Genomic DNA, 57,671 nt, shown 5'->3' with positions numbered 1-57,671 from the left:
CTATCAAACTGCCTACGGTGTCTTTCTCGATCCCCTGGCGGATAAATTCCTGACGTTTGCAGGTTTTATATGCCTGCCTTTTATTAATGCTGAACAATTTCCCTGGTGGGCAGTGGGTGTCATCGTACTTAGGGATGTCATCGTTACAGGTATGCGGATGATTGCCGATCATCGCAATATTTCCATGAAGACCAGGTTCACTGCCAAATTCAAGACCATGGCTCAAATGATTTTCTTATACCTGGTGCTGATGGTTGGGGTTTTCATAAATACGGATGTTTGGCTCAGCACCTACTCCAGAGAGCTGATGCAATCGGGAATCCTCGAATGGGGAATGATGGCCATAGTAGTACTAACTTTATATTCCGGAGTAGAATACATTTTAACCAACAAAGAAATATTCTTTAATGACCATAATGCGAAAACTAAAACCGATTATAGGTAGCTTTTTTTATGCCGGCTTTTTGCCGAATGCACCCGGGACATGGGGTAGCTTTTTTGCTTTATTCCCGATCTATTTTGTGGGTATGTATACTCCCTGGTACGGTATGGCTCTCTTTACCCTGCTCTGCTCCCTTTTAACCATCTGGGTCTCCGAAGAGTGTGAAAAAGTATGGGGCGGTGACCCCTCCCCGCTGGTAATGGATGAATTTGCCGGACAAGGGATGGCTTTCATAGCACTGCCCTTTGCATCAAGCAATATGAATATCTATCTCCTGTTACTCTTTGGCTTTCTGTTTTTCCGATTCTTCGATATCAAAAAGCCCCTGGGTGTGAACGACCTGCAGAAGCTACCCGGCGGCTTTGGTATCCTGGTTGACGATTTACTGGCAGGGTTTTATGCTTTTTTATGCTTATTTTTACTGAATTATCTCGTCGGCTTGGTTTAAATAATATTGAGATAACAAAAGATTGTTAAACTCCGACTATTTATTGCTAGTTGAGCATCTGAAAATTGAATGAATATGATTATTGATCAAAATTTTGCAAAAGAAATAGCGCTTCACCTGCTTGAAATTAATGCCGTTGTTCTGCGTCCCAATGACCCCTTCACCTGGTCTTCGGGCTGGCACTCCCCTATTTACTGCGACAACAGGTTAACCCTGCGCTATCCCGAAATAAGAAAAAAAATTGCTACTCATTTCATTGATTTCATCCAGGGTGAATATGACAATGTGGATGTCATCACAGGAACAGCCACAGCAGGTATCCCGCACGCTGCATGGGTTGCAGGATCGCTTGACAAACCTATGAGTTATGTCCGTGCCAAAGCCAAAGCCTACGGTTTGGGGAACCAGATAGAGGGTGGTATTCAAAAAGGGGAATCCACGATTGTTATTGAAGATCTCATATCCACCGGCGGCTCTGCTATTTCGGTAGTCGAAGCACTTCGTTTTATCGGCGCTGAAGTCAAAGCAGTACTCAGTATCTTTACCTATGGTTTTGATAAATCCATTCAACGATTTGAAGAAGCCAAAGTCCCCGTACATACACTCACCGACTATACTACGCTTATTGAAGTGGCTAAAGACAATGACTACGTAGATGAGTCGGACCTAAAAACCCTCGCTGACTGGCGTAAAAAGCCTGAAACCTGGCCGAATTGAGGCTGGAGGCTGGAGGCTGGAGGCTGGAAAATACTGTTTTAGATTCTAAAGAAAGACCTAATTAAAATTGCTTTTCAATTCTTAATTCTAAATTTACAAGTAAACAGAAAACCTCGACCTTTAGAAAAGTAGTCACGCACTTCTTATATTTGTAAGCTTAATACCAAAATAATTACCTAGTCTTGAATCAACGCACTTTTTATATAGAAACTTACGGTTGTCAGATGAATTTCTCCGATACGGAGATAGTAAATTCCATCCTGACCGAAGAAGGCATGGAGCCTGTACAGGAGGCAGAAAACGCCGATGTCATTTTTTTAAATACCTGTTCTATACGTGAGAACGCAGAAACGAAGGTCTGGAACCGATTGAAAGAGTTTCGTTCGCTAAAAAAAGAGAAAGATGATTTGACAGTGGGAGTTCTCGGATGCATGGCCGAACGGATACGTGATAAAATCATCGATAAAGAAGGACTCGTCGATATGGTTGTCGGACCTGATGCCTATCGTGACATACCCAAGTTGTTATCCGAGGTTGAAGATGGTAGAAAAGCCGTAAATGTACTGCTCTCGCTGGAAGAGACCTATGCCGACATCAAGCCTGTGCGTACCACAGGAAACGGCGTCAGCGCCTTTGTAACTATTATGCGCGGTTGTGACAATATGTGCGCCTTTTGTGTTGTACCTTTTACAAGAGGACGCGAGCGGAGCCGTCCCATGGGCAGTATTCTGGATGAACTTAAGCAGCTTAGCGAGCAGGGATATAAAGAGGTTACGTTACTGGGACAAAATGTTAACTCCTACCTTGACGGAGATAACGATTTCACAAAGCTGATGTATGAGGCTAGTCAGGTTGATCCGGAAATGAGAATTCGATTCTCTTCCCCGCATCCCAAAGATTTTCCGGAAGAGTTGCTACACGTCATTGCCGAGCAGTCTAACCTGTGCAATTATATTCACATTCCGGCGCAATCCGGGAATAATGAGGTTCTGGAGCGTATGCGGCGACCTTATACCCGCGAGCAGTATCTTGATCTTATAGACACCATGCGAGAAATTATTCCGGGTGTAACTCTTTCCACAGATATCATTACCGGTTTTTGTGATGAAACTGAGGAGGAACACGAAGATACCATGTCGCTCATGGCAAAGGTAAAGTATGACCTGGCCTACATGTTTGCCTACTCCGAGCGAGGTCGTACCCTGGCGCAGCGTAAATACGAAGACAACGTTCCCGAGGAAGTTAAGAAGAGAAGACTTTCTGAAATCATTGAACAGCAGATGAATATTCAGGAAGAACTGAATAAAAAAGAGATTGGCAAAAAACATTTGGTTTTAGCCGAAGGTACAAGCAAACGTTCAGATGAACAGCTATGCGGTCGTACCGATACCAATAAAATGGTAGTCTTCGATCGCGAAGACTATAATAAAGGCGATTATGTAGAAGTAGTCATCAATGATTGTACCTCTGCTACCCTGATGGGTGAAGCTATCAAAAAAAGCAGTATCGAAGAGTTCAATTCCGATATGGTAACTGCCTGAACGGCTGAAATAAATTTAAGGAAATAGCAAAGGCCTGCATGTTTAATTACATGCAGGCCTTTTGTTTGTTGAATTGAATTAACACATTAGTTCTGGCTTACCTGGATGGTACCCAGTGAGTTGGTCTCTTCTACCGTTACGCTTACATCAGTGATATTTTCAATGGCGTAATTGTCATTTCTCGGATCGATGGATACATCATAGGTACCTTCTTCCAATCCGATCAGCTTGAAGTAACCGTCTTCAGTATTGGCAACGGTGGAAGCCAGTGTATCGGCTTCGGTGCCTGAATTATCAATAGCATAGACAACAGGCTCAGAACCTGCCGGTTCAACGGTTCCCTCAATATTGCCTGTGATTGCCTTCTCCTTGGCTTTTACAACAGGGTTGAGAAGATAAGGTACCTGTTCGCTGGAACCGGCTTGTACTACTGAGCGGCTGGCATCAAAGTCCAGAAGTACTACATACTCTATATCTTCTTCAATTTCAGCATTGATGTTCAGCTTAATACCTGTTTGGGCTCCGCTGGGTACTTTCATGTCATAGACATTTCCGTCAACTTCCACAGAATGACCTTCTTCGGCCAGAACCAGACGTATCTGCGGATAGGTGCCGGCTTCCAATGCTGCCCTTCCTATTACCGCTGTGGCTCCGTTTGCCAGGTTCAGCAGATCATATGTTTCCTTCTTTTCATTTAAGGTGGTCCAGTCATTTAAGGTGGTCCAGCCATCCGGGTCACCTACACGGTTTACTTCTACTCTTTCGATGTCAACATTAACGGCATCGGCTGTATCGATTGGCGCATCTGTCATTTCAACGGTCATGGTACCCGTTTTTGCATCCGAGCCTGTATCACAGCCGGTAACAAAAATTGAGAATGCCAGTAAGAGAGCGATTGAAAATCCTGATATTCTGTTTTTTAACAAGTTCTTCATAGAATAATTGAGATAGGTATTTGGGGTTAAATCCTAATGAACGTTCATGGGACGAGTGGTTCCGGCCACCGTTACTCGATGTTTTAGTCATCATAAATCAATGAACCATTTTACTTATGACTGCTATACCGCTGTTTTTACTTTCTTTAGGATGTCAGGATATTTAGTTACCATTGGGCAGTATATTGGTTACCCTGATTATTCACTTAAAGTTGTTCGAGAAGAGTGCTCTTAGTGCAATGGTAAAACACCTAATTGAGAGTAAGTCAGAATCTGTAGCTTGAAATTATTGGCTGTCTATTACCATTTTGATTATTAAATCCATTAAAACTGAAAAGCAGCTCCATTTTGGAAACGAAAACATTTGAAGATATAATAGAGTCGATACCGGACCTCGAAAAAGCTGTCAAAGATCAGAAGGAGATGCTTTTGGCAAATCTTGTCATGATGGGGGAAATTCCGGCACCTACCTTTGGGGAGGAAGAACGCATCAATTTCCTCATTGACCGTTTCAAAGAAGCCGATCTTCAGGAAAACTCAATCGATGAAGTGGGAAATGGCATCGGTATATTAAAAGGTGATATAGGCGATGAAAATATACTCGTAGTTGCTCACGCCGATACCGTTTTTGACGATAAAACGGATCACACCATAAAAGTACTGAAAAATATGGTTCAGGGACCCGGTGTTGCCGACAACAGTCTTGGACTCTCAACTGTAGCGACCTTGCCTACCCTGCTTGAGAGGCTGGGCATCAAACTGAAAAATAATCTCATACTGATGGGCGCCACCCGCAGCCTGGGGCGCGGAAATCTCGAAGGCCTGCGGTCTTTCCTTTCCAATTACGATGAACCGATTAAGGCCGGAATCGGTCTCGAAGGAGTAGAACTCGGAAGGGTTAGCCATACCTCCATTGGTATGAAGCGCGGGGAGATCCAGTGCAGGGTTCCGGAAGAGTATAACTGGTCGAGATTCGGTAATGGAAGTGCTATTCTAACGCTGAATGAAGTAATTAATAAAATTAACAACATTCACATGCCCCAGCGCCCACGCACCAGCATAATTATGGGCTCCATCAGCGGGGGCAGCTCATTCAACACCACCGCACTGAAGGCCACCCTTCAATTTGAAATACGATCGGAGTCTTCCGAGCAAGTGCAGAGTATTCATCAAAATTTCGAAGAAATCGTCTCTGAAGTGGCCTCTAAAAGCGGAGACAGCATTGAGCTGGATATCTTTGCCCAACGCGAACCGGGTGGTATCCCTTACACTCATCCACTGGTACGCAATACACGGAAAATCCTCAATAAGCTGGATCTGGAACCACGTCCGGGACCCAGTACCTCGGAACTTTCCACGTTCATTGACCGGGACATACCGGCCGTTACACTGGGACTTACTGAAGGCGACCACATACATGAAGTAAACGAATCCATAAAAATTGAGCCTATGTATAAAGGTATAGCGCAAACAATTGCAACACTGAAAGCTATTGACGGAGGATATTGTGAAGAAGCTTAAAAAGTGGATCAAAGATAATACCTACCATCATTCCCAGTTCTGGGATTTGAAAAAAATGGTGGAGGCAAAAGAGAAGCAGGGTCTCAGCATTTCGCTCTGTCTGCCTACCCTCAATGAGGAAAAAACCGTTGGAAAGGAGATCATACTGTTCAAATCAGAGTTGCAAGACCGTTATCCCCTGATTGATGAGATCGCCGTTATTGACTCGGGCTCGGAAGACAATACCCTCGAGGTAGCCAAAAGCTTTGGTGCCGATGTTTACCTGGCTGATGAGATTTTACCTGAGGTCGAGAGTAAAAAAGGGAAAGGTGAAAATCTCTGGAAAGCCATTTACCAGCTGAATGGCGACATCATTGTCTATGTAGATGCCGATATCAGTAATATCCATCCTCGTTTTGTGTACGGACTGGTAGCTCCTTTGATATATGATCAACAGATACAATATGTCAAAGCCTTTTATGACCGCCCCCTTGCCTTCTCCGGCGATGTGCGACCCTCGGGTGGGGGCAGAGTTACCGAAATTCTTATTCGTCCCCTTTTCTCCCTCTATTTCCCTGAGCTGACCGGTATCATTCAACCCCTCTCGGGAGAATATGCTGTTCGGCGTGAAGTCCTTGAACAGATCCATTTCCCAATAGGCTATGGTGTGGAAACTTCTCATCTTATTGATGTATATACCAAATTTGGTCTTGACGCCTTTGCGCAGACAGATCTTGATCAGCGTGTACATGAAAACAAATCCACTCGTGCTCTTGGTAAAATGTCTTTCGGAATACTCCAAACCTTTATTAAGCGTGCCAAGGCGCTGGGTATTATTGAAAAGATATCTGATTTTGAAACCATCTTGCGGCAGACCCAGGCTCGAGATGATATTTATGAGCAGATAGAACTCGAAATCGTAGAGGAAGAGAGACCACCGATGATTGAGATTGAACAGTATCGCGAGAAGTTCAATAAGGTACTGGATTAAGCCATGGATCTGTCACTCAAAAAGAAATTGGTACATCGAATCAAAGAACTGGCTGAACCCCTAAGCCCCCTCCCAGCTGAACATACTACCAGGCTTAACAAGATTAGCGACATAAAGTGTGTGGCTTTTGACTTCTACGGTACGATGTACCTATCCGGTGTGGGTGATATCGGCATTGATGAAGATCAGGAAGATGAGAGCGAGGAGATATTTAGAAAGTCTCTGGAAGCCTCAGGATTTTCGGTACAGGATATCACTGCCGGATCACTTGGCCTTCAAATACTGAAGCAGTCGCTTGCACGGCATAAACAAAAAGCCAAAGAGAACGGAGTAGAATATCCTGAGCCGGAAATCAGGAAAGTCTGGAGGGATGTACTCAATGAGCTTAAAGAACAATCCCTGATATCGGGTACCATCGGTGAATCAAGTATTGCTTCTTTCGCAGTGGAATTTGAATTTCGTATTAATGCCATCTGGCCTGTACCTAATCTGGCCGAAATATTAACACAGCTTAAAAAGCGGGATCTTGAGCTGGCAATCATATCCAATTCACAATTCTATACCCCGTTGGCCTTTGAGGCCATAATGGGTCGGTCTCCTGAAGATTTTGGATTCAACAAAGATCTGCTGGTTTGGTCCTACGAATGCGGGTGTAAGAAACCGGATACAGCGTTATATGAGGAGTTTGTCGAGCGCATTCAGGAACAAGATATCAATCCAACTCAGGTATTATATATCGGCAATGATATAAATAAAGATATCCGCCCTGCTTCATACCTGGGTATGCATACGGGTTTGTATGTAGGTGATAGCCGTTCAATTCGACATGAGGAATCAGAATTGAAAAACATATCCCCTACCCCCGACATGGTGATTGATGACCTCTCCCAAATCGAGAAATGCTTAATTTAGACACGAATCCACATAACCTGGTAGGGTTCCAATTCAATCTCCTGATCAGGTGTAATAGTTCTACCCGATATCAGATCCCTGACCGGGTGTGACAGATCTGCCAGCGGCTGAACATCAGCTCTTTTCAATTTTTTAGGCTTTCCGGTCACGTTGGCTGCTACCAGGATATTTTCATCAAACTCTTTTGAGGATCTAAGCAGTACAAAAAGGTCATTATCCTTATTCAGTACCTTTTGTTCCGCCAAGGGAGAAAAAGCAGGTTGTTCCTTTCGTATTTCGATCAATTCTTTAAGCCGGTAAAATACCCGGTGAGTTATTGAGTCTCCGTCCCGAAGTCTATTTTGCAAGTCATCATACAGCCACTGTTTCCTGTTAATATCCCTCTTTACACCTGTTTCCGTGACCTGCTCGTGATCATTCAAGGTTGCAGTTAAATTGTGGATATAAAAAGCCGGCAATCCTTGCAAACTCATCATGATTATTTGCGAGCAGAGATACCGGTACATTTGTAATTCAGAATCGTCTCCATCCAGATCACGAAAAGCGTCAAAGTAGGTAATATTTAGTTCATAGGGACTTTCCGTGCCATCGGAGTTCTTTTTATAGGAGACGTGTCCCCCGCGTTGCTTGGCTCCGTCCACTAATTCATAAAATTCCACTTCCGGAACCAGTCCTTCCAGCGGCCTGACCCCTATTCCATCGTGCGATGCAGTAAAGTTAAAGTAGGTACAACCCTCAGGCGGCTCGGGAAGATTGTTAGCCCATTTTCGAAGGTATTCGGCATTCTCAGTTAAGATGGCATGCATTAACAGTGGAGGCAGGCTGAACTGGTAAACCATATGAGCCTCATCTCCGTTGCCGAAGTAACTGATATTCTCTTCAAAAGGCACATTGGTTTCGGTTATCAACGTAGTGGAGTGGTTCAGATACTCTACGATATCACGAAATAGCTTGACAATTCTATGTGTTTCCGGCCGGTGGATGGAATTGGTACCCATGTGCTTCCACAGGTAGGCTATTGCATCCAAACGGATAATGTTAACCCCTTTTGAGATATAGAATAAAAAGATATCTATCATCTCGAAAAGTACGTCCGGATTACTGAAATCCAGATCAATCTGATCGTCGCTAAACGTAGACCATACGTACTTTGTACCCTCTGCGGTCTCCACTTCCGTCAGCAGTGGCGTGCTTCTGGGCCTGGTAACCATGGAGAAATCTGAATCCGGATCCACATCAATAAAATATTCCTTACCGGGTGTCTTCCCTTCAATAAAATTTTGAAACCAGGTACTTTCACTGGAAATATGGTTAACCACCAGGTCAGCCATCAATTTATACTCCGAAGCCAGTGTTTCGATATCGCTCCAGCTTCCCAAGTCGTCCCTGACCTCTTTATAATCTATTACAGAAAATCCCTTATCGGATGAGTATGGGAAAAACGGGAGAATGTGAAGGGCATTAATGGTGTCATTAAGGTGCTCTTCCAGGAATTTTTGTAGTGAATTTAGCTTATGATTTTCACTTTCGGGCTCAACGATTGAATCACCGTATGTAATCAAAAGGATATCCTGTTCAGACCAGCGCTTCCGCGGTCCCTGCTTCTTTCGCAGGCTCAGGGCGTAACGGTCGACCAGTTCTTTAAAGCACTGCAGGCATCGGTCGGCCTCTTCTTCATCATAAACAAATTCAAAATGCCGGTAGATACTCTCCAGAACCTCATTGAATGTATCTAATGTAACAGCACTATTCTGATCAGGTTTTGCAGTCACTGTAGCTTTTTCGCTTTAATTTCAAATGAGCAAAAAATAATAAATCAAGAGCACAATGTAAGATATCAGAAAAAGTTAAATAGGCGCTTAACTTTAATAGTGGAAATGCACTTAATCAGAGAAATATTCAGGAAATAAAAAAGGCCTGTCGTCAAACAGGCCTCTTTTCTCCTATTGGGGTATTAGCCATCTGTCATTAATTCTGTGTCTCAAGCTCTACAGTTCCTATATCACTGGCTTCTCCTACTTCAACTTCTACACCGGTGGTTTCGGTTACTGCATAACCATCTTCCCTCGCTTCAAATCGAACAGTGTAAGTTCCGGGGTCAAGACCTAGCAATTCAAAAGTTCCATCAGTTTCATCAGCAAAGGTACTAGTTATTACTTCATCATTTTGAACAGCGTGAACTTCAGATCTTGCCTCTGCCGGTAAAACAGTACCAACAATCTTACCGGTTGCAGCTAAGTTTGTCGCCCGTATTACCGGCTTCAAAAGAAGCTGACCACTATTCCCTGCTTCCACAACAGACTTGCTGGCATTAAAGTCAAGCAAAAGGGTGTAGGTAAATCCTGATTCAATTTCAGCATTTACATTCAGCTTAACACCTGTCTGAGATCCACTTGGTACAGTAAGGACATCTGATTCATTGTTTTCGTAAACAATATTGTGTCCGTCAGTAGCCAGAATTAAACGAATCTGCTCGTATGTGCCGGGTTCCAGTTCTGCATCACCCAGAACGGCGTATGCGCCATTGGTAAGACTCAGCAAATTATAAGATTGATTCGGTTCACTGATTGTGACCCATCCTTCATCGGATTCAGAATTATTTACCTGAACAGAGTCAATAACAACATTAACTTCTTTTGCATTTTTAATGGGGGCATCTACCATACGTACTTCCAGAGTACCCATGCCGGAATCGGGAGAAGTGCTGCAACCTGCAATAAATAATGCCAGTGCAAATACTGAGGTCACTAAATAGCGTAGCGTCTTTTTAGAAAACATAGTTTAACTCGGTTAATTATGGAATATTTTTTGAATCTGTGGGTAAGACGATCGAAAAATAAAAGGGTTACAATAAAATTAGTGCGCAAAATAGCCCTTGAGAGTACATCAGGTGGGATATAAAAAAAGCGCACCTGATTTGGATGCGCTTTTAAGTTTAAAAAGCTTTTAGTGATGTAAGGACTTAACCGTTATTCCCATTATTACCGCTGTTACCCCGGTTTTGCTTGTTTTCAAGTCCCGGAGGGGTTCCACCGGGAGGGCCTCCACCCACATTTCCATTGAAAAGATTCTGTAATATCTTTTTGGCCGGAATACCGTCTCTCATCTGGCGGGCCACTCCCTCGATGACGCTGGCTGCAGGAAGTTGGCTTCTCTGCTGGGCCATTTTCATGGCTGCAGGCAGTCTCTGAATTTCAGCTGTTTTAAAACCGCCTTTCAGGGACCTGACAATAAGTGAACGCGAAGCTTCCGGTTGCTCTAATGTCGAGGGTAACTCTGCAAATACACCGACTGATGCAACTACATTTGACGGATCGGTATTTCCGGAAAGTTCACCGCTTCCTATTTCGTCAAGCAATTTCTGCATTTCTTCGGCAGGAATATCATTCATAAAGCCGCGAGATGTTGCCTTGATCATTTCATTTCTGAACTGTTGCTTGTTCATTCCTGCATCAGGCCGGTTCATCATCTGCTGTACATTTGGACGTTCTATCCACGATTCGACTACAGGTCCGGCATTTTGCACTGACTGTTGCATGCTTCTAAGTACAGGCATCATTCTATTGGCGGGAACTCCTTTCGATAACCCTTCAAGAGCTTTCTGCAATACCGTCTCGGAAGGCAGGTTTTCGTCGGCCAAAGCTATAGCCGGTTCAATAATCTCCATCAACTGCTGATCGGTCAATCCTCTGCTTTGCGCACGTTTCTGTAACTCCTGAAGCTGGGTTTGCTCAACACCCTTATTTCGGGCTTGCTCCATCATCTCCTGCAGAGATGTAGCTTGCGCCTGCAATAACGATGGCAGAAGTGTTAAACCCAGTAACAGCAGAGGGATTGCCAGTAATTTCGGTAACATATGTTTTGAATGTTTCATAATAATAACCTTCCAATATTTATTCGACGAGTAACATTGCATTCTCTCCGCCGAATCCGTCGTCAACGGTATAGGTGTCGTTTGAAAATTTTAGCCATTCTTCGGTATCTCCTTCCACATGGAGTATCTTGTATTCATAAGCGCCAGAATCTAACGAGATCTCTGCGGCGTATGTCTTTTTGTTTTGTTGTGTCAGCGGGATACCGGCTCTGTTCCAATTATTGAAATCGCCTACCAGGTATAATCTGCCTCCACCGCTGAAGTTTATATTCATTGCCATCAGCTGCTCTCTTCTTTTCTCCCATTCAGGCTCGATGACCCTATTGGAAGAACGTCTTATGATATTGGGCTGCAGTGAAAGACGAACACCGCCGGATATCTGCATATCCGTGATCCTTTCATCAGATGTCGTAATATTCCTGTTCAAACCTTCTATCGATGCAAATATTGAAACCGTTTTGTTTATAGGATAATCACCTGTCAAGCCCAATCGTAGTATGCGATCAAACTCCTGGTTTGTAACAGTCTGTGTTTCGGGCGGTGGTCCTCCACCGGGATTTCCTACAGGCGCCCCCCCACTTGTTGTTGTGGTCGTAAAGTCGAAGCCAAATTGTTCAATACCCGCTTTAGCTGTAATACTCGATCCATTAAGAAATACGTAACCGGCGGATATGGTAGAACTGAACTGTTCATTTACAGCGGGTAGTTTATCCAGGGAACTGAATAAGGTAGCTCTCAGCTGCCAGTTGTAGGTTGGCCAGCTTTCAAACTCCAACCCGTAAAAGTCAAAACGTCGGTTGGTATTTAAACTGTCAGAAAAATTCTTGTATGATCGATGATTGACACCAAGCTTGAGTTTGAGCGAAGTAAACGGAGATACAAACCAGGTAACATAAGGTTGAGCCCAAACCATGGTTCGCTTGAAATTACTGCTGAAATAACTTCCACCGGCCTCAATACCACCGTTAAAATCCGGAGAGAATCTTCTGCGATACTCTACCATGCTGAGTCCGCCTCTCCAAATGTTTTGGTTGTTTAGAAATGGCTCTGCTACCAGACCGAGTGTAATATCCACACTATTATTGCTGTCGTTCCAGAAAGACTGCCCGAATACCGAAACCAGTCCGTACCCGGAACTAGCCGATTCATCCCATTCCGCAAAAAACGGGTTCAGATAGGTATTGCTGGAATAGCCCACCCTGGAGTCTACAGATACCATCGTATGCCAATTCTGAGCGAATGACAAACAGGGTAACAGACTGAATAATAATGCTATGAGGAGTTCTCTACGGATCATAAATAGATAACTGCATTTTTATTACCGAAGCCGTCATCCTGCTGAACAGGAGCCAGCGGATCGGTAACCCATTTTTCGCCGTTTTTGATAAACATATAGCGATGCTCGCCTCGATCCATCGGTATCAAACCGGTCCATACTTGTTGACCGTTGAGGTTTTGCTTGGTGAGTTCTATTGGATTCCAGTCGCTAAAATCACCGGCGATACTTACTGATTCTGCATCTTTATCAATGTAAACAAAGCGGGTCCATACCTGTTCACCGCTGTCAGAAACCTGCTCTACAACGGGACCGTCAATATTATTCGTCACAATCTGGTTATCAGCGGATTGTTCAGAAACATAGGGTAAGCCAACTAATACGGCTATCAGCAGCACCATGGCCATTGCGAAAGCCGGGCGCATCTGAATTTCCCGTGGTTCAAAAAGTGAGCCTATCCAATTCATAAACTGAGCTGCAAAGCCGGGTTGCGTCTCATGAACCGTTTCCTCGGCAGTATCAATTGCCTGCATGACCGAATCGCTGAAACCTTCAGGTACCTCATAGGAAGAAAAATCCGTTCCGTTCAACAGCTGTTCAAAACGAAGCAAGGAACGCATATCCTCATCATCAGCAATCATATGCAATGCTTGCTGCTCCTCATCGGCACTTAAGTCACCGTCAAGGTATTTGCGAAGTATTTCTTCTTTTGTCTGGTTCATAGCATTTAGCTTTTCTGTTCCATAATGTCTTTCAACTCCTTGCGAGCCCTGTGGACACGTACTTTCAGTGCACTCACCGATTCACCTAATCGTGATGCCATCGCCTTGTAAGTCATGTCATCACGATATTTCATTAAAAATGCCTCTGCGTAATCAGAGTTAATCTGCTTCAAGGCCATGCTTAACAATGCACTCTGTTCTTTTACTTCAATTTCTTCTTCGGTTGTGTTTTCTTGCGACATTTTAGATTGCAATTCAAAACTTTCCATCTCACTGAACCTCTTGTTATTACGCCTGATATTCTTGGCGTAATCCCTGCAGTGATTTTTAGCAATCATGTACAACCAGGAAGAAAATTTTGATTGACGGTTAAACGAATCCAGTTTTTCATAGGTCTTTACAAATATTTGCTGCGCCAATTCCTGAACTTCTTCCTCATCATTTACAAAACCTCTGACCACATGAAAAACGACTGGCGCATATCTATCAACAAGCTTCCGGTAATGGTTATTATTACCATCCAGAATTTTGTCAATTAACTGAATTTCGTCGGATGTCTCTTCGGTCATTTACGTCTCTTTTACGCAGTGTATTTGAGACGTATTATAAATAACTTATTTGATAACCTTCAATTCAGTTTTATACTTATCAGTAAATAAAGCCTTCTTTCATTTCGATTGACTCAATTTCAAAGATCGTCATGATGGATACACTCAGATCCTGAGCAACCGTGAGATCACTGCAATCCTCATTTTGCCTGATATTCTTCCAGAACATTTTTTTATCACTTTTTTCCTCAAAATCAGCTTCTATTTCGTCTAAAACGGAGTTGTACTTTTCCATATTTGCTGTCTCTTTTTTGTTTTTAGCCATATAGACCAACGAGATATTTCTCTATTGCTGTGGATATGACGACTGAAAAAAGAAATGGTTACTAAAAAATTGTGGTTTTTAGGAACTGCAAACTACAGGCATATTCCGGCTTATTAACGCTTTTTGGATAATTAATTTCACAAGTACCAAAATATTGATCGAATGGTATTTTAAGACTGACTGTTAAGTCTTTGTCATAGTCGTGTAAGGTCTTTGAATTATGCGAATATGATACGTTTTGTTAACTTTAAGTTTGGATTTGGAAGCAAATACGAATCAACATTTTTAGATTTTATCCTCTATGGATCGTGAAGCATTTCAGGAAAGATTTGGATTGATCGGTGAATCTGCTGCACTTAAGCAGGTTATCGATAAAATTATGCAGGTTGCAGACACCGATATCACCATACTGCTAAAAGGAGAAAGCGGTGTAGGTAAGGATATCACGGCACGTGCCATACATTCCATCAGTCAGCGTAAACATAATGACCTGGTCATTGTCAATTGCGGTGCCATTCCGGAAGGCATCATTGAAAGTGAGCTCTTTGGTCACGAAAAAGGCTCATTTACAGGGGCCCATGAAGCAAGAGAAGGATATTTTGAAAAAGCCGATGCCGGTACCATCTTTCTCGATGAGATCGGTGATACACCCAAAAATGTGCAGGTAAAACTGCTTCGCGTTCTTGAATCAGGTGAATATTTCAGGGTAGGTTCCAGCAAACTGCGCACCACTGATGTGCGTGTGATTGCAGCTACCAATAAGGATCTATGGAATGAAGTCAAAGAGGGCAATTTCAGGGAAGACCTCTACTATCGGCTGGATACTGTGAAAATCAAGCTCCCTCCGCTTCGGGAAAGACAGGACGACATCATTCCCATATTCAGAAAGTTTGTTACGGAATTCTCGGCTAAATACGATTCGGTCTTTAAAGGGTTTTCTGATGACGCCAAAGATCTGCTGGTTTCCTATCGCTGGCCCGGCAACGTGCGAGAGTTGAAGAATGTGGCAGAACAGCTTGTAGTGCTTGAAAAATCACAGTTTATTGATACCGAAAAACTTCAGAAATATCTTAAGGGCCGTCAGCATACCGGCTCTGCCGATAACCTGCCTGTATTATCCCGGGATGTAGAGCAAAATCGGTCTCAGGACGGTGCCTCTTTTGGAGCAGGTGATCAACAGCTAATTTATAAGGCACTGGTCGAATTGAGAAGTGATATCGGCGACCTTAAAAAGATGCTAGCCAGTTTTCTGTATTCTACATTTTCCGGAAAAAATCTGAAGGCCTTGCCTCAGAATATTCAGGATGAAATGCAGAGCAGTGAAATGTATGATATCAAATCTGATGTCAGCGAAACGGAAAGTGAGTCACTCGGCGTGCAATCCTTTGCTGATGCTGACATTTCTGAAGAAGAACCGGAAGAACAAAACGAATTTCGTGAATTTTTTAACGGAGATATCATACCTTCCATTGAGAAGACCGAGCAGTTTCTTATTGAACAGGCGTTGAATAAATTTGACGGCAATCGCCGAAAAGCCTCCGAAGCACTGGGTATCAGCGAAAGAACACTGTACCGAAAACTGGATCAGTACGGACTGCAGTAAATCGATTTTTATTTCATCTTATGAACCCCAACATGATATCTGCCTTTAAAAAGCGTGATCTTTCTATGAAAGCCAGAAGATGGATTCCACTCTTCCTGGTACTGTTGCTCGCCAGTGGATGTGTTCGGTACAGTTTCACAGGTACCTCCATTCCTGAGAATGTAAGTTCGATATTCATACCCTTCTTTGCTGATCAATCCTCCAGCGGGATAGGTGATCTAAGTGACAGATTGAATCAGATCATTATCAATCGATTTATCAATCAGACACGCCTGCGCTCGGCCAACTCGCGGGGTGAAGCAGATGCCGTGCTGGAGGGTTCCATTGTTTCCTACCAAAATCGACCGTTCAGCATCACGGGTGATCAGGAAGCAGAGCAAAATGAGGTTACCATTACCGTGAGAGCCACGTACCAGTACACCGATCAAGAGCAGCCTGAGTGGAGTAATTCCTATACCGGTAAAGCAACTTACGATCCCAATGAAGATCCCATACAGGGCGAAACCAACGCCGCAGAAGAAGCCATTGAGCAGATCGCAAATAATATGTTCAACGATGCCGTCAGCGGGTGGTGATACTATTTAGTGAATTGGTGAATTGACAAATGCGTGAAGATTTACAAGAATTATAACAATTACTTTATTCAACAAATCATCAATTCACCAATTCAACAATTAATAGCTCCTTGACTGCTAGCGGCAACAATTCGTATTATAGTGTACACTTTTTCGGGAACCAATAAGCACGGATGTCTCAACTACCTTTTGAACTGCCAAAATCTCTAGTTTCTTACGCAGAGCATTTCCAGCAGAAACCACAGAATGCCATTCTCAGGCTGGAAAGACAGCTGTTAAAGCGAGGTCCCGATGCGGTAGGACATTTTCTTCTCGCCTGGTTCTATCACATGCAGGATAGAAATGAGGAAGCTGTTGAACAGGCACTGAAAGCTAAAATCTACGCTCCCGGAAGTCCATTCTTTGAAAAACTGCACTACTACCTCGTTCATCCTGACCGTTTTGATGCTTGGGTACCTGACACCGGAAAACCGGCACGAAGCAAATCCGGAGCTATAAGTGCGGAAGCAGGCCCAGTTCTAAATCTTGATGCACTGATTGAAAAACTTGCAGAGGTCGAATCGGAACGAATTACACTTTCTGAAGATGAAGAAACAACCTCTTCCGTTTCATCCGATAGCGGTGAGACCGATGATATTGTCTCTGATACTCTCGCAAATATTCATGAAACACAAGGTAAAACGGAAGCTGCGATTAAGACTTATACTCGCCTCAAGAAGCTAAACAAGCATAAAAAGGAGTACTACGAGGAAAAGATCGCCGAACTGAAAGAGGTGCAAAAGAAGAGAAAGGAATCAGAAGAGGAATAGGACAATTTCACCGGCTACCCTCGAAACAAAATTTTATTTCACCCTTTCACAAACGGATTATTTTCCTTTTCATAGCCAATTGTTGTTTTCGGTCCATGACCCGGATACACTTCAGTCTCATCCGGAAGCTCATACAACTCTTTCCTGATTGACTTCTCCAGCCGTTCAAAACTACCTTTGTACAGATCGGTGCGTCCGATTCCCTGTTTAAAAAGCGCATCTCCGGCAATGACAACTCTTTCTTCCGGTTGGTATAGAGAGATATGATCCGGCGAGTGGCCCGGCGTGTATAAAATATCGAAGCTGAAAGGACCTGTTGACCAGCCTTTCTGTTCTTTAAGGGGTAAGGGTTCGAATGTAAACGACTTGGCCTTAAAGCCGAACATCTGCGCCTGTGAAGCGTAATTATTCCAGAGGTAATAATCAGAGTCATTCAAGTAAACGGGTACGTCAAAATGATCTTTTGTTACCTTCAAGCCCAGTACATGATCTACATGGGCATGCGTCAATACGATGGCATGCAGCTCTACCCCTGTTTCAGACAGCTTTTCCCGCAGTGCTTTAAATTCATGATCTTCATGGAAGCCGGGATCAATTAGTAAGCCTTTCTTATTCTCGGTAATCAGGTAGGTATTTTCGGCAAATGGACCAACCGTAAAAGAGTGTATTTGCATGGCGGGAAGTTTCGCAGAAGAAACTATACTTCGTTATATGAAACCTGGTTAAATAAAAAAGGATGCCATGGCAACGCCAAAGCATCCTTTAGAATATGATAAACGTGAATCAGTTGTCTTTACCGTAACGCTTATTGAAGCGATCAATACGGTCAGCTTTCTTCTGCAGTTTAAGATTATCGGTGTAAAACGGGTGATTTTTTGAATCAACCTCACTGCGGTAGGTATCTCCTTTCACATCCATTGTGCTACGGGTCTTAAACTCGGTGCCGTCGCTCAATACAACGGTAATCTCTTCGTAATCTGGGTGAATTCCTTTCTTCATGGGTAAAAAATCTTTCTTTTATCTTGGTTTCAGATCAGCAAATATACGATTATAACTGTCGATTTGCAATCACACTAGGCATCAAAATCTTCAAAGTCGTCCATGTCACCCATCGATCCCAGCATACTGCCCAGCATGTCGCTGTAAGAGCGCTTGTCATCCATGTCTTCCTTACCGATCATGGAGTGCTGGTGAAGGGCTTCAAGGATGAATTCCATCACAACTAAAGGGTCTTCGCTTAACGAATCATCGCCGTGTTTTTCGAAAAACTCCTCTAAGCCGTCCACACTCTTAAGTAGTTTTTTGTACTCTTTAGATGAATCGTGATCCGTCAGATCTAAATCATTTCCCGCAGTGAACCAGTTCAAAATGGCATCGTACGCACCTTCTTCCTGCTTTTTCTGATGCTGCGGATCCGGGAAATACTTCAGAAGTGTCTTTTTTATTGCCTTGCCGATTAAATGTTTAGCCACATTAATAGCACCTTCCTGTTCGCCTTCGTACACAAGTTCCAGCTTGCCTGTTAAGGCCGGGACAATATGGTACAGGTCAGTAATCCTTGCCGAAGTCTTGTTTTCCTCGTTCATTAGTGCCCGTCGCTCGGCAGCAGATATGAGCTGCTCCATAGCAGTAATAGTCATTCGTGTCGAGACCCCGCTTTTCTGATCGATATACTCTGAATTGCGCGCCTCAAAGGCTGTCTGTTCAATAAGTTCCTTCATCAGGCGGGAAACCTCCACTTCCACAAGGTCGTCCCTGCTGGTCCATGCTTCCTGCGAAGTGATATCCATACCGATCTCAATTTCACGGGGATAGTGTGTCATGATCTGAGAATCGATGCGGTCTTTCAGCGGTGTAATAATATTACCTCTGCTGGTATAATCTTCCGGATTTGCTGAAAAGACCATGGCCACATCCAGTGGAATACGAATATTGAATCCGCGAATCTGTATGTCTCTCTCCTGCATGATGTTCAGCAAGGCAACCTGAATGCGCGGTTGCAGATCCGGCAATTCATTGATTCCAAAAATTCCCCGATTGGTACGCGGCACAAGACCGAAGTTAATTACATTTTCATCAGCCAGCGTAAGCTTTTGGGTAGCCGCTTTAATGGGATCAATATCTCCTATCAAGTCAGCCACAGTAGTATCAGGTGTGGCCAGTTTTTCCCCGTAGCGTTCGCTTCTGTGAAGCCATTCGATTTGAAGTTCATCACCCTGCTCCTCAAGCAGCTCCCGTGATTGCTTGGATACCGGATTAAAAGGATCGTCGTTGATTTCGGAGCCTTTCACTACCGGAATCCACTCATCGAGGAAGTTGGTCATCAGGCGTAAAATCCTTGTCTTGGCTTGCCCCCGCAAACCAAGGAGTATAATATCATGCTTGGCAAGCAGAGCGTGCTGCAGCTGCGGAATTACCGACTTCTCGTATCCTTTAATGCCCGGAAAGAGTGTCTCTCCGGATTTAATTTTCTTTACGACATTTCGCCGTATCTCCTCTTTAACTGTTACCGATTGCCACTTACTCTTTTTTAGCGCACCAAGTGTAGATACTGATTTGTGCAGTTCGCTCATGTTAGGGGTTTTAAAAATGTTTTGATTCTATGGCTTTAACTTAATAGTCAGAGAATTCATTTCAAGTAAGAGGCTACAAGATATATTATTGAATTTTAATTCCATTTTTTGGCGAGCTGTTTTATACTAAATGCTTAAGGCCTTGTAAAAGTTAGGCTTAGGTTGCATGGGGGTTTATAGATCAGTAAATCAAGACAAAAAAGAGTTAGACTATGCCGCAAAAAAGGTATAAAGAGCTCAGCCCGGGAGAGGTTTTAGAGAGAAATTATCTTGTCCCCAATAACTGGACGCCAGATGAGTTGGCATCTATTTTGATGATGCCTGTTCAGGAAGTCAATCTCCTTCTTGACGGAAAACTATCTGTCACCGAAATGCGTGCCTGCCACCTGGCAGCGGGATTGAATACTTCCAAAGAATTCTGGCTTCGACTGGAGCAAATGCGTAAGAGAAAAGGGTCAAAGTCCTGATAAAAGAAATCGGAACAGGTTTAAAAATTACGGGACCGAAACAAAAGATGAGGTTCACTCCTTAAGAACCTTTGTTAGCGCCCTTGCTTTGACCAAAGTCTCCTCCCACTCCAGTTCCGGATCAGAATCCCCCGTAATGGCACCACCTACCGAGTAGAACAGATTATCGCCGGTAATTATCGCGGTTCGAATAACCACATTGAAATCGAATTCCCCGTTTGGTTTGAAATAGCCTATGGCTCCCGAATAGATACCTCTCCGGTAATTTTCCAGCTCTTCAATTGCCTTCATGGCACTTATCTTAGGGGCGCCTGTCATGGAACCCATAGGATAGCAAGCTTTGATGATCTCTATTGGATTTTCCGTTTCTGACTCTGCCTCAACCGTGGAAACCATTTGGTGAACGGTTCCAAAAGTCTGAATTTGAAATAAATCCGAAACCTTGACGCTTCCCTTTCGGGCGATTTTGCTTAGATCATTACGTACCAGGTCCACTATCATCAAGTTCTCTGCCCTGTCTTTAACAGAACTGCTCAATTCAGCCCTCAGTCTCTGATCATTCGATTCATCAGCACCACGTTGAATGGTACCTTTAATCGGCTGAGAGTAAACGCGGTTAGCCTCCCTTGCCAGAAACCTTTCCGGAGACATGCTGCATATTGCTATATTTTCAATTTCTATGTAGGCTCCAAAAGGCACTGGTCCTATGTCTCTCATTTTCTTATACAACGCAAAGGGATCACCCTCAAAGTCGGCTTTCAACTGATGTGATAGGTTCAACTCATAGAAATCTCCCTCCGTAATGCGTCTCTGGGCTTCTTCAATACATTGCAGGTAGTCATTGCGAGTGACCGTGTAGCCTAAAGAGGAGATTTGAGGACTATTTCCCTGTGCCGTTCCCGCTCTCTCTTCCTTCGCCGGTCTCCCTTTTATGTACTCTAAGTTATTCTTTTGACGGTCATACCTGATCAGCACCCCGGGTACAATAAAATAGAGATCAGGTGCCTGAACCTGATCTCTATTCTCAGAAGTTAGCTTTTCAATGAAGTTCTTCAGATCATAGCCCAGATAACCGAACATCCAATCTGACTGTTCTTCATAAAACCTGCCTAGTGCTTCCAGAGGATTTTCAGAAAACTTCTTTTTGTCACCTTTATGGAAGATTGTAACCTCAGTTCCTTTCGCCTCGATGGATGCCTCCGGAATGGCTGCTAAATAAGAATACCGGCTTGCAGGGTGATCTTCGGATTGGGATTCGAGTAGAATAACCGGACCTTTCTCTGAATACATTTTTATCAGTGAATCGAGGCGGCTGTCCATATCAGATTTCCAGTTTGGATTGCACGTGATTCTCGAATGTCTCTTTTAATTGTTTCAGAAAATCATGATCACTATCAAAACTGTGATCATCAATTCGGGAAACACCAATGATATGCCTCAGGGAATTACAGATCCACACTGAATCTGCACTATATATTTGTTCCAGGTCGTACTCCCCTTCTTTAAACTCGTATGATGAAAATCCAAGCAATAAGTCGATCAGGGAATTCCTGGTTATGCCGGGCAGCAGGTCACAGGCTTTTGAAGGGGTATAAACCGTATTTCCCTTTAACCAAAAAAGATTGGCAATAGTCGTTTCTGAAACTTTTTCATCAACAGTTAACATCAGCGCGTCATTGGCACCCTGTTTAGCTGCCTGCCTGGCAGCAGTGATATAATTAATGTTATTGGTCAGTTTAAAATGCGATGGTAGGGATTTAGAAGGGATGCGCCTAGTTTCAACAGTTGCAAGAGTAGTATCAGTGGGATAATTGGGAAGCCGACTTGCTATCATCGAATAGTGTAAATCAGGATTGGATTTAAGTCCATATCCCCTATCACCGGAACTCCACAGCTGTAGGCGAATGACAGCATCGACTTCGGAAAGATTATTCTTCTCAAGTAATTTCCTTGAGAGCTGTCTGAATGAGTTATACTTTAAAATATCAGGGAATGAAAAATCCAGAAACTCGGCGGCTTGCCTGAGTCTTTCCAGATGGTCCCCTGCTTTAAAAAAAGCTCCTTGATACGCTCTCAGTGTTTCAAAACACCCTTCACCATACATTAGCCCTCTGGATTCTACCGGCACCGCAGGCTGTGATGCCCTTATAAGCGTTCCATCGTAAATAACCCACCGGTCATCTTCCATTGTTTAATAAGATTCTCAGACTGTCAAATTGCGTAGAATCGGGATATCCAAAAAATACATCGATGATCTCACCTTCCGGATTATACACAATTTCAGTAGGCATACCGGGAATATCGTATTTGTTGAACACTGTGGTTCCCTCCACAAAATGAAAGGGATAGTCATGTCTCTCAATATAAGCGTCAATTTTCTCTTGGCGGTCTTCAACTACACCGGCAATAACTTGCAGGGTGTCGGCATGCTGCCTGGCTAACTCAGATATTTGAAAATGAACATCTTCTGAAAAGTTGGACCATGTTGCCCAAAAGTCCAGTATGACAAACTTGCCTTTGAAGTCAGAAACAGAAAGGCTGTCTTCTTCATTCAGAAGAGGCATTCTTTCATACCTGAGGGTATCCTGCTGCATCACAAAATCACGAAATACCTGACGTTGCCCCTTCTGACTGCTTATAGTAAAGAAGGTAATCAGAATCGCAGTGAGTATGGCTGCAACTGCCAGGAAAGGAACAAAATATTTTTGGTCAAGCTTCATGAAATTTATGGGGAAAGTATTAAACCGGAAACCGGAGGAAGGGAAATTTTAAGCATGTTGCCTTCGAGGTTAAACTCATTACCAGATATCAGATCGGTAATAGTACCGGATTCTGTATTAAAACGATCCAGAGATATCTCAACATATTGTTCATGTTCTGACCTGTTCATAACCACTACCAAGTATTCGTTTTTGTCGCTGTACCGGGCAAAACTGTAAATGTTCTTTTCAGAATCAACAGTCAGCGATTCAAATTTTCCGGTCTGCAGTGCTTCGTGCTTGTTCCTGATATGCGCCAATTGCTTATACCAGTTGAATAGATCATGATCAAAGGTATTTTCATCAGCCGGTCTGTCTCCGACCAGCGGATGGGTCTTCTCAACAGCATATACTCTGTCCGGCCAGACCATGGGTTTGCGATCATCGGGATCATCGGCTCCCCACATTCCTGCTTCTGTGCCGTAAAATATCATTGGAGCCCCGACGTAGGTATATTGAAACAGGGCTATTAAGCGCTGAACCTTTCGCTCCTCTTCGGTCGGTTTGCGTACGTCAAAGCCTTCTTCAGGGGTTCCCTCTTTATCATACTCTCTTCCCGGATTTAGAATCATTGAAGCCACACGGGGAGTATCATGACTGTCCATCAGGTTTTGAACAACATAGTTGGCTTCATCCGGGAAACTCTCTCTGACGCCTTTGAGCCGGTTTGCAAAGTCATTAGCCGAAAGTTCACGGTCAATCATGTAGTCTTGTACGGCTTTGGCAAATTGGTAATTCATCACAGCAGTAAAAAGGTCGTCATTGAGATAGTGAGTAGCCTTATCATCCCAAATCTCACCTACGATATAGGCCTCAGGGTTAATACTTCTAACCAAATTACACCAGTCAACCCAAAATGGAGTCCCGATCTCTTCGGGTACGTCAAGACGCCAACCGTCTACTCCATTTTCAATATTTCCGTCCGGAGCCATCCAACGACGTGTGATATTCGCAATATGGTTACGAACCGGTTCTACAAGATTTCCATCTTCTTCCTTAAGCTCGGGCAGGTCTTTTATTCCCCACCACCCATTGTAGTCAAATTCATTAACCTCGGGAGAATCCGGATCATCAAAGGATATTACATCATACCACTCTTTGTAGTCTGAAGAACGCTGGTTCTTTTCCAGGTCATTAAATGCCCAGAAATCAGTTCCCGTGTGATTGAATACACCGTCTATGATTATTTTCATATCCCGACGATGCACTTCTTTCACGAGTTCCAGGAACAGCTTGTCGGCGGAAGTCCATTTCCAGGTAGAGGGATCAGAAGGATTTTCCTGTTCCATGATGGCGGTATCTCCTTCCGGATCAGGACCAAAGAAGCGATCTATATGACGATAGTGGCTGGTATCATATTTATGCAATGATACGGCGTCAAACACCGGATTCAGATATATCGCCCCTATGCCCAGATCCTGTAAATAATCCAGTTTGTCGATAATGCCCTGAAGATCTCCACCGTAGCGTCGAAAAAATACAGCATCACGAAACTTGGGACCTATATCTTTTTCCCATTCAGCCCTTTCGTACCAGTCGCCCGTCCAGGGAGAAATTTCCCAATTATCGGGCAGTTCAAATTTGCCTGCCACCCTATCCGGGGTGGGGTCGTTCGAAGGATCTCCGTTATTAAAGCGTTCCGGAAATATTTGATACCAAATTACTTTTTTTGCCCATTCAGGAGCTGAATACTCTGCTTTTTGTACCTGCACGGCTGTAGAATCGTTTTGAAAAGATGACATTAATGTAATTGCAATTAGTAAGATCAGGGTTCGAAAAAATGAAAACATGAAGAAATAAAAAAATTAGCAGGAAAGCTAAATAATTGATGCCTCTTCTTCATCGACATCATCCACAAACAGCATCATCACGGCAGCTAGAATCATAGATACACCGCCCATAACCAAGGCATAAATGGCTTCTCCCTCAAAATAATTGCGGAGCATAAAACCAAGGATGCTGGCGGCTACAATCTGTGGAATAACGATAAAAAAGTTAAATATGCCCATATACACTCCCATTTTTTTTGCGGGTAAGGCGCCAGAAAGTATGGCATAGGGTATGGCCAAAATGCTTGCCCATGCCAGACCGATGCCCACCATAGAGAACAAGAGCATATTGGGATCACTCATAAAGTAGATCCCGGCCAGGCTGATGCCCCCGATTAGCAGCGATAGTGCGTGTACTACTTTTCTACTCATGATTTTTGCTAGCGGTGGCAGAGCAAAAGCGACCATTGCAGCAAAACCGTTATAGGCACCAAAGCAAACACCCACCCAGTCAGCACCCTCGTTATATAGCAATGAGGTGGTATCGCTGGTACCGTAGATATGGGAAGTCACTGCCGCCGTCGTGTAGATCCACATGGCAAAGAGGGCAAACCAAGAAAAGAATTGTACAAAGGATAACTGGAACATGGTCTTTGGCATGTTCAAAAAATCGTTCATTACTACTACCAGACCCTGTTCTGTTTTGCCCTTTTTCTGCAATAAGGCAGCGGCTACCATTATCAAGCCAAGGGCTACCAGTCCAACGGAAAGCACATATAGTTCCTTCTGGTACTGGTTGGTATACACAATATAGCTTCCGATCAAGCCCAGCACAGCAGATACAAAACCAAAGTAAAGTTTGCGAGCCCCCTCTCCTTCTTTGATTTCAGTGCCCGCTTCACCTCCGGCATCGATCAGGGAGTCACTGCTCCCGTCACCTTCTGAAAATTTTTCAAATTCTTCAGGCGGATATTCCTTAACGCGCACGACTGTCCATAGCACAGAAAAGAAGAAGGCAAAAGCCCCAATGTAGAAAGACCATTTCACCGATGGGGGTATTTCTCCGGCAGGTGCTGTATTGGTAACACCAAACCAGTTAGTCATCATCCATGGTAACAGGGAAGCTACAACAGCCCCTGTGCCGATAAAGAAGCTCTGCATAGCAAAACCTTTGGTTCGCTGATGGGAAGGAAGCATATCCCCAACAAATGCCCGGAAAGGTTCCATGGATATGTTGATAGAGGCGTCCATAATCCAGAGCATTCCCGCGGCAACCCACAGGACGGGCGAATTGGGCATCACAATAAGGGCTAATGAGGCAAATATTGCCCCAAAAAGGAAATAGGGCCTGCGACGTCCCAGGCGATTCCACGTCCGGTCACTTAGGTGACCTATAATAGGCTGTACTACAAGTCCCGTAACCGGTGCGGCGATCCAGAGTATGGGAATATCATCGATGGAAGCACCGAGGGTTTCAAAAATTCGGCTTACATTGGCATTCTGTAGGGCAAAGCCGAACTGGATACCCAGGAAACCGAAACTCATGTTCCAGATATCCCAGAAACTCAGCGCCGGTTTTTTAGCAGATTTATCCATTGGTCAATGTTATCTGAAGGTTAGTCAGAATATGATGCTACTTTTCAAGTACCAGATAGCTGTGTGGAGCCATGGATACAGCTCCGGCTCCAAGAACCTGCTCTTCACCGGAAAATACATTGGTATAGGTTGCTTCTGATACCATACCGGGAAAATTAACAGAGTAAGTGTTACCGCTTAAATTCAGAACCACTATCACTTCTTCGTCCCCTTTTACCCGTTTGAAGGAGTACACGCTGTCTGCTTTATCATTGGCAACCTTCACAAAATCACCGCCATATTGCCCGTTCCATAAAGCTTCATTGCGATCTTTAAGATCAAAGAGCGTGGCATAGAACTCCTGGTTCTTATACTCTTTCCAATTTACAGTATCTTTTTCAAAAAACTCCAGCTGCTTATACAGCCCCGACTCCTGCCCGTTATAAACCAATGGCATTCCGTCGATAGTAGCTGCCAGCACAGCAAAATTGCGAAAGTTTTCACCAAAGAGCTCACGGTCGGTACCGTTCCAGCTGTTTTCATCATGGTTGCTGGTAAAATACATGCGATAGGCATGCTCCGGATAACGCTCTTGCTCTTTTTCCATATACTCGTCAATCGCTGAAAGCGGTTGGTTCTGCTTGGCAATTTCTGTAGTCATGTGAAAATATTCCCAGGGATAAGAAGCGTCAAACACAGGATGCAGCTTGGGCTCATCCCATTCGGCAAGCCAGAAAAGACCCTCTTTCTCCTGATCGATTTCAGGCACCGCTTGCTCCCAGAATGCCATAGGGATCTCATGGGAAGCATGGTCAACACGGAAACCGTCAATATTTGTTTCATTAATCCAGTATTTCATGGCATCTATCATCTTGGGCCATAATTCCTTGTTATCATAGTTTAGGAGGGCGATATCTGTCCAATCCGCCTCATAGGTTATGGCCCCGGTGGAATCTTTTGCATAATACTCGGGATGTTCGGTCACCCAGGGATGATCCCAGGCGGTATGATTAGGAACCCAGTCGATTATAAGTTTCATATCGTGTTTGTGGGTTGAATCGACAAGGGCCTTGAAATCCTCCAAGGTCCCGAAATTCGGATTTACCGCGGTGTAATCTTTAATAGAGTAATAACTGCCCAGTTCACCTTTACGGTTCTTTTCTCCTATGGGATGAATCGGCATCAGCCATACGATATCAACACCCATTTCCTTTAGGCGAGGCAAATCTTCCTGAAACGCATTAAAAGTCCCTTCCGGGGTGTTCTGGCGAATATTGACTTCATAAATATTGGCGCTTTTCGTCCATTCAGGATGATTGATCAGTGCCTGTTGTGTCGATTCGTCCAGCCCGGATTGTTGCTCTCCGGAGGAACACCCTACAGTAACAAATGCTATCACTGCGGCAATAAGCAGTACCTGAATCCTTGATATCGCGGAATGTGTATTCATGGTTTTTCTTTAAGCTATATTAAATTGATATGATATTCGCGACCCTGATAAGCTCTTCATCCATTTTTGGATTTTGCTTGGTAGCTTTATCAAAGTCGGTAAAATTAATCTTTTTATTGCGAGTTCCAATCATCACGTTTCTTTTGCCCTCCATGAGTGCTTCAACGGCACTGACACCCAGCCTGCTGGCGAGTACCCTATCATTGCATGTAGGACGTCCGCCTCTCTGCACGTGTCCCAGGATGGTTACTTTGGTTTCATACCGGTCACCGAAACGCTCTTTAACCTGTCGCTCAAGATTATAGACACTTCCATTCTGATCTCCTTCGGCCACAATGACCAATCTGGAGGTTTTATTACGACGTGATGTCCGTTCCAGTGATTCAAAAAGATGCTCCACATCACGGTCTTTTTCCGGTATAAGTATCTCCTCCGAACCTGCGGCAATGCCAGAGTGAACGGCGATAAAACCGGCATCCCTACCCATTACTTCAATAAAGAACAATCTGCTATGAGAAGTAGCGGTATCACGAATCTTATCCACAGCTTCGACTACCGTATTTGTAGCCGTATCAAAACCGAGGGTAAAATCCGTACCGAAAATATCATTATCAATTGTGCCGGGTATACCTACTATAGGAATATCGTGCTCGCTTCCCAGGGCCATCGCTCCTTTAAAGGTTCCGTCTCCTCCGATAACAACCAGACCGTCGAGCTTCTTCTTTTTGATATTATTCCAAGCTTTTTCACGCCCCCCTATCGTCATGAATCGCTTGCTGCGTGCCGACTTGAGGATGGTTCCTCCCTGGTGGATAATATGTTTCACCGAGCTGGCATCCATTTTGTGTATCTTATTTTTTATCAGGCCGTCGTAGCCTTCCATCACACCGTAGGGCGTAATATCGTAATACACACAACTGCGGACGACGGCACGGATTGCGGCATTCATGCCGGGCGCGTCGCCTCCTGAAGTCAAAACTCCAATTCTGTTAAATACTTTTTTAGCCATTTCCTGTTAGGAATGATTTATTACCTTTTCAATTTCTGTGGAAGAACGCTTAACCAATTCAGTCGGAAAAACGTACTGAAGCAACTCCTGTTCAGGGTTTTCGATCCGTTCAATTATATGTTCAACCGCTTTTTCACCCATCTTATACATCGGCTGACTGATGGTTGAGAGTCCCATGTATTCGGCTACCTTTATGTCATCATAACCGATAATAGGCATGGATTCTCCTGCTTCCCTTAGCGCACCCATTGCGCCAACTGCCTGAATATCGGAACTGCAAAAGCAGGCATCGGGTACGGTCTCCATGGCAAGCATTTTCTGCATTGCTTCATACCCGTTTTGCTCATTATAACCGTCCCTATAATCGGTATCACCGACCACTACATTGTCAGGTGTAACACGGAGTTGGTACTTATTAATGATGTTTTGAAAGCCTTTCAGTCGATCCTGGGCCGGTTTTGAATATCGATTGGGGAGTATCATACCAGGATTCAGATAACCTTTATTCAGCAGATACTGCGTGGCGACTTCCGCTCCATGAACATTATCTACATAGATGGAATCGATCTCTGGGTAGGAATCATCCACCAGCGTAATGGGATCATCAAATTCCATCAGGTGCTTCCATTTGCTGTCAGGCAGATGGACGGAGACCATCAGGTAAGCTGCTGCCCACTTTCTGCGCAAGAGCTGCCTAATCTGGTCAAGTTTGTCCTCATTCGGCTTAATATTGTAAATATAAAGCTCGTAGTTATATTCGGATATTTTATCCTGAATACCGGCCAGTACCTGCATAAAAAAGTAGTTGGAGAGTACCGGTACCACGGCAAGGATGATATTATTCTTGCGACTGGCAAGACCATGCGCAAAGCCCTGTGGATGGTATCCGGCTTCCCTGGCAACAGCAATTACTTTATCTCTGGTGGCTTTAGAGACTTTTGTACTGTCATTAAATACCCTCGAGACTGTTGCTATACTTACATCAGCTTGTCTCGCTATATCGTAAATTGTGTTTGACAATCGCCTACGACTGAATTATGAGAAGTGAATTATGATACTGAAAGCGCTTACATAATGCAATAGTCTTGACTTGCCGCAGACTCTATTTGTCCCCTGTAAGAACTGTCAGGATTTCCAGTCCTCAATCCAGTTTCTACATTCGTTTTTGAGGCGTATATCGTCCGGAGTGAGATTTTCCAGATTCAAAGCCGACTGGCAGGCATTTATTGCTTCCTTCTTTTTACCCATCTCGTCAAAAACCATGGCAAGATCATGATAATAAAGCACGTAATTATCATTGAGTTCAATAGCGCGCCTGATGGCTTTAGCTGCCGTTTCATTACTGGCATCGCCCGGAATCCCGCCAAACAGTGTGTTGGCTGCGAGGCGCTCTACAAAGTTTAAATTGGCAACCTTGAAGTGCCAACGACCCAACACGTGCCAGGCACCGGCATGAGTGCTGTCATAAGCCAAAGCACGGTCTACATGCTTCTTGATATCGCGGGATGCCGCTACGCGATCACGTGCGCTTGCTATTAAAGCCTTACGCCCCATGGCAACTGACATAACGAAGTGCGACTCGGCGTCGGTGGAATCCACCTGAAGGGCTTTTTGAGCTAAGTCCTGAGCTTTATTGTAGAACTCCTTCTGTGTATCTTTCTCCTTTTTCCGGTTACCGATACGAGAGTACAAAAAACTGGTTCTCCACAAGGCGCGGTAATTTTCTGGATCCCTGTTCAGAATTTTTTCATAGGCATTCAGGGCTTCTTTTTCCTCAAATGCATCATATAGGGAATCAGCTTCCTCTTCCAGGGATATAGTAGCGTTGCCATTGCCCTGCTGAGCCAAAAGTTCACCCGGATATACAAACAAACATACTGTCAAAAGTAGAAAACCGAATCTCATAATAGCTGTCTTAAATGATTTAATTCTGATAACCTTAACCGATTCTAAGAAATGAAATACAAAAAGAAAAATCTTCTCTTTACTAAAGGATACTAAATTCTATATTGCCATCTCTGTTGATAACATAACGATAACTGACTCTCTTTTCTTGTTCAAAGGGATAAAAACGCTGTTTATCTACCTCTACCCTTATCTCGTGATTCTCGTTGATGTATATTTCGGTATATGTCTTTTCGGTAAGATTTTTTTCATATCGCCCTATTAAAGCTTTGTCAACGATTTGTCCGTCTATTACCGTCGTTAATCCGACTTCCAGATCTCTATAAATGCCCGGTAGTTCAACCAATGAGAGGAGTGCCCGGTAATTCTCACCTTCAAGTATGATCAACCCGTAAAAGTGATACTCACCGGAATCGGATGGCATGCTTCTCACATCAGGGATCGAAAGGCGATTTTGTGGATTCAAGACCGAATCCAGTGCCAGTGAATCCAGGCGAAAGGGCAATTTTTTCTGAATTAGAGATTGATTTTGAATCATTTGGTTGACGACATCGCGAATTACCGTTTCGCGATCAGCAACGGAATCTCTCTCATAGTCAATATTTTGTTCCAGCTTTTTGAAGGAGTCTGAGGAGATATAATCCTCATCAACAACACTTGGGTCAGCAAAAAACCATAGATAAGCTGCCAATAACGCAGCGCATAGAAGTATGATAACCGTTGCATTTTTATTCATGACTGCCGGATTGTTACCTGCAGCTTGAGGCGGAGAACCCTAAGTTCAGGCTTCTTCAAGTTCTTTTTTATCCTTGCCGTAGTTATCCGTTACGTAATTGTCGAGTATATCCCGGAACTCTTTACCGATCCCATCCCCTTTCAAAGTCTTGTAATGCTCCCCATCCATGTAGACAGGTGCTTTGGGCTCTTCAAAGGTACCGGGCAGAGAGATACCTATATTGGCATTTCGGGATTCTCCGGGACCGTTCACCACGCAACCCATTACTGCCACATTCATATCTTCCACACCGGGATACATCTCCCTCCAAACCGGCATCATCTCACGAAGGTATTCTTGTATTTCGTCAGCAAGCTCCTGGAAATAGGTACTATTTGTACGACCGCAACCCGGACATGCAGTTACCTGTGGAATAAAACTTCGAATGCCCAGTGACTGCAGTACCTGTTGGCAGACCCTCACCTCTTCGGCTCGATCACCGCCCGGTTTAGGTGTAAGAGATACACGAATCGTATCGCCGATACCCTGCTGTAGTAAAACGGAAAGTGCCGCTGTACTGGCTACTATACCTTTCATACCCATTCCGGCTTCCGTGAGACCCACATGAAGCGGGTAATCACATATTTCAGCAATTCTTTCGTATACAGTTACCACATCCTGTACATGCGACATCTTGCAGCTGATGATAATCTTATCGGAAGCGAGCCCGACACTTTCGGCCAGTTCAGCCGAACGTTTGGCACTCTCTACCATCGTATCGAGCATCACTTGCTTCGAAGACTTCGGTTCTTCCAGCTTACTGTTGGCATCCATTTTATCGGCCAGCAGCTGCTGATCGAGAGAACCCCAATTTACCCCGATACGTACCGGTTTGTCGTATTTGATTGCCTGCTCCACAATGGTACAAAAGTTTTCATCGCGTGTTTTGGTACCGACATTACCCGGGTTGATGCGAAATTTAGCAAGTGCTTTGGCAGCTTCCGGAAACTCGGTAAGCAATACATGTCCGTTATAATGAAAATCCCCCACAATAGGTACGTCATAGCCGTCATTCACAAGCTGTTCCTTGATATGCGGCACTGCCTTCGCGGCTTCCTTATGGTTGACGGTGATGCGAACTATCTCAGAACCCTCCCGGTGCAGATGCTTAATCTGTTCCACAGTGGACTCAATATCGGCAGTATCGGTGTTGGTCATAGATTGCACTACTATTGGAGCACCTCCCCCTACCGGAACATTGCCGACCATTACTTGTATGGATTCGCGTCTTTTGATATTGGACATGCTTAAAATTTTATTGTTGAGAAATAATTACTGAAAACCTTAAACTCAAAACTGAATGGTAATCATTCACCTGAATTCTCAATTCTTTTTACTTAATTCGAAGAGCTTTTTCTTCTCCTCTTTAGTCAGGGCATCATAACCTTTTTCGGATATTTTCTCGAGAATATCATCCAGCTCTGTCTGTTCTGTTTCTTCGATAATTTCAACATCCGAAACCGAGTACATGTTCTTATTCTTGGGAGCAGACTCTTTCTTTTTGTAGGCTCCCTTCAGTTCCAGCCATATGTTTTCAATTGGCTGAATAACACCTCCCAGATTAAATCCACCTTGTCTGGCCTTCATCAGAAGATAACCTATTCCGGCACCTCCGAGGTGGACAATATGAGCCACGTTACTATCTCCACCAAGCGCAAGGATATTTAAAGCTATCAAGCCTGCAACAACATAGCGGGCTTCAATAGGTGGCAGTAAGAACAGGTGAATGGGCATTGTGGGATAGAGCACTGCAAAAGCTACCATGATGCCGAAAACCGCACCCGAAGCACCAATAACGTAATTGATACCGAGAAACTGGGCAAAAAACACATCCAGTAACGCTCCACCGATACCGGAGCCCAAGTAAATAACTGTGAATGAGCGTGGTCCCAGTGTTTCCTCAACGGCGCGACCCATCCACCAAAGCCAAAGCATATTGAAAACCAGGTGCCAGGCACCGGCATGTAAAAACATATAAGTAAACAGCCTCCATGGCTGGAAAACCGTCGTCAGCAACTCGGGATAAAAGGCAAAGGCACTGATCAGCATGTTGCTGAATGCGCTGCCACCAAAGAGCTGGCCGAATACCTGCACAAGGTAAATGATCAGGTTCAGGCCTATAATAGTGCGAATGGCAATGGGCAGACCCATAAACCCGCGCTTTATAGAACTTCCGAATGATTCGTTATACATGTTTATATCGTGGTATGTTGCTTATGTCTATAAAACGATGCAATCTCATTAATCATTTCCGTAAAACTAATATTGTTCTCCTCTGATGCCCCAGTATTTAATGAGTATATAACCGACCAGCATACCTCCAAGGTGGGCAAAGTGAGCCACACCGCTATCTGTCCGGCTTATACCGCTAATCAGTTCAATCACCCCAAATAAAGCAACAAAATATTTTGCTTTCATGGGAATAGGAGGAAATAACAGCATAATTTCACGGTTAGGGAACATCATCCCGAAAGCCAGAAGTATACCATATACGGCTCCTGAGGCACCAATGGTAGGTGCGCCACCGCCCCCGATAATCATATGGAGAATGGCAGCACCGATTCCTGTCAAAAAATAGAAAACGGTAAACCGTTTGGTTCCCCAGTAGTTTTCGATAGACTGTCCGAACATCCATAGCGCAAACAAGTTGAAAAATATATGCCCGAAACCGCCATGCAGAAACATATAAGTCACCAGTTGCCAGGGCTGAAACAATCCTGAACCGATGGGCCAGAGCGCACCATATTCAAAAAGAAACTGGGCAACGCCCGGTGTACTGAGTCCTACAAAAAATATTCCGTTTATTATTAGCAGATGTTTGACGGCCGGAGGAAATACAGAAAACTGTGTATTAGGGCTGTAATTGTCTGATTGATAATTCAAATGGTCGGATATTTATTTAAAAATTTTCTCTTACTCTATAATATACGTTTATACCGCTTAATGTTACGCCCGGAATTCCCTGCCCGGGGAAAACCGTATCTCCGCACAAATAAAGGCCTTTAAAGGGAGGACTGGCCGGTGTCCATTCAAGCAGAGAACGTGACATACTTTGCGGTATTCCACCTACCCTCCCCTTTTTTCTGTAAACCCAATTTTGCCAGGTTACCGGTGTACCCGAAAATACATTGATTATTTCAGCCTTCCCAAATCCCGGTAATGTTTTTTTAAGGTGTTCTACAATGCGGTTCTCCACCTCTTTTTTACGATGTTCGTAACTGCCGTTCATTGAAAACCAGGTATCAGTATCAGCATGACAGGAGACGTTCAGAACCCGGTTTCCGTTTTTAGAACGGGTCTCATCCCCCGGATGTGACATGGAAACGAAGACAGAGTCTGAAACAGTATGTGGAATGTGGTCATCTGCAGGCAAATGAAGCTGGTGATGCAGCGGCAGATCTTCCGGATAGGTATCAGTGGTCACCAATCCCAGCGTGAAAGCCCCCCATGCTTCGCTGAACTTATCCGCTTCCTTCTTAAAATATTCCCTGATTTCACCGGAAGTCAGATCCTGCATATTCCAAACAGGTAGATTAGAAACTACAACCGGGGCGGTGTACATGCCTTTGGATGTAAACACATTATAATGATCGCCCACCTTGCTAATGTGCTCGACTGCTTCACGGGTATGTAAGGCACCGCCCTTCTGCTCAATGAAGTCGGCTATGGGTTCCACCATATTAATGAGACCCCCCGGCACGTAGTAGTTGGAATAGTTGGTATAGGTTAACGCGGGAGCGCCAAACAGGAATGGGGTATCTTCTGCTGTAGACTGTGCCGTTATCATAAGCTGCTCATCTACAAATTGACGAAACCGAGGGGTGTTTAACCCGAAACTATTTAAAACATCTTCTACAGAACGGAGAGCATAAGGCAGTACCCATACCTGCGAAAGATCATTATTTAGGGGTAGCTTCAGCCACTCCTTAAATGATTGCGGTGGGAAAAAGGCATTTCTGGACGATGCCTCCCATACCACTTCTGAAACTTTCAATGCCAGTTTCCAGAACGACTCCTGAGCCTGGTCATTGCCAAAGCACCGTTTGGCTTCTGAGATCCATTTGTCCGGTTCACGGTAACGGGTTATGGTTTCGCCCGACTGATGGACTTGCATACTTGGCTGAAGCTCAATGCGGGGGATTTCAATCCCGGTCGCCCTTTCCAGTTTTCTAAGTGGTTGATGTTTTTCAAATCCGATCAGCGTAGTCGCCCCTGATTCAAACCAGTATCCTTTGCGGTAAAAAGAGGAGCTGCATCCCCCTGGGACGTGGGCAGCTTCCAGTACCAAGACCTTGTAGCCGTCATTTGCCAGCATTGCTGCGGCCGACATCCCTCCCATGCCAGAACCGGCTATGATAACATCGTAATTGGAATTTGTTTTCATGATAGGCTTGAAACAACAGAAGGGCTGTAAAATGTTCCTTTTGAATAAATTGGAGAATACAGAATTCAGGAGACGGGAGATTTATTATTCCAAATAGAATTCAAAATTCAAGTATAAACATTCTGAGTTCTGAATTCTGTATTCTGATTTCTAAAATATCACGCCGGATCTGCGGTAATGTTGAGCTCCATATTTTCCAACAGCGGATTTTCCACTTTGCGGTCCACTTCGATGATCCCATCTCGCAGCCTTATGATACGGCGGGCGTGATCGGCAATTTCATCCTCATGGGTAACGACTAATATGGTATTTCCCGCACGATAGAGCTCTTCAAAGAGCTTCATGATTTCATCGCCTGTTTTGGTATCCAGGTTACCGGTAGGTTCGTCGGCAAGGAGAATCGATGGATTGTTGACCAAAGCCCGGGCAATAGCTACACGTTGCCGCTGTCCACCGGAAAGTTCATTTGGCTTGTGATCCATACGATCACCCAGACCAACGCGCGTCAGTGTTTCTGCTGCACGTTTATGCCGTTCGGCTGATTTTATGCCGGAATAGATGAGTGGAAGTTCCACATTTGAGAGGCAGTCAGTACGCGGAAGCAAGTTAAAGGTCTGAAAGACAAATCCGATTTCGCGATTGCGCACCTCGGCAAGTTCGGCATCTTCAAGTTCGCTTACATCCTGGTTATTTAAAATATAGCTTCCGGAAGTAGGCGTATCCAGGCACCCTATAAGGTTCATTAAAGTTGACTTACCCGAGCCTGAGGGACCCATAATAGCAATATATTCGTTCTCCATCACATCGAAGGTTACACCGTTTAGAGCCTTAACCTCTGTGCTTCCCATCTGATAGATCTTCTTCAGATCTTTAATCTCTATTATTGGTCTCGCCATAATCGCCTTAGTCTCCGGATGCTAATTGTTGTAGCCTGTTATTATTTACTTTGACTTTATCTCCGTCTTCTAAATCTCGTGATAGTGTTCGGTAACTGCCAATTACTATTTCCTGATTGGTGTCTACACCGGAGAGTATCTGAATATGCGTATTGTCACTGATGCCGGTTTCCACTTCCTGACGTACAGCTTTGCCATCTTCGACTATAAATACCACTTTCCTTAGATCTTCTTCCGGCAACATCGTATCGTTATCAGCTTCTGCCTCTTCATCCTGTGCGGTTGAGTCCGCTTCAGCTTTATCTTTGGCAAAATCGCGAACCGTTACTGCTTGTATGGGAACCGAAACCACATTAAAGGCGGTCTCTGTTTCGATATCTACGGTGGCCGACATACCCGGTTTAAAGCTGGGAGAAAAGGCAGTTTCCGGGTTTTCAGCACTCACTTTCATTTCAAGTTCTTTACCCGCCATCGCCAGGTTGTGAGGCGTGATGATGCGAATCTTAACTTCATAGTTGGTCACCTGCTCATTGGTACCTTGCCCCGTGACTTCTGCGGAGTTGGCTATCTCAGTTACTATTCCTTTAAACAACCGGTCAGGATATGAGTCCGCCTCGATATTGGTCGTATCACCGGGTGATACCATGACGATATCGTTTTCGTTGACCTGGACCTGCACTTCCATGTTGTTCATGTCGGCAATACGCATCAATTCGGTTCCGGTCATCTGCGTTTGACCCAGCACCCGTTCACCCTGCTCAACAGCCAGCTTGCTGATCGTACCGTCGCGAGGAGAGCGAATGATGGTCTTCTGAAGCTCTTCTTTGGCTTGGTCCAACTGAGCTTCAATGCTCTGCATCTGGTATTTTGCGGCATTAAAATTGGCCTGCTGCGCTTCATAATTGCTTTTTGCCTGAATATACTCAGCCTGAGAAGCTAGATTTTTCTCATAGAGAGTAGCTTGCTGGTTGAAGCGCGATTCTGCTTCAATGAGACTTGCACGTGCCTGTTCCATGCGCGCTTTCTGAGTTAGCAGCGAGGCATTAATTTCATCAATGCGAGCCTGGTAAATATCCGGTTTGATACGTACCAAAAGATCACCTTTTCGTACGTAGTCACCTTCCTTAACGGGCAAGTCAATGATCTCCCCAGAGACTTCCGGGCGCAATATCACTTCAACCTCAGGTTGAATTTTCCCCGAAGCTGAAACAATCTGGGTTATAGTTTTAAGCTTTGCCGTAGCCGTTTCTACAGTCTTGCCTTCACTCTCTCCTCCTAACCAGCCCATAGCACTTGCTACTATAGCCAGTACCCCGATTACTACCACAAAGCCCAACCCGATATAGAGTAGTTTTTTAGTAGGGGATTTCCCTGTTTTGCCCATAGCCCTAAATGTGTAAAAAGTTAATTGAGCGAAATATCTTGGTTAAGTTTTCCGAGATAATAATCCAGCAATTTCTTCTGAAAGATAAAGCTGAACACTGCCTGAGCCCGGTTGGCTTGTGCCTGGACAAACTGGGCATTGGCGTCACTGAGTTCAATCAATGTTCCTGCACCTACTTCATATCGCTCTTGTTGTGTTTCGTAGGTTTTTTCGGCTGCTGTCAATGCTTTATCAGTCGATTCCAGCTCTTTGATGTAAGAAACATAATCATTATACGCCTGATAAACTTCCTGAATAATTTGGAGTCTCGTATTTTCCAGACCCAGATCAGCATTCTTGAGATTTACCTGGGCTGATTGAATACGATTCATACGATTCCAGTTGTTAAAAATGGGTATGTTTAATGATAAACCAACGGAAGAAGTGTAGTTCTGATCCCAAAACTGGTCACTAAAGCTAACCCCTCCACCAAAATATTGGTCACTGTAGCTTGACGACAAGCTGGCGCTGGCACTTAAGGTCGGGAAAAGATCAAACTTCGCCTGCTTCAATTGCAGCTCAAGTGTTCTGAGTTCGGCCATATCAGCTTTTAGGTCCGATCGATTTTCCAAAGCCTGATCGACCAGATTTTCAATAGAATATTCAGTACCGGTACTCATGGAAACCGATTCTGTATCTAACTCCGGTGTAATAAATTCATAATTTCCTGAAGGGTCTATCTGAAGCTGTCTAATAAGTGAAAGACGGCTGATTTGCAGGTTGTTCTCCCTTCTGGTTACGGTCAATTCGTTGCTAGCTACCGTTGATTCCTGATTATATAAATCCACTGTCGGTCTGGAACCCACCTCAACCTGGGCTCTCACCTGTTCGAGTTGTTTTTCGGAGGATGCCAAGTTCTCTTGTGCAATTTGAAGCAGCTCTTTGTTCAGCAATAACTGCAAAAAGTCAGAAGCTGTATTGAAAATGACATTTTCTTTAGCCCGTTGAAATCGTTCTTCCGAAGAAAGCTTATCCGCTTCACTTATGCGCAGACTTATAATATTGTCAAAACCACTGAATAAGGGAAGACTAGCACTTAGACGACCGCTTAATCCGTTCGTCACATTATCCTGGAATACCTGGGTATCGCCCTGACGTACCAGCTGCTGACCTTTTCTGCTTGACCCATCAAGTCCTGCGCTGATGGATGGTAAAAAATCGCTGTATTCACTGAAAATGGTTTTCTCAGCAAGATCCAGATTATTTGAGGCCTGTTTTAACTGATAATTATTTTTAAGCGCTATCTCTATGGCTTCCTGAAGGGTAATCTCCTCAACATCTTGCGCCTGTAGCGATAATGTCATAGCCAGAATAAGGGTAAGTACTAGAATCACTTTCTGCATAAAGCTGATAAATTGATTAATGATTTTGGACTAATTTGGTAGACTTACACGAACAATGGGTTCGCAAGTTACAATGAGAGACAGATTTTTCGATAAAAAGGTTGGCCTGCCTAAAATTTTAATCTTTTTTTACACTTCCATTTTCGGATGTGAGTATCTCTTCTTTTTTATCTGATAAAAACTTTTCCAGATAATCGCCGGCGAATGAAATAGCTTTTTTTGTAGCCAGTCTCTTCAATTCATAAAGTAGTGTATCGCTTATCCCATCATCTGATGAACTTCTGTGCCTTCTGCCCTCTCTGCCTGAGTGACCTGCCAGAAAACCTACCAGTACCGATGCTCCTACCACTTCCAGTGGATGCTTCTTGATAAATTCAACCGGATCCAGCTTGGAACTCATGTCACTTCTGACACCGTCGATCGATTGATCCAGTTCATGCTGTATATTTTCCAGCTCAGCTTTAAGCTCTTTCTTTTTTTCCTCAAGTCGGTCAATCTTATCTTTAGCCATGATATTAATTTACTTTTTCTTCGGTGCTTTCGGGCAGGTTTAAAGGTTCATTATGTTTCTTCCCGTCCTGTTCAACATTTTGTGTTAAAGCTTTTATCAATTCAGATTCGAAATGTTGCTGGAGGTTTTCAGCCAGGCTACGTGGTTTCAGATAGAAGAAAAACAGTCCGGTAACAAACAAGGGTATTGAAACGATAACATAACCCAAGCCGGGCCACCCCAGTAACTCGCCGAGGTATATGGCAACAGCTACAAGAACAAAAACAAAAGCTCCGAAAAGCAGGAAAATACCGGTCAGTTTCTGGATGGATTCAGCCATCCACTGAGAATACTGCTCTCCTATATTCAGCAGCAGCAATTCAATTCTTTTTTCGATATACAGCTTGAGATCACCCGTAATGGTACGAAAGCGTTTTCCAAGCTGATCGCTATTCTTTTCGGACATATGTTAACCTACTCTTCCGAGCTGAATATTTTACCGACGATATAACCTGCAAGCAATCCTATTGCAACACTCTTGAGTGGGTGTTTTCGTATGGTTGATTCGGCCTGATCTTTAAGCTCGTCCAGTCGTTCTGACAGCTGTTCATCCTTTACTACCTTGCGGCCTCTGTCAAGTGCGTTATCCAGCCTTCTGTTTAAATTTTGTAGAATTTCTTCATCCATAGCATCTATTTTTTTGTTATACATGAATAGTACAAGAATGTTGGCTTTAACTCAATGATAGACTTCGATTAAAATTTAAATACGGCAATAGTTTCAAAACGTTGCGCTGCCCATTTTATGCATCAGATAAAATTTGTTGCCTTATTGGCATTACCACATTCAAGGTGTTACTTCACGACCCGGATAACCGGATTGATAACATATTTACATCCCCGCGATAAACCATACATGAAAGCTTAGGTTGCTCCTACTTTTAAGGACAATACATCTTATAAATTTCCTCATTTTAAGAGCTCTTTCTGTTTCTATTATAGCCAAACTATTTATATATTTATTTAGATTATTTCTAAATAAATAACTTACTCAGCAATCACTGAGGTACAATAAGAACTATGGAACATCGTACACTGGCTGATATTAAGTGTCCCGGAAGAGTTAAAGTGCAAACGGTAGAGGGAAAAATAGCCGTACGTATTATGGAAATGGGAATCACTCCCGGTACGGAAATGCATGTGATACGTTCGGCACCTTTCGAGTTTCCTATTGAGGTAAAAATTAGGGGCAATCTATTAGCGCTTCGAAAACCGGAGGCTAGTTGTATTTTTTTAGAACATGAAGAAGTATTAGCCAAGTGATTGACCGAGAGCTAAAGATTGCACTAGTAGGAAATCCTAATACTGGAAAAACAACCATCTTTAATGCCTTAACCGGGCTGAAACAGAAAGTAGGCAATTACCCGGGAATTACCGTTGAACGTAAAAGCGGAACCTTAAAGATCGGGGACCAATCGCATGAAATTATCGACCTCCCGGGTACCTACAGCCTTTCTCCCAAAACCATAGACGAACGCATAGCCTATCAAAACCTGACCGGCGAATATGAGCATGAGCAGCAACCCGACCTGATACTCGTAGTTGCCGATGCCAGCAACCTCGACAGGAACCTGTTTTTTGTAACGCAAATAATGGATCTTGGTCTGCCGGTTATTGTACTGTTAAACATGATGGACATTGCCAGTGATAGAGGTATCACCATTGATGTACCTAAACTGGAGGAGCAAATGGGTATCCCCATGGTTCCCCTGACCTCCAAAAGGGATAAAGACCGCGACAGGATTATTGAGGCCATCAAAGGATTCGATTTCCAACCGCCTCCCCCCCTTGCCTGGAACCCGGATATGGTGCTGCAAAGTGCGATGAATATAGTGATCGATCGTTGGCTAAAAACCCATTCCGACAAGCCAAAACATGCCTGGTATCTGGAAAGTCTGAAGCTAATCAGTAGTGATTATGATCAAGCAAAAGCCAAAGAATTGGAGGAATCAGGGGCTATAAAAGTTATAGAAGAAGCCCGTGACTATATAGACAAGCGTGGCGATAACTGGATGGCCAAAGAGGTGTTATCTCGCTATGATTTTATCGACAAGGCTTTGGATCAGGTAATAGGAGATGCTGAAAAGAAAACCAACTGGACCGACCGTATTGATGCCGTCGTCACCCACAAAGTTGCGGGTCCGATCATATTTGTGACAATTTTGCTGGTCATGTTTCAATCCATATTTACCTGGGCCGAACCGTTCATGGACCTGATTGAATTGGCCTTTATAGAGGGTGGCAATTTAGTATCCAGTTATCTCCCGCCGGGCATTCTAAATGAATTAATTGTGGAAGGTGTTTTGGCAGGCCTCGGGGGAGTAGTGGTCTTTATTCCGCAGATCATGTTTCTTTTCTTCTTCATATCCATTCTGGAACAAACCGGCTATATGGCCCGCGCCGCTTTTGTAATGGACGGATTCATGAATAAAATCGGTCTCCACGGGCGCTCCGTGGTACCGCTAATGTCAGGTTTTGCCTGTGCCATTCCGGGAATCATGGCAACCCGTACCATTGAAAACTGGAGAGATCGCCTGATTACTATCATGGTACTACCCTTTATGGCCTGTTCTGCCCGTTTACCGGTATATGCACTGTTAATTGCAGCTTTTATACCGGGGACCCGCATATGGGGATTTATTTCCCTGCAGGGACTTACCTTTTTCGGTCTTTATCTGTTTGGTATTATTACCGCATTGGTGGCGGCTTTCGTATTCAAGAAGATTTTTACCGATCACAATCCCAAACCTTTTATCATGGAGCTGCCCACTTACAAGGCACCTGATTTAAAAGCGGTTGCGATAAATATGCTGGAACGCGGTTGGATTTTTGTCAAGGAAGCGGGCCGTATCATCATTGCCATCAGTATTGTGCTTTGGTTCTTGGCTTCTTATCCCAAACCGGAAGCCAACCCGGAACAGGTACAGTCAACCCAGATCAGCCAGACTGAAAAACAGGATACTCCGGAGAATCTGAGTGATGCCGAACGTAACAAAAGTCGAAGTATTCAGCTTAGAAATAGCTATGCCGGCCAGTTCGGTCAATTCATTGAACCTGTTATTAAACCGCTTGGATTTGACTGGAAAATTGGGATAGGATTGCTGACCTCTTTCGCTGCACGTGAAGTCATGGTAGGAACACTGAATACGATTTACAGTGTGGAAGAGTCCGGAGGAGATGTGGTTACCCTCAAACAGAAAATGATCAATGATGTAGACCCCGATACGGGGGAACCGGTATATTCTGTGCTGACTGCATTATCCCTAATGGTATTTTTTGCCCTGGCCATGCAGTGCATGAGTACGCTGGCTATTGTGCGTAGGGAGACCAATACCTGGAAATGGCCACTGGTTATGTTATGCTATATGACCGGATTAGCATACCTTGTATCCTTGATTGTTTATCAGGGAGGCCAGTACTTTATAACGTAACAGTACTCGATGTAATTATTGTTAAATCAGCAAAACCATTGAATATGCAAGATATAGTTGCTTACCTATTGTTGATTGTTGCAGCCGGCTGGCTGGTATGGACATTCCTGATTCCGGGTAAATTGAAGCCTGCCTTCAAAAAGAATGATAAAAACAAAGATGCAGAGACCGGATGTAATTGTAAACATTGATGTCGGGACCATATTCGCTAATAGACTAAACCCTTGGCCGGTAATGCAGAGCTCTAATGAGAGCGCATAACTAGGTTATTCGTAACGCAGGCTTTCGATAGGATCGAGTTGTGCTGCCTTGAATGCAGGATAGACTCCGAATACTATTCCGATAACAAACATCCCGAAAAATCCCATTGTGACCGCCCATATGGGTATCACAGGCTCTGTTTCAATCCAAACAGCCATACCGTTTCCCGCAAGAATACCCAGGGCTATGCCTATGATTCCACCAAGCTGACAGATAAAGATGGCTTCCATCAAGAACTGGGAGACGATAGCTTTTCGTGTGGCCCCAACCGCCTTTCTGATACCGATTTCACGGGTACGCTCTGTAACCGAAACCAGCATGATATTCATCACGCCGATGCCGGCACCGAAAAGGGTAATACCGCCAATTATAAATCCAACCGCGTATAAGATAAAGGTAAACTGGTCGAAAGTACCGGCCAGTGAGTCATTGGTTTCAATCTCGAAATCATTTTCCATGCCGGGCGCTACTTTTCTGATGACGCGCATCACCCCTGTGATTTCGTCCATTGCTGCTTCGAGATACTCCATTGCAGGAGCTTTAGCCTGTATATCGATATTCCGGTTGCCGCCATAGATATTCAGCGCTGTGGTATATGGTATGATGACAATATTATCCAGCGACTGCCCGAATATACTCCCTTTCTCTTCAAGTAATCCGATAACCTGGTACTGCTGTCCCGATACCCGGATGTTTTTACCCAGCGGGTACTCTGTCTGAAAGAGGTCTTCCTGAATGTCGTGACCCAATATTGCAAAGGGACGTGAATACTCAATATCTTCTGAATTCAGGTTTCTACCATCTCTAAGCTCATAGGCATTGTTATCCAGATAATATTCATTACTGCCTACGATCCTTACTGTCGGTTCAGTCTCTTCATCCCCATAAATTACTTTCGTGAAGTCGAATGTTTCATCAGGACTAATATCTTTGGCCAGCCTGAGGCGCTCCTGGAGTTCTTCCGCTGTATCAAATGTGATCCGCTGCCTGTTTCTCAGGCTTCTACGATCGCCATCACCGATCTGCACCGACGGCGTGCGGGAAATATTAATCACGTCTCCGCCCATGATGCTCATGGTATTCTGAAAAAAGTTATCCAGCACAGCCACTGCGGTTGTGGAAACAATAACCGAAAACACCCCGACTACCAGAGCAAGCAAAGTAAGAGAAGAACGGAGCTTATTTGCCTTGAGGGAATCGTATGCCTGGGAAAATGTCTCTTTAATATTCATAATTACTCATACCTGAGTGAATCAATAGGATCTGATTTAGCTGCTTTGTAGGCAGGGATAAATCCAAACACAAGTCCTACTATGGAACAGAGGATGAAGGCTGCAATAACGACGCTAACGTCAATAGTGGCAATGAAAATTTGGTTAATCAGCAGACTCAGTGGATAGGCTATGAGCAGGCCCATCAGGCCGCCCATCAGACACATCACTACCGCCTCAATAAGAAACTGGTAGAGGATCTCCCACGATTTTGCACCGACCGCCTTGCGTATACCGATTTCCTTGGTTCGCTCCCTAACTGAGACAAACATGATATTCATCACCCCAATACCCCCTATCAAGAGCGAGAGCGCCGTCAGCCCTCCTCCAACGGCATAGAGTCCCGCTTTGAATGAAGAGAGCTGGGCCTCAAATGCCTGGGGCTTGTTAATTTCAAAATTGTTGTCTTCTTTGGCATCGAGCTGCCGGACCCTGCGCATGATGCCCTCGATTTCATACTGCCCTTCTTCAAAAGCCTCTTCATTGGGAAACTTCACTGCGATCTGTATTCCGCTTCGGAGTCCAAAAATCTGTCCATAGGCTGTAATTGGCACTGTGGCCCTTCGATCCATATCAGCCAGGCCTAAAAATTTTCCTTGCTTCTCCAGAATACCTATAACCCGAAACTTTTGCCCGCCTACCCTAATAGTCTTGCCCAGTGGATTCTGCTCTTCAAACAGCTTCTCGGCCAGCGTGGCACCCAGCACCGCCACTTTTGATCCGCTGCGCACCTCTTGGGAGGTAAAAATACGTCCCCTTTCAATCGATAACCCGGCAGTGTTAAAGTAATCATCGGTTACACCTGCCAGAAATACTTCTTCGGCACTTTTATCCTCGAAACGGATAGACGTCCCCCGGGCAGCAGCTGCTGAAACATAGGAAGCAAACCGGCTGGCATCTTCTATCTCTTCAATATAACTGAGCCTCATTTCCGGGCGATTGCGGTATTCCCACCACTTGTAGTTGGGACCTCCTCCCCATGGCTGTTTCTCAACATATACCACGTTTTGTCCCATCATGGCCATGCTCTTATCGAATTCTGCATCCATGCCATTGCTGATTGCGTTCATCAGAGTAACCATGACGATACCGATAATAATACAGAGGGTTGTAAGGATAGATCGTGTTTTATTAATACCCAATGCCCCAAGGGATATTTTCAGACCTTCCCAGGTACTGTTAATAAATCGTGAAACTTTAGACATAAGGATTAGTGCCCAAAAGGATTAACATTGCGAAGCTTGGTTTTCTTATCCTGTTTCGGGAGTTTATCGATTGGGCTTCTCAGATCTTACTCTAAATATTTATCCTGACAAATCAATCATTAAAACCCCAAAGTGCTTCGCTTATTCAATTAATATACTACGGAAAACTTAAAATTTGGTTACAAATTAACTTATTTTAAACCCGCTTTTATTCATTGATGCTTTAAGCAAACTACAATTAAATTCTGATATGGAAAATTTAGACGTCCTGGCCCTGGCTGCGCACCCCGACGACACCGAACTTTGCTGTGGCGGTACCCTTGCAAAATTGGTTAAACAAGGCAAAACAGTTGGCGTACTCGACTTCACTAAAGGCGAGATGGGTAGCCGCGGTACCCCTGAGGAACGTATGAAGGAATCGGATCGGGCGTCTGAAATCATCGGCCTGCAGGTTCGTGAAAATCTGGGCCTGCCTGATACCCGTCTGGAAAATATTCGCAGCTACCAACTGAAGATAATTCAGGCTATCCGAAAATACCGGCCGAATGTATGCCTGGTCGGTGCACCTGATGACCGGCATCCCGACCACGGTAATGGAACCCGGCTTGCCCTTGATGCCATTTTTTACAGCGGATTAACAAAAATTGAGACCCAAAATGGGGATGGCGAGGAACAAGAGAGATGGAGACCCTCACACGTCTTGCACTATATGCAGGATCGTCCCTTTGAAGCGGATATTGTAGTAGATATTTCCGATACCTTTGATATTAAAAAAGAAGCGATTCTTGCTTTCGAAACCCAATTCAATGTTTCTGAACCCTCTGATGAACCCGAAACCTATATATCAAGCACTTCCTTTTTTAAAAATATTGAAGCCCGGGCTCGGCATTACGGACACTTGATCGGAGCAACCTATGGAGAGCCATTTAAATATTATAACGGTCCGATACCGCTGAATTCTTTTAATGCCTTCTTTGAAACAAAACCAATGAGATGAGTTAAACGGTAAACGTCTCAAATTCAGCCTTTAATCTCAGCTTCAGTGAAATGCTCACGGATGGCTTTGATTAAAAAGTCATGAATCTCGGGATTCCCTGCTACAATCCGTCTGCCGAAAAGCCAGTTGCTGCCTCCCTGCCAATCGGTGACTTTACCGCCGGCCTCCTGTACCAGTAATCCGGCAGCGCCTACATCCCACGGATTGAGTGCATATTCATAAAACCCGTCAAATCTTCCGGCAGCCACACAACAGAGGTCATAGGAAGCAGCTCCAGGTCTTCGCACTCCCTGAGTTCGGTGCAGCAACCATTCGAAAATTCTCAGGTAGTTCTGCAGTAAGCTTAAATCATTGTAGGGAAAACCGGTCCCGATCATTGAGTATTGTGAATCTTCAATCGAGGAAACGTGAATAGGATCATTATTTAAATAGGCACCCTTACCTTTTATAGCATGAAAATATTCCTGCTTATTAACCTCAAGAATAAGTCCCATGCGTGCTTCCTGTTTTTCCCAAAGAGCTATTGAGACGCAAAATACAGGAAAACCGTGCGCAAAATTGGTTGTACCGTCAATAGGATCTACCAACCAGGTCCGCTCTTCCGGCAGTACCTTCTGAGTAGAGCTTTCTTCGGCCAGAATGCGATCATCCGGAAACGCATCCCTGATGATACTCAGAATCATCTCTTCAGCGGCAAGATCCGCATCGGTTACCAGATCATTTTTCCCTTTGAAATTTATTTCGAAATTGTGGTTGTCACGAAATTCTTTGATAATTTCAGATGCTTTACCAGCCGCTTTTTTGGCAATTTTCAGTTCTTCAGAATATTCAGCCATTACTTTTTTGGTCCTGTCAATAGAGAGTGAAAATTAGTGTTTCAATTAGGCGGGTTTCAATAATTAGGCATGGCTTGGATAGTGATGAATTCGTTTATATTTTCCATATCAATAGAACCAGCTACTTTATCACCGTCCAGAACCGGAAAGAATGAGCGTTTATGTTGACGGATTTTTCGGAATATAGAATTGAGATCCTCGTCAATCTGTACAGATCCGTAATCTTCAGTCATGACTTCCCGAACCGGGGTATCCCTACGATGATTTTGTATGCTATGTATCAATTCATTCTGATACAGCACACCTACCGGCTCATCATTTTCTGCCACAATGAAATTCTTCTCTGCTCCCGATATGATAACATTCACCATATCCTGCAGGGTGTCATTGGGTTCAACTATGGTGATATCGGTCATCATGGCATCTTTTACTTTGTAGCCCTCCAGTAAATCGATGTTCTGTATCATGCTGCTTTCCGCCTGGGCACCGAAAAACACAAATATGGCAATAAGCAAGAGAATGGGATTGTAGAAGATGCCGATAAAAAAGAAAATCATTGCCAAAAACTGTCCGACACCGGATGCGATCTTGGTAGCCATGACCCGGTTCATTTTCATGGAAAGCAGTGCCCGCAAGACCCGTCCCCCATCCATGGGAAACGCCGGGAGCAGGTTAAACAGAACCAGCATGATATTTGCCGAGAACAGATAAAAAAGCATGTTGGATGCCTGAATGGTACTTAAAGCCTGTTCCAACTCCTCCGGTGAACGATTAAGATAATTTTCCAGGGGCACCAGCGGGTAGAGTATCAGCGCAATGGCAACATTCACCAGCGGACCTGCAATAGCTACCAGCAATTCCTGCTTTGGATCTTCCGGCATATCCTCAAGATTGGCCACACCCCCGATGGGTAGCAACGTAATTTTTTCTGTGTTTATCCCGAATCTCCGCGCCGTAAGGGCATGTCCGAATTCATGAAAAACCACGCATAAAAAGAGCAACCCGATAAACGCACTGCTCCACAACATGGAACCAACAGAATTGCCCATAAAGAGTTCACGAAGTACGATCCAAACAATAAGAAGCCAGAAGGTCCAGTGAATCTGAACTTTAATGCCCGCATAGGTTCCCAGTTGCAAAGAGCTTTTCACTGACCCGGTTATTTATTTTTCGTGTTTCATTTTATACTGAAAAACTTTCTCGGATACTTCTTTGGCATGTTCGGAATCGGGATCCGGAAAAAGTTCATCCAGGTGCGACTGCTGCAGCATAGTTCGCTGCCTTCCCGCCTCTTTCATCGCCTTCATCACTTCCCGTCTCTCATCGCCTTCGGCTTTGTTATATCGCTCATAAAGATCAACCTGCAAGCGATCAAGGTGATGAATCTTCAGTGCTTTAAGGGCTCCTTTTGCAGTCAGGTATGGATTCTTATCTCGTTTATACTGTATGCCGATTTTTTCGTGATGGCGCTCGCTTACGGTATGTTCCTCTAGCACGATTTCTCCCACCAGTTTGGGATAGGGATGTTCACGGTCGGCATAGGCTTCTACATTGACAGGTTCTTCTTCCTTGAACCTGTCAATGATGTCCTCATAAAAGGAACGCAGCTCCTTATCTTCAAACTGCTGCTCATTGCAAAGTGAACCGATATAATCGATCATATCCCGTCCGTAAATGAGCATTAGACGGATGAGTTCCTTTTCGTAATTAGGACGCTTTTTGGGAGGTTCCGGTTCGCGTTTCACGGGCTGATTCCGCATTTGATCGTCAAAAGCGCGTGTATGGTGATCGGGAGCCTGCATCTGCTGCTGTTGCTGCTTTGCTTCCCGCTCGGCCTGTCGTTTTTGCCTTCGCTTAGCCCGGTCTTTCTGCTGCTGCAGGTCCTGCAGTATTTTACCAAGTTCCTCAAATAGCGCCCGGTCTCCCACTTTAACCAATCCATTCAGGTGCTGCACATAGGTTTCCCGGGATACCTTATCCGGCATATGAGCTATACTTTCCAGCGCTTCGGATATCACCCTCTTTTTCTGCGAAGGGTCGTCGAGCTTTCCCTCCCGCTGGGCTTTGTGAATCAGGTAGGAAAGAAAATCTTCGGACTCCTCTTTTTTCAAGTCAAGAAACGACTCCTTGCCAAACTGGCGAATAAATGAGTCGGGGTCTTCACCTTCGGGAAGCTCCAACAGCTTGACGTCCATGCCCTCTTCCAGAGCGATATTGATTCCCCGCTTCATGGCTGCTTGTCCGGCAGAGTCTGAATCATAGATCATGGTAATCACTTCACCGTACCTGTGAAGTATTTTCATCTGCTGAGGAGTCAATGAGGTCCCGCTAGAGGCAGCTACATTAAGTATATCATTTTGCTGGAGAGAGATCACATCGGTATAACCTTCAACCAAAATGACTTCATCGGTCTTTCTGATTTCATTCTTGGCAAAATTAACTCCGTAAAGTACCTCACTTTTGTTGTACACTTTGGTCTGGGGAGAGTTGATATATTTTGCCGTTTTCTCATTCCCGAGTACACGTCCTGCAAAAGCAATGACTTTTCCCGATGGATTAAATATCGGAAACATAAGTCGTCCCCTGAAAGTATCATAAAATCCATCCCCCCTTTGGCTGGGTTTGGCCAGCCCGGCTTCGAGCAGGTACTGTTCATTTAAACCGGAATCTATGGCCATGCGGTAGAGCTTATCTCCATCGTTGGGAGCATAGCCCAGGCCGTACTTTTTGATGATTTTATGGTTGTAACCACGATTGACCAGGTACTGGCGGGCATCTTCTGCGGCATCCGATTCCATGAGGTGGCGATGAAAGAATACACCGGCATAGCGCAGGGCGTGGTAAATACCTTCCCGAAGGTGGTGCTCCTCATCAAACTCAGGATCTTCCTCTTTTGGAAGCGATACCCCGTACCGATCAGCTAGGGAACGCATCGCCTCGACGAATCCCACCCCCTCCATATCCATAACAAAATTAAAAACATCTCCAGACTCCCCGCATCCGAAGCACTTGTAGATACCCAGATCAGGCGTAACATGAAAAGAGGGTGTTTTTTCGTCATGAAAAGGACACAGGCCTTTCCAGCTGCGGCCCGACCGTTTCAGTTTGACGTAGTCTCCGACCACCTCGACGATATCAGCCGCCTCTCGAACTTCTTCCTTTTTTTCATCGGGGATCATGGTACTCATAGCTATGAAATGATAACAGAATTCCGGAAGAGATTCACCTACTATTTCTGGAGGTTGGTAGTTGGAAATTGGAAGTTGGATACACCGTGCCGGATTCTGAATTCTGTATTCTTCATGATTGAAAGTACATAAGTAGTAGTAGAACCGATCATCAAAATTTAATCAGGGTAAATCTGTGTTCTCTCTTTGGCAAATCATGCTGATGTGGCTATATTCCGAGCGACTAAGAAACAAGAAATTCAACCTAGAATATTGTCGAAATGAGCGTTCTCGTTGGAAAAGATACTCGATTGGTAGTGCAAGGTATAACCGGAAGCGAAGGCAGCTTTCATACCGAGCAAATGATTGAATACGGCACAAATGTCGTCGGCGGTGTAACACCCGGTAAAGGCGGCCAGAAACATTTGGGGGTTCCTGTTTTTAATACGGTAGCCGATGCAGTGGAACAGGAAGGAGCCAATACTTCCGTAATTTTTGTACCGCCTGCTTTTGCAGGAGATGCTATTTCGGAAGCGGCGTTTGCCGGCATTGAAGTAATCATTTGTATCACAGAGGGAATTCCTGTGAATGACATGATTACAGCCAAGCAAATTGTCAACAGCCATGGAGCAACGCTGGTTGGACCTAATTGTCCCGGTGTTATCACTCCCGGTGAAGCCAAGATCGGTATTATGCCCGGCAGTATTTTCACACCCGGTAATGTCGGACTCATTTCACGTTCCGGTACGCTTACCTATGAAGCAGTTGACCAGCTTACCAAAGAGAATCTTGGACAGAGCACTGCAATTGGAATCGGAGGTGACCCGGTTATCGGTACGACGCACACAGATGCCGTCAAACTTTTCCAGGAAGATCCAGACACCGATGCCATCGTTTTGATCGGTGAAATTGGCGGTAGCGCCGAAGAGGAAGCAGCCGCTTATATTGAAGAGCATGTAAACAAACCGGTTGTAGCCTTTATCGCAGGAAGTACTGCACCTCCGGGCCGAAGGATGGGACATGCCGGCGCCATTATTTCCGGCGGACAGGGTTCTGCCGAAGATAAGAAGAAAGCGCTCAGGGATGCCGGCGTAACCGTGGTAGACAGTCCGGCCGAAATCGGAGTCACTCTGAAGAAGATGATGAAAACCGCCTAAGTTTTGAGGCAATTATTTTAAAGCCTTCTTCCCTTTTTGGGTGGAAGGCTTTTTTATTTTTTGAGGATTTAGTTGGTTTATATAGTGAGATTGAACGTAGAGCGTCCGAGTCTTCGTCGACCGCAAAGCGGATCGATGTGCGGCATATTCAAATAAATTTGTGTCTTAGCCATTGCTCCATGGCGACGCAGGCTGTTCCCGCCAAGCGGTAGATTGGTTAAGATCGAAATATTCCTGATGAGAACTTCCCACTACACTTCAGTATTGGGTCAAGGCATTAGGAACTCTCTCAAATGAGATAAATATATTGTAGTTTTAGGTTGATAAGCAGATTTACCATTACAGGCCCGAAGCAGGTATATAGAACACACTAAATTTAGAATAATACAATGACCATAGCAGCACTCATACTCGGTATGGCGGTCGGTTTCTTCATGTATGCTTTTGTGAATCACAGGTACAACAAGACAAGCTGGATCGACAGCAAGTATATGTTTTGGATAGGTGTTGTTATTCTATGTGTGAGCCTTTTTCTATTCTATAGGGCATACTTCTAAATAGTTGATATAGGAATATACGCAGAGCGTATAGGGCAGCGTCGACCGCAGAGCGGGTAGAAGAGTAAAGAGTAAATATTCGTGGGCGCTTAGCACAGCTGTTAGCAAGTCTAAAAGGCAAAATTTGAAGAGTGGACAAGATTCTTTTAAAAATCTGTGCCGATCTTCGGCAAAACCCTAAACAATGCGGTCGGGATCGCTAAAATCTGGTATCTCACCCCGGTAGCCGAAGACCTTTTTGATGAGTTTAACCTGCCACTCCGACTGGTTCTTGATGTACCACTGGTCAGCCGCACGCCTCGCGCCCAGCCCGTAGGTTGGGTAGGGATGAATGGTATCTGCAAGGTTTCGAAGTGTAATACTATTCTTCATGGCTACGGCATATTCTGAAATCATCTCGCCGGCGTTGGTGCCTACCACAGATACTCCCAAGATCTTGCCATTCCACTTTTTGGCGTGAACCTTAATCATACCTTCTCCTTCCGATTCAGTAACCGCCCGGTCTATTTTATGATATGGGAAACGATAGGTTTCAAACTCCTCTCCTTTTTCCAAAAGCTGTTTTTCCGTAGCTCCTACCTGACCAAGCTCCGGATCGGTGAAGGTGCACCAGGTGATGTGGTCTTTATCCACTTTCATGGGTACTTTTAACAGGGCATTGGTTACGGCTATTTTTGCCGTATGCTCCGACATGTGAGTAAACTGGTATCCACCGGTCACATCACCACAGGCATAGATATGTGATTTGTTCGTCCGGCATTTATCATTTACTTCAATTCCTTTCCTGCTGTAGCTTACCTCTGCAGCTTCCAGATTCAAGGTAGCTACATTTGGAGCACGTCCCGTAGCCATCAACAAGGACGTGCCGGTAATCACCCTCTCTTCTCCACTCTGTGAAAGCCTTACCTCAATATTACCATTCTCTTGTCTGACTGAACCAACCTCTGCTTCGAGAACATACTGTATACCCTCCTCTTTCAGCCTTTGATGCAGCATTTCAGCGAGTTCTGCATCATCATTGACCATGATTCTATCGGCCATATCAATGACCGTAACTTTCGATCCAAGTCTGTTCATTGCCTGGGCCATTTCGGTACCGATCGGTCCGGCTCCGATAATGATGAGGTCCCGGGGGAGCTCTTCTATCTCAAACAGTGATTCATTTGTCAGGTAGTTAGCCTCCTCAATTCCTGAGATAGGTGGTATATACGGGCTCCCACCGGTACAGATGAAGAAATACTTTGAGGTTACCACCTTTGTCTCACCACTTTGAAGCTCAATATTTATGGAATGATTATCGGTAAAGTAGGCCATGCCTTCTACCACATCAATCCCCATCTCCTCATAGATTTCCGGAGCATCAGCCTCCCGGTAAACATCATCTCTGATTTCATGGACATGTTTGATAAGCTTGCTGAAATTGATATCCGGTTCGCTATCAATCAATCCATAGTTACCTGCTTTGCGAATTTGATGTGCTACCTTGGCCGCTTTCAGCAGGGCTTTACTGGGCACGCATCCCGACCAGGTACAGTCACCGCCCAGTCGTTCACGCTCAATCATCATAGTTTTGGCTCCAAAATTTGCAGCAATGCCGGAAGCCGTCAATCCGGCTGAACCCCCTCCGATTACTACAGCATCGTAGTCATAGTTACTCATCAAAAGTAATTTGTTGATCGATTTTTTTGATCTTCTTGTGAACTTTTCGGTAAGTGACTAAAGCACCATAAGTAACCATTATCACCATTATTGCATAAACCCACCAGGGTACATTCTCCCCTTCAATGATGAGATAAATATACGCCGATATAAAAAATAGTACCGCGCTGATAGCAGGAAGTACTATTGAACGATCGGTGCGGTAATTGCGGTACAGCCAGGCCATAGAAGCTGTGAAAAAAGGAATAGCACCTACATAGATAGCACCGTATATAATGGGATTGACCCCGTATTTGGCACCCAAGCCAAAAAACCACTCTTTGGATAAATCAAGTAACTCTACCATGAATGTTAAGATTCGTTATTTCAATATGTAGCTATTCAATATAGCTACATATCTACAGTATTGATATACCAATAGTTGTACTATTTACGTTTATGAAGCTAAAAAATTATTATAAAGTTTAACTTTTGAACGATTGCTATGTTAAAATTATTGGTATAATTTCAGCAAGATGAAACGAAGAAAAATACATATCGTACTTGGTGTTCTGATGCTCATTTTTATGGGCAGCAGTCTTACCTTTTCTACGCTTCATTCCCATCACCATATTCAGTGGCATCATTCCGGTGATTTTACTGACACCGGTAATTGTATTACAACTGATATTTCGATATGTCCGATTTGCGGATATCATATTAAGAATGATTTTCCCAACGCAGCGGATCTTAAAGCAGAACTTGAGTTTGATTCAAAAATAGATACACGGATCGACCTTTTTGTCCCCGACACTCCACTGCGATTCGATGAAGGACGTTCCCCACCTGCTATAGCTTAGCATTGAGATTTAAACATCGGTAAACAGAAACACCTTATCTGGAAGGATATGGTCTAAATCCATATCCATTACCATCCAGAGGCTGTTTCAATCAACTATCCCCAATAATTTAAGTTATAGTACTATGAAACTATTTAACAAATTTTCTACCAATACTCTGCTTATTACACTGGCAGTTCTTCTTATTACTGCAACTGCCTGCAATAATCCTGCAAGTTCAGAGGAAGAAGAGCACCCAGAACCAGCAGGCGTCTTACTTAAGATGAATGGGCAGGAAATTGCACGCTATGAAGATAATTCAGTGACTGGACAAATTGAGGTAAATGCTGGGGAAGAAACTACACTGATCCGCCTCTTCTTTCTGGATGACAGTGGCAATGAATTTCAGCCTGACGAACCAGAGTTGAGTCTGCAATGGAGAGACATCAACACCGCCATCGCAGATGTAGAACAGCATTCCGAAGACGGGAAATGGGCCTTCCATATTCATGGAGAGGCACAGGGAAACACTTCTGTTGTTTTTCAGCTTTTACATGATGGTCATTCCGACTTCGATACCCAACCTATCCCCGTTGTAGTTAATTAATCAACCAGCAGGGAAGATACTTTAAGTTTCTTCCCTGCTTATTTTCATATGCATAAATTCTTTCTCGTTTTACTTTTACTGGTATCGGTTGCTAACCCACTACAAGCATCCGAAAATATGTCCTCTGTCATTCAAGGAGTAAGCTATGACCGTGAGACCGGACAGACTCTGGGTTTTGTTTATCTCTATCTTGAGGAATTGAACCGAACGGCAGTTGCTCACACAGATGGGCATTTCGAGTTTGTCAATGTTCCTGCCGGCACCTATACCCTATCGGCATCCCGCATTGGTTATCGTACAGCGTCGGTACAAATCACCGTACCGCTAAACGATACTTTGAATGTTGAAATAAGGCTCACGCCCTCGGTAATGAGCGGTGAAGCAATTGTTGTAACCGGCAATAAAGATTTCACAGTGGGATCCGAATTGGAGCATGTATCAAAAAGTATTTCCGGAAACAACCTGCGGCGTGACCTCAGCAGTACCCTTGCTAAAACGCTTGAAGATCTTCCCGGTTTGGACTCACGAACGATGGGTTCCGCACCGGCAAGACCGATTATCCGTGGCCTGGGAGGTGAACGGGTACTTATTTTGCAGGATGGAGCACGAACAGGCGATGTCTCTTCCCAATCGGCAGATCATGCCGTTACTGTAGACCCTGTAGCGGCTGAAAAAATTGAGATAGCACGCGGGCCTGCCGCTTTGAAATATGGGGGTAATGCTATCGGGGGCGTGGTAAATGTGGTTCGAAATCAAATAGCCACTTCCATGCCCGATCATGTACACGGTACGGCCAGCATACAGGGAGAATCGGTCAATAGTGGTGGCATCACAGCCCTGCAGGCCGGCTTGCCTATTGGCTCTTTTGCGCTGCAGGCTGACGGAAACCTGCGTACCGGTCAAAACCTACAAACTCCTGCAGGAGAACTTGATAACTCAGACATTCTTTCCACCAATAATGCCCTCGGGCTCAGTTATATCCGTCCCTGGGGCTATGTAGGAAGTGCTTTCAGCATGTATTTGAACAATTATGGCATCCCACCTGACCCGGAGGGGGGACATGCCAACGGGGTAGATATCGAAATGCAAAAGTTCCAGTTTGACGGGAAGTCAGAGATCTTTTTTGAAGATTCCTTTTTCAGGGCTGCTGATATTTCCTATTCGTATAAAAATTATTACCACCGTGAAATTGAACCTGGCGGTGCTATCGGTACCGAGTTCGGTGTTCTAACTTCCAACGCGAGCCTTAATGCCCGTCATGGCAAAAAGGGCATTCTACAGTCAGGAACCATAGGCATTTGGGCCGAAGCCAAAAACTATGCCATTCAGGGTGCCAACACCCCCGATTCTGACGCTTACAGCCTTGCAGCCTACCTAATTGAAGAAAAAGATTTTGGTGCGCTTCACATGGAAGTTGGCGGGCGAATTGAAGCGGTCAATTCGGTACCACTGGAGGATGACCCGGATTCAAGGATAGGAAATATCCGTGAGCGTTCATTTGCAGGTTTATCCAGTTCCATTGCAGCCGTTTATGACTTCGGTTCCGGCGTCTACACCGGTGTTTCTCTAATGCATTCGTATCGCGCTCCTTCCCAGGAAGAACTCTTCTC

General features: G+C 44.4%; 58 protein-coding genes (2 of these 58 cut by a window edge). 20 read left to right on the top strand and 38 right to left on the bottom strand.

All coding sequences use genetic code 11. From position 1 onward, the window contains the following. The 4 genes from G3570_RS05645 to miaB form a co-directional block, all read left to right on the top strand. A protein-coding gene (locus tag G3570_RS05645; protein ID WP_346267219.1) for a CDP-alcohol phosphatidyltransferase family protein crosses the window boundary here: on the top strand, window positions 1-445 show its 3' portion. 167 nt of this gene lie to the left of the window's left edge; the window shows 445 of its 612 coding nt (coding positions 168-612); its start codon lies beyond the left edge, outside the window; it ends in the stop codon at window positions 443-445. Beyond that, window positions 417-890, top strand: coding sequence for a phosphatidylglycerophosphatase A family protein (locus G3570_RS05640; RefSeq protein WP_165140160.1), 474 nt, complete (start codon window positions 417-419; stop codon window positions 888-890). Before G3570_RS05645 ends, G3570_RS05640 begins: the two co-directional genes overlap by 29 nt. A gap of 75 nt (window positions 891-965) precedes the next feature. Further along, window positions 966-1,607, top strand: coding sequence for an orotate phosphoribosyltransferase (pyrE, locus tag G3570_RS05635; protein WP_165140159.1), 642 nt, complete (start codon window positions 966-968; stop codon window positions 1,605-1,607). A 182-nt stretch (window positions 1,608-1,789) separates the two neighbouring features. Further along, window positions 1,790-3,148 (top strand): tRNA (N6-isopentenyl adenosine(37)-C2)-methylthiotransferase MiaB, encoded by a 1,359-nt coding sequence (gene miaB / locus G3570_RS05630; RefSeq protein ID WP_282958222.1) that lies wholly within the window; start codon window positions 1,790-1,792, stop codon window positions 3,146-3,148. A gap of 86 nt (window positions 3,149-3,234) precedes the next feature. Here the strand turns inward: miaB and G3570_RS05625 are convergent, their stop codons facing one another. Continuing rightward, window positions 3,235-4,083 (bottom strand): DUF4382 domain-containing protein, encoded by an 849-nt coding sequence (locus G3570_RS05625; RefSeq protein WP_165140157.1) that lies wholly within the window; start codon window positions 4,081-4,083, stop codon window positions 3,235-3,237. Window positions 4,084-4,431: 348 nt separating this feature from the next. On the opposite strand from G3570_RS05625, the gene G3570_RS05620 reads away from it, so the two are divergent. Genes G3570_RS05620 through G3570_RS05610 form a run of 3 tightly spaced genes read left to right on the top strand, consistent with a single transcriptional unit; the run spans window position 4,432 to window position 7,486 of the window. Further along, window positions 4,432-5,604: a M20/M25/M40 family metallo-hydrolase gene (locus tag G3570_RS05620; protein ID WP_249066729.1), complete on the top strand. Its 1,173-nt coding sequence runs from the start codon at window positions 4,432-4,434 to the stop codon at window positions 5,602-5,604. Further along, complete coding sequence (locus G3570_RS05615; RefSeq protein ID WP_165141251.1) at window positions 5,588-6,574, top strand: glucosyl-3-phosphoglycerate synthase; 987 nt, start codon at window positions 5,588-5,590, stop codon at window positions 6,572-6,574. The genes G3570_RS05620 and G3570_RS05615 overlap by 17 nt, the downstream gene beginning before the upstream one ends. A gap of 3 nt (window positions 6,575-6,577) precedes the next feature. Then, complete coding sequence (locus G3570_RS05610) at window positions 6,578-7,486, top strand: HAD family hydrolase (protein WP_165140156.1); 909 nt, start codon at window positions 6,578-6,580, stop codon at window positions 7,484-7,486. Here the strand turns inward: G3570_RS05610 and G3570_RS05605 are convergent. The 7 genes from G3570_RS05605 to G3570_RS05575 all read right to left on the bottom strand — a co-directional run bounded on the left by G3570_RS05605 (window position 7,483) and on the right by G3570_RS05575 (window position 14,231). Next, window positions 7,483-9,258 carry an alpha-amylase family glycosyl hydrolase gene (locus G3570_RS05605; RefSeq protein ID WP_165140154.1) on the bottom strand — a complete coding sequence of 592 codons (1,776 nt, stop codon included), beginning with the start codon at window positions 9,256-9,258 and terminating at the stop codon, window positions 7,483-7,485. The two genes, G3570_RS05610 and G3570_RS05605, sit on opposite strands and share 4 nt — an antisense overlap. Before the next feature lie 196 nt (window positions 9,259-9,454). After that, complete coding sequence (locus G3570_RS05600) at window positions 9,455-10,264, bottom strand: DUF4382 domain-containing protein (protein WP_165140152.1); 810 nt, start codon at window positions 10,262-10,264, stop codon at window positions 9,455-9,457. A 184-nt stretch (window positions 10,265-10,448) separates the two neighbouring features. Further along, on the bottom strand, window positions 10,449-11,360 hold the full coding sequence (locus G3570_RS05595; RefSeq protein WP_165140150.1) for a hypothetical protein: 912 nt from the start codon (window positions 11,358-11,360) through the stop codon (window positions 10,449-10,451). Window positions 11,361-11,379: 19 nt separating this feature from the next. Beyond that, window positions 11,380-12,579 (bottom strand): glycogen-binding domain-containing protein, encoded by a 1,200-nt coding sequence (locus G3570_RS05590; RefSeq protein ID WP_165140148.1) that lies wholly within the window; start codon window positions 12,577-12,579, stop codon window positions 11,380-11,382. A 74-nt stretch (window positions 12,580-12,653) separates the two neighbouring features. Further along, on the bottom strand, window positions 12,654-13,358 hold the full coding sequence (locus G3570_RS05585; protein WP_165140146.1) for a glycogen-binding domain-containing protein: 705 nt from the start codon (window positions 13,356-13,358) through the stop codon (window positions 12,654-12,656). 5 nt (window positions 13,359-13,363) lie between these two features. Further along, window positions 13,364-13,927, bottom strand: a complete 564-nt coding sequence (locus tag G3570_RS05580) for an RNA polymerase sigma factor (protein ID WP_165140144.1) — start codon at window positions 13,925-13,927, stop codon at window positions 13,364-13,366. Between the two features lie 79 nt (window positions 13,928-14,006). Then, window positions 14,007-14,231 (bottom strand): hypothetical protein, encoded by a 225-nt coding sequence (locus G3570_RS05575; RefSeq protein ID WP_165140142.1) that lies wholly within the window; start codon window positions 14,229-14,231, stop codon window positions 14,007-14,009. A 301-nt stretch (window positions 14,232-14,532) separates the two neighbouring features. Between G3570_RS05575 and G3570_RS05570 the strand changes: the two genes are divergently transcribed. The 3 genes from G3570_RS05570 to G3570_RS05560 all read left to right on the top strand — a co-directional run bounded on the left by G3570_RS05570 (window position 14,533) and on the right by G3570_RS05560 (window position 17,218). Then, window positions 14,533-15,834 carry a sigma-54 interaction domain-containing protein gene (locus tag G3570_RS05570; protein ID WP_165140140.1) on the top strand — a complete coding sequence of 434 codons (1,302 nt, stop codon included), beginning with the start codon at window positions 14,533-14,535 and terminating at the stop codon, window positions 15,832-15,834. Window positions 15,835-15,899: 65 nt separating this feature from the next. Next, complete coding sequence (lptE, locus tag G3570_RS05565) at window positions 15,900-16,409, top strand: LPS assembly lipoprotein LptE (protein WP_165140138.1); 510 nt, start codon at window positions 15,900-15,902, stop codon at window positions 16,407-16,409. 173 nt (window positions 16,410-16,582) lie between these two features. Beyond that, complete coding sequence (locus tag G3570_RS05560) at window positions 16,583-17,218, top strand: hypothetical protein (RefSeq protein ID WP_165140136.1); 636 nt, start codon at window positions 16,583-16,585, stop codon at window positions 17,216-17,218. 38 nt (window positions 17,219-17,256) lie between these two features. Here the strand turns inward: G3570_RS05560 and G3570_RS05555 are convergent, their stop codons facing one another. From G3570_RS05555 to G3570_RS05545, 3 genes are all read right to left on the bottom strand, one after another. Next, complete coding sequence (locus G3570_RS05555) at window positions 17,257-17,892, bottom strand: MBL fold metallo-hydrolase (RefSeq protein WP_165140134.1); 636 nt, start codon at window positions 17,890-17,892, stop codon at window positions 17,257-17,259. Window positions 17,893-18,001: 109 nt separating this feature from the next. Beyond that, complete coding sequence (gene rpmE / locus G3570_RS05550) at window positions 18,002-18,217, bottom strand: 50S ribosomal protein L31 (RefSeq protein ID WP_165140132.1); 216 nt, start codon at window positions 18,215-18,217, stop codon at window positions 18,002-18,004. A gap of 74 nt (window positions 18,218-18,291) precedes the next feature. Beyond that, on the bottom strand, window positions 18,292-19,791 hold the full coding sequence (locus G3570_RS05545) for a magnesium chelatase ATPase subunit I (RefSeq protein ID WP_165140130.1): 1,500 nt from the start codon (window positions 19,789-19,791) through the stop codon (window positions 18,292-18,294). A 212-nt stretch (window positions 19,792-20,003) separates the two neighbouring features. Between G3570_RS05545 and G3570_RS05540 the strand changes: the two genes are divergently transcribed. Beyond that, entirely contained in the window at window positions 20,004-20,258 is a 255-nt protein-coding gene (locus tag G3570_RS05540) for a helix-turn-helix transcriptional regulator (RefSeq protein WP_165140128.1), read from the top strand. Between the two features lie 54 nt (window positions 20,259-20,312). On the opposite strand, the gene pabB is transcribed toward G3570_RS05540, so the two are convergent. From pabB to G3570_RS05440, 20 genes are all read right to left on the bottom strand, one after another. Then, on the bottom strand, window positions 20,313-21,578 hold the full coding sequence (pabB, locus tag G3570_RS05535; protein WP_165140127.1) for an aminodeoxychorismate synthase component I: 1,266 nt from the start codon (window positions 21,576-21,578) through the stop codon (window positions 20,313-20,315). A 1-nt stretch (window position 21,579) separates the two neighbouring features. After that, window positions 21,580-22,446 (bottom strand): aminotransferase class IV, encoded by an 867-nt coding sequence (locus G3570_RS05530; RefSeq protein WP_165140125.1) that lies wholly within the window; start codon window positions 22,444-22,446, stop codon window positions 21,580-21,582. Next, on the bottom strand, window positions 22,436-22,978 hold the full coding sequence (locus G3570_RS05525; protein ID WP_165140123.1) for a TlpA family protein disulfide reductase: 543 nt from the start codon (window positions 22,976-22,978) through the stop codon (window positions 22,436-22,438). Before G3570_RS05525 ends, G3570_RS05530 begins: the two co-directional genes overlap by 11 nt. Before the next feature lie 5 nt (window positions 22,979-22,983). Further along, complete coding sequence (locus G3570_RS05520) at window positions 22,984-24,759, bottom strand: glycoside hydrolase family 13 protein (RefSeq protein WP_165140121.1); 1,776 nt, start codon at window positions 24,757-24,759, stop codon at window positions 22,984-22,986. A gap of 75 nt (window positions 24,760-24,834) precedes the next feature. Beyond that, complete coding sequence (locus G3570_RS05515) at window positions 24,835-26,382, bottom strand: MFS transporter (protein WP_165140119.1); 1,548 nt, start codon at window positions 26,380-26,382, stop codon at window positions 24,835-24,837. A 37-nt stretch (window positions 26,383-26,419) separates the two neighbouring features. Continuing rightward, window positions 26,420-27,811 (bottom strand): alpha-amylase family glycosyl hydrolase, encoded by a 1,392-nt coding sequence (locus G3570_RS05510; RefSeq protein ID WP_165140117.1) that lies wholly within the window; start codon window positions 27,809-27,811, stop codon window positions 26,420-26,422. A 19-nt stretch (window positions 27,812-27,830) separates the two neighbouring features. Continuing rightward, window positions 27,831-28,820 (bottom strand): 6-phosphofructokinase, encoded by a 990-nt coding sequence (pfkA, locus tag G3570_RS05505; RefSeq protein WP_165140115.1) that lies wholly within the window; start codon window positions 28,818-28,820, stop codon window positions 27,831-27,833. 6 nt (window positions 28,821-28,826) lie between these two features. After that, window positions 28,827-29,840 carry a LacI family DNA-binding transcriptional regulator gene (locus tag G3570_RS05500; RefSeq protein WP_165140113.1) on the bottom strand — a complete coding sequence of 338 codons (1,014 nt, stop codon included), beginning with the start codon at window positions 29,838-29,840 and terminating at the stop codon, window positions 28,827-28,829. Between the two features lie 105 nt (window positions 29,841-29,945). Beyond that, window positions 29,946-30,725, bottom strand: a complete 780-nt coding sequence (locus G3570_RS05495) for a tetratricopeptide repeat protein (protein ID WP_165140111.1) — start codon at window positions 30,723-30,725, stop codon at window positions 29,946-29,948. An 82-nt stretch (window positions 30,726-30,807) separates the two neighbouring features. Further along, window positions 30,808-31,461, bottom strand: a complete 654-nt coding sequence (locus G3570_RS05490; protein WP_165140109.1) for a hypothetical protein — start codon at window positions 31,459-31,461, stop codon at window positions 30,808-30,810. Between the two features lie 45 nt (window positions 31,462-31,506). Beyond that, a complete protein-coding gene (gene ispG / locus G3570_RS05485; RefSeq protein ID WP_165140107.1) occupies window positions 31,507-32,745 on the bottom strand; it encodes a flavodoxin-dependent (E)-4-hydroxy-3-methylbut-2-enyl-diphosphate synthase in 1,239 nt (412 codons plus the stop codon). Between the two features lie 78 nt (window positions 32,746-32,823). Continuing rightward, window positions 32,824-33,693, bottom strand: coding sequence for a rhomboid family intramembrane serine protease (locus G3570_RS05480; RefSeq protein WP_165140105.1), 870 nt, complete (start codon window positions 33,691-33,693; stop codon window positions 32,824-32,826). A gap of 66 nt (window positions 33,694-33,759) precedes the next feature. Then, complete coding sequence (locus G3570_RS05475; protein WP_165140103.1) at window positions 33,760-34,383, bottom strand: rhomboid family intramembrane serine protease; 624 nt, start codon at window positions 34,381-34,383, stop codon at window positions 33,760-33,762. 16 nt (window positions 34,384-34,399) lie between these two features. Next, window positions 34,400-35,884 (bottom strand): phytoene desaturase family protein, encoded by a 1,485-nt coding sequence (locus G3570_RS05470; RefSeq protein WP_165140101.1) that lies wholly within the window; start codon window positions 35,882-35,884, stop codon window positions 34,400-34,402. A gap of 158 nt (window positions 35,885-36,042) precedes the next feature. Continuing rightward, on the bottom strand, window positions 36,043-36,780 hold the full coding sequence (locus tag G3570_RS05465; RefSeq protein WP_165140099.1) for an ABC transporter ATP-binding protein: 738 nt from the start codon (window positions 36,778-36,780) through the stop codon (window positions 36,043-36,045). Window positions 36,781-36,787: 7 nt separating this feature from the next. Next, window positions 36,788-38,164 carry an efflux RND transporter periplasmic adaptor subunit gene (locus G3570_RS05460; RefSeq protein ID WP_165140097.1) on the bottom strand — a complete coding sequence of 459 codons (1,377 nt, stop codon included), beginning with the start codon at window positions 38,162-38,164 and terminating at the stop codon, window positions 36,788-36,790. A gap of 20 nt (window positions 38,165-38,184) precedes the next feature. Continuing rightward, on the bottom strand, window positions 38,185-39,546 hold the full coding sequence (locus G3570_RS05455; RefSeq protein WP_165140095.1) for a TolC family protein: 1,362 nt from the start codon (window positions 39,544-39,546) through the stop codon (window positions 38,185-38,187). A gap of 118 nt (window positions 39,547-39,664) precedes the next feature. After that, entirely contained in the window at window positions 39,665-40,057 is a 393-nt protein-coding gene (locus tag G3570_RS05450; protein WP_165140093.1) for a hypothetical protein, read from the bottom strand. A gap of 4 nt (window positions 40,058-40,061) precedes the next feature. Continuing rightward, window positions 40,062-40,502, bottom strand: a complete 441-nt coding sequence (locus tag G3570_RS05445) for a phage holin family protein (protein ID WP_165140091.1) — start codon at window positions 40,500-40,502, stop codon at window positions 40,062-40,064. 8 nt (window positions 40,503-40,510) lie between these two features. Beyond that, a complete protein-coding gene (locus tag G3570_RS05440) occupies window positions 40,511-40,747 on the bottom strand; it encodes a hypothetical protein (protein ID WP_249066727.1) in 237 nt (78 codons plus the stop codon). A gap of 368 nt (window positions 40,748-41,115) precedes the next feature. Between G3570_RS05440 and G3570_RS05435 the strand changes: the two genes are divergently transcribed. Genes G3570_RS05435 through G3570_RS05425 form a run of 3 tightly spaced genes read left to right on the top strand, consistent with a single transcriptional unit; the run spans window position 41,116 to window position 43,717 of the window. Continuing rightward, window positions 41,116-41,358: a FeoA family protein gene (locus G3570_RS05435; protein ID WP_165140089.1), complete on the top strand. Its 243-nt coding sequence runs from the start codon at window positions 41,116-41,118 to the stop codon at window positions 41,356-41,358. Then, the gene (gene feoB / locus G3570_RS05430; protein ID WP_165140087.1) at window positions 41,355-43,526 is read left to right on the top strand and encodes a ferrous iron transport protein B; all 2,172 of its coding nucleotides are present in this window, start codon (window positions 41,355-41,357) and stop codon (window positions 43,524-43,526) included. The genes G3570_RS05435 and feoB overlap by 4 nt, the downstream gene beginning before the upstream one ends. 44 nt (window positions 43,527-43,570) lie before the next feature. Continuing rightward, window positions 43,571-43,717: a hypothetical protein gene (locus G3570_RS05425; protein ID WP_165140085.1), complete on the top strand. Its 147-nt coding sequence runs from the start codon at window positions 43,571-43,573 to the stop codon at window positions 43,715-43,717. A gap of 75 nt (window positions 43,718-43,792) precedes the next feature. Here G3570_RS05425 and G3570_RS05420 read toward each other — a convergent pair whose 3' ends face one another. Both G3570_RS05420 and G3570_RS05415 read right to left on the bottom strand, forming a co-directional pair. After that, on the bottom strand, window positions 43,793-45,019 hold the full coding sequence (locus tag G3570_RS05420) for an ABC transporter permease (protein WP_165140083.1): 1,227 nt from the start codon (window positions 45,017-45,019) through the stop codon (window positions 43,793-43,795). A gap of 2 nt (window positions 45,020-45,021) precedes the next feature. After that, on the bottom strand, window positions 45,022-46,263 hold the full coding sequence (locus G3570_RS05415; protein WP_165140081.1) for an ABC transporter permease: 1,242 nt from the start codon (window positions 46,261-46,263) through the stop codon (window positions 45,022-45,024). A 250-nt stretch (window positions 46,264-46,513) separates the two neighbouring features. Here G3570_RS05415 and bshB1 point away from each other — a divergent pair, with 250 nt between their 5' ends. Then, window positions 46,514-47,260 (top strand): bacillithiol biosynthesis deacetylase BshB1, encoded by a 747-nt coding sequence (gene bshB1 / locus G3570_RS05410; RefSeq protein WP_165140079.1) that lies wholly within the window; start codon window positions 46,514-46,516, stop codon window positions 47,258-47,260. Window positions 47,261-47,283: 23 nt separating this feature from the next. Here bshB1 and G3570_RS05405 read toward each other — a convergent pair whose 3' ends face one another. From G3570_RS05405 to dnaG, 3 genes are read right to left on the bottom strand one after another with little or no spacing between them, the layout of a single operon-like run. Beyond that, window positions 47,284-48,096 carry an inositol monophosphatase family protein gene (locus tag G3570_RS05405; protein WP_165140077.1) on the bottom strand — a complete coding sequence of 271 codons (813 nt, stop codon included), beginning with the start codon at window positions 48,094-48,096 and terminating at the stop codon, window positions 47,284-47,286. Window positions 48,097-48,152: 56 nt separating this feature from the next. Next, window positions 48,153-49,247, bottom strand: coding sequence for a site-2 protease family protein (locus G3570_RS05400; RefSeq protein WP_165140075.1), 1,095 nt, complete (start codon window positions 49,245-49,247; stop codon window positions 48,153-48,155). 12 nt (window positions 49,248-49,259) lie between these two features. Beyond that, window positions 49,260-51,284: a DNA primase gene (gene dnaG, locus G3570_RS05395; protein ID WP_249066725.1), complete on the bottom strand. Its 2,025-nt coding sequence runs from the start codon at window positions 51,282-51,284 to the stop codon at window positions 49,260-49,262. A gap of 260 nt (window positions 51,285-51,544) precedes the next feature. Here dnaG and sucD point away from each other — a divergent pair, with 260 nt between their 5' ends. Further along, entirely contained in the window at window positions 51,545-52,420 is an 876-nt protein-coding gene (sucD, locus tag G3570_RS05390) for a succinate--CoA ligase subunit alpha (RefSeq protein ID WP_165140073.1), read from the top strand. A 389-nt stretch (window positions 52,421-52,809) separates the two neighbouring features. Beyond that, entirely contained in the window at window positions 52,810-52,977 is a 168-nt protein-coding gene (locus G3570_RS05385) for a hypothetical protein (RefSeq protein ID WP_165140071.1), read from the top strand. Between the two features lie 177 nt (window positions 52,978-53,154). Here G3570_RS05385 and G3570_RS05380 read toward each other — a convergent pair whose 3' ends face one another. Together G3570_RS05380 and G3570_RS05375 are read right to left on the bottom strand one after the other, a co-directional pair. Continuing rightward, entirely contained in the window at window positions 53,155-54,636 is a 1,482-nt protein-coding gene (locus G3570_RS05380) for a dihydrolipoyl dehydrogenase family protein (protein ID WP_165140069.1), read from the bottom strand. After that, entirely contained in the window at window positions 54,629-54,982 is a 354-nt protein-coding gene (locus tag G3570_RS05375) for an ABC transporter permease (protein WP_165140067.1), read from the bottom strand. Before G3570_RS05375 ends, G3570_RS05380 begins: the two co-directional genes overlap by 8 nt. 169 nt (window positions 54,983-55,151) lie before the next feature. On the opposite strand from G3570_RS05375, the gene G3570_RS05370 reads away from it, so the two are divergent. From G3570_RS05370 to G3570_RS05360, 3 genes are all read left to right on the top strand, one after another. Beyond that, window positions 55,152-55,475 carry a hypothetical protein gene (locus tag G3570_RS05370; RefSeq protein WP_165140065.1) on the top strand — a complete coding sequence of 108 codons (324 nt, stop codon included), beginning with the start codon at window positions 55,152-55,154 and terminating at the stop codon, window positions 55,473-55,475. Window positions 55,476-55,599: 124 nt separating this feature from the next. Next, the gene (locus G3570_RS05365; RefSeq protein ID WP_165140063.1) at window positions 55,600-56,061 is read left to right on the top strand and encodes a hypothetical protein; all 462 of its coding nucleotides are present in this window, start codon (window positions 55,600-55,602) and stop codon (window positions 56,059-56,061) included. A gap of 117 nt (window positions 56,062-56,178) precedes the next feature. Then, window positions 56,179-57,671: the 5' portion of a TonB-dependent receptor gene (locus G3570_RS05360; RefSeq protein ID WP_165140061.1), read on the top strand. 685 nt of this gene lie beyond the right edge of the window; the window shows 1,493 of its 2,178 coding nt (coding positions 1-1,493); the start codon lies at window positions 56,179-56,181; the stop codon falls past the right edge of the window.

This window comes from Halalkalibaculum roseum (assembly GCF_011059145.1).
Lineage (GTDB): Bacteria > Bacteroidota > Rhodothermia > Balneolales > Balneolaceae > Halalkalibaculum > Halalkalibaculum roseum.
This window is presented reverse-complemented; position numbering and strand designations above follow the sequence as displayed.

What these genes read in the sequence shown, in the direction of transcription:
- G3570_RS05590 (WP_165140148.1), bottom strand. Translation starts at nt 12,579, where the DNA reads ATGGTATCTGTAGACTCCAGGGTGGGCTATTCCAGCAATACCTATCTG.
- G3570_RS05420 (WP_165140083.1), bottom strand. Translation starts at nt 45,019, where the DNA reads ATGAATATTAAAGAGACATTTTCCCAGGCATACGATTCCCTCAAGGCA.
- sucD (WP_165140073.1), top strand. Translation starts at nt 51,545, where the DNA reads ATGAGCGTTCTCGTTGGAAAAGATACTCGATTGGTAGTGCAAGGTATA.
- G3570_RS05375 (WP_165140067.1), bottom strand. Translation starts at nt 54,982, where the DNA reads ATGGTAGAGTTACTTGATTTATCCAAAGAGTGGTTTTTTGGCTTGGGT.
- G3570_RS05525 (WP_165140123.1), bottom strand. Translation starts at nt 22,978, where the DNA reads ATGAAGCTTGACCAAAAATATTTTGTTCCTTTCCTGGCAGTTGCAGCC.
- G3570_RS05540 (WP_165140128.1), top strand. Translation starts at nt 20,004, where the DNA reads ATGCCGCAAAAAAGGTATAAAGAGCTCAGCCCGGGAGAGGTTTTAGAG.
- G3570_RS05600 (WP_165140152.1), bottom strand. Translation starts at nt 10,264, where the DNA reads ATGTTTTCTAAAAAGACGCTACGCTATTTAGTGACCTCAGTATTTGCA.
- G3570_RS05425 (WP_165140085.1), top strand. Translation starts at nt 43,571, where the DNA reads ATGCAAGATATAGTTGCTTACCTATTGTTGATTGTTGCAGCCGGCTGG.
- G3570_RS05380 (WP_165140069.1), bottom strand. Translation starts at nt 54,636, where the DNA reads ATGAGTAACTATGACTACGATGCTGTAGTAATCGGAGGGGGTTCAGCC.
- G3570_RS05530 (WP_165140125.1), bottom strand. Translation starts at nt 22,446, where the DNA reads ATGGAAGATGACCGGTGGGTTATTTACGATGGAACGCTTATAAGGGCA.
- G3570_RS05625 (WP_165140157.1), bottom strand. Translation starts at nt 4,083, where the DNA reads ATGAAGAACTTGTTAAAAAACAGAATATCAGGATTTTCAATCGCTCTC.
- G3570_RS05545 (WP_165140130.1), bottom strand. Translation starts at nt 19,791, where the DNA reads ATGAGCGAACTGCACAAATCAGTATCTACACTTGGTGCGCTAAAAAAG.
- G3570_RS05490 (WP_165140109.1), bottom strand. Translation starts at nt 31,461, where the DNA reads ATGAATAAAAATGCAACGGTTATCATACTTCTATGCGCTGCGTTATTG.
- bshB1 (WP_165140079.1), top strand. Translation starts at nt 46,514, where the DNA reads ATGGAAAATTTAGACGTCCTGGCCCTGGCTGCGCACCCCGACGACACC.
- G3570_RS05450 (WP_165140093.1), bottom strand. Translation starts at nt 40,057, where the DNA reads ATGGCTAAAGATAAGATTGACCGACTTGAGGAAAAAAAGAAAGAGCTT.
- G3570_RS05570 (WP_165140140.1), top strand. Translation starts at nt 14,533, where the DNA reads ATGGATCGTGAAGCATTTCAGGAAAGATTTGGATTGATCGGTGAATCT.
- dnaG (WP_249066725.1), bottom strand. Translation starts at nt 51,284, where the DNA reads ATGAGTACCATGATCCCCGATGAAAAAAAGGAAGAAGTTCGAGAGGCG.
- G3570_RS05435 (WP_165140089.1), top strand. Translation starts at nt 41,116, where the DNA reads ATGGAACATCGTACACTGGCTGATATTAAGTGTCCCGGAAGAGTTAAA.
- G3570_RS05415 (WP_165140081.1), bottom strand. Translation starts at nt 46,263, where the DNA reads ATGTCTAAAGTTTCACGATTTATTAACAGTACCTGGGAAGGTCTGAAA.
- G3570_RS05555 (WP_165140134.1), bottom strand. Translation starts at nt 17,892, where the DNA reads ATGCAAATACACTCTTTTACGGTTGGTCCATTTGCCGAAAATACCTAC.
- G3570_RS05520 (WP_165140121.1), bottom strand. Translation starts at nt 24,759, where the DNA reads ATGTCATCTTTTCAAAACGATTCTACAGCCGTGCAGGTACAAAAAGCA.
- G3570_RS05575 (WP_165140142.1), bottom strand. Translation starts at nt 14,231, where the DNA reads ATGGCTAAAAACAAAAAAGAGACAGCAAATATGGAAAAGTACAACTCC.
- G3570_RS05495 (WP_165140111.1), bottom strand. Translation starts at nt 30,725, where the DNA reads ATGAGATTCGGTTTTCTACTTTTGACAGTATGTTTGTTTGTATATCCG.
- G3570_RS05585 (WP_165140146.1), bottom strand. Translation starts at nt 13,358, where the DNA reads ATGAACCAGACAAAAGAAGAAATACTTCGCAAATACCTTGACGGTGAC.
- G3570_RS05365 (WP_165140063.1), top strand. Translation starts at nt 55,600, where the DNA reads ATGAAACTATTTAACAAATTTTCTACCAATACTCTGCTTATTACACTG.
- G3570_RS05510 (WP_165140117.1), bottom strand. Translation starts at nt 27,811, where the DNA reads ATGAATACACATTCCGCGATATCAAGGATTCAGGTACTGCTTATTGCC.
- G3570_RS05385 (WP_165140071.1), top strand. Translation starts at nt 52,810, where the DNA reads ATGACCATAGCAGCACTCATACTCGGTATGGCGGTCGGTTTCTTCATG.
- pabB (WP_165140127.1), bottom strand. Translation starts at nt 21,578, where the DNA reads ATGGACAGCCGCCTCGATTCACTGATAAAAATGTATTCAGAGAAAGGT.
- G3570_RS05440 (WP_249066727.1), bottom strand. Translation starts at nt 40,747, where the DNA reads ATGTATAACAAAAAAATAGATGCTATGGATGAAGAAATTCTACAAAAT.
- G3570_RS05610 (WP_165140156.1), top strand. Translation starts at nt 6,578, where the DNA reads ATGGATCTGTCACTCAAAAAGAAATTGGTACATCGAATCAAAGAACTG.
- G3570_RS05405 (WP_165140077.1), bottom strand. Translation starts at nt 48,096, where the DNA reads ATGGCTGAATATTCTGAAGAACTGAAAATTGCCAAAAAAGCGGCTGGT.
- pyrE (WP_165140159.1), top strand. Translation starts at nt 966, where the DNA reads ATGATTATTGATCAAAATTTTGCAAAAGAAATAGCGCTTCACCTGCTT.
- G3570_RS05465 (WP_165140099.1), bottom strand. Translation starts at nt 36,780, where the DNA reads ATGGCGAGACCAATAATAGAGATTAAAGATCTGAAGAAGATCTATCAG.
- rpmE (WP_165140132.1), bottom strand. Translation starts at nt 18,217, where the DNA reads ATGAAGAAAGGAATTCACCCAGATTACGAAGAGATTACCGTTGTATTG.
- G3570_RS05515 (WP_165140119.1), bottom strand. Translation starts at nt 26,382, where the DNA reads ATGGATAAATCTGCTAAAAAACCGGCGCTGAGTTTCTGGGATATCTGG.
- G3570_RS05445 (WP_165140091.1), bottom strand. Translation starts at nt 40,502, where the DNA reads ATGTCCGAAAAGAATAGCGATCAGCTTGGAAAACGCTTTCGTACCATT.
- lptE (WP_165140138.1), top strand. Translation starts at nt 15,900, where the DNA reads ATGAAAGCCAGAAGATGGATTCCACTCTTCCTGGTACTGTTGCTCGCC.
- G3570_RS05560 (WP_165140136.1), top strand. Translation starts at nt 16,583, where the DNA reads ATGTCTCAACTACCTTTTGAACTGCCAAAATCTCTAGTTTCTTACGCA.
- pfkA (WP_165140115.1), bottom strand. Translation starts at nt 28,820, where the DNA reads ATGGCTAAAAAAGTATTTAACAGAATTGGAGTTTTGACTTCAGGAGGC.
- G3570_RS05370 (WP_165140065.1), top strand. Translation starts at nt 55,152, where the DNA reads ATGAAACGAAGAAAAATACATATCGTACTTGGTGTTCTGATGCTCATT.
- G3570_RS05580 (WP_165140144.1), bottom strand. Translation starts at nt 13,927, where the DNA reads ATGACCGAAGAGACATCCGACGAAATTCAGTTAATTGACAAAATTCTG.
- G3570_RS05460 (WP_165140097.1), bottom strand. Translation starts at nt 38,164, where the DNA reads ATGGGCAAAACAGGGAAATCCCCTACTAAAAAACTACTCTATATCGGG.
- ispG (WP_165140107.1), bottom strand. Translation starts at nt 32,745, where the DNA reads ATGTCCAATATCAAAAGACGCGAATCCATACAAGTAATGGTCGGCAAT.
- G3570_RS05455 (WP_165140095.1), bottom strand. Translation starts at nt 39,546, where the DNA reads ATGCAGAAAGTGATTCTAGTACTTACCCTTATTCTGGCTATGACATTA.
- G3570_RS05595 (WP_165140150.1), bottom strand. Translation starts at nt 11,360, where the DNA reads ATGAAACATTCAAAACATATGTTACCGAAATTACTGGCAATCCCTCTG.
- G3570_RS05480 (WP_165140105.1), bottom strand. Translation starts at nt 33,693, where the DNA reads ATGTATAACGAATCATTCGGAAGTTCTATAAAGCGCGGGTTTATGGGT.
- G3570_RS05640 (WP_165140160.1), top strand. Translation starts at nt 417, where the DNA reads ATGCGAAAACTAAAACCGATTATAGGTAGCTTTTTTTATGCCGGCTTT.
- G3570_RS05470 (WP_165140101.1), bottom strand. Translation starts at nt 35,884, where the DNA reads ATGAAAACAAATTCCAATTACGATGTTATCATAGCCGGTTCTGGCATG.